This is a genomic window from Streptomyces toxytricini, from assembly GCF_014649915.1.
Lineage (GTDB): Bacteria > Actinomycetota > Actinomycetes > Streptomycetales > Streptomycetaceae > Streptomyces > Streptomyces toxytricini.
Window position 1 is genome coordinate 1 of record NZ_BMTY01000030.1, and the last position, 55,991, is coordinate 55,991.

Below are 55,991 nucleotides of genomic sequence, written 5' to 3' on the forward strand. Positions count from 1 at the left end.
TCGCGTACCGCTTCGCGTACCGCTTCGCGTACCGCTTCGCGTACCGCTTCGCGTACCGCTTCGCGTACCGCTTCGCGACCCTGACGAGCTTGCCCGCGGCCTCGACGGGACCTGTCTCCGGGTTCCTGTGCACGGGTACCCCGCGCGACGAGGCGTACCCCGCGGCCTGCCGGAACGGGGCCTGGCCGGCCCGGTCAGCCCGCCGCCCGGACCGCCGCGAGGGCCGCTCTGACGCTCGCCTCGATGTCGGTGATCGGGTAGAACACCTCGCGGACGGTCCGCTCCCGGTCCACGACCAGCGTCAGCCGCTTGATCCGGATCTGGCCCGCCCGGAACGTCGGCAGCCGCAGCGCCGTCGTCAGCACCAGGTCGGCGTCCGACAGGAGGGGGAAGCGCAGCTTCTCCGCCTCCGCGAACTCCCGCTGCTCGTCGGGCCGCTGGGTGGAGACGCCGTGCACGGCGGCGCCGGCCGCCGTGAACTCCGCCAGCTGGTCGCGGTACGTGCACGACTCCAGGGTGCAGCCCTTGGCCCCCGGGATCCCGGCCCAGCCGGGCGGGTAGGCGTCGGCGCGCGCGTACGCGCCCGGGAAGCAGTACAGGACCGTGAACGGGCGGGTGCCGTCCACCGGGTCGCGCAGCTCGCCGAAACGGTCCGGCAGCAGCATGTCGGGCAGGCGCGTGCCCTTCAGTGCGTTGATCCGGGCCGCTTCGCGCGAGGCCTCGTCCGTCGTGGCAGTCATCTCTCCGTCTCCCAGGACCCAGGTGTCCCCCCAGTCCTGGAGGGCCACCAGGACCGGCAGCAGCCCCCGCCCGCGCGGGGTCAGCCGGTACTCGTGCCGCACCGGGCGCTCCTGGTACGGCTCGCGCGCCAGCACCCCGGCTTCGACCAGCAGCCTGAGCCGCTCGGCCAGCACCTTGCGGGAGACGCCCAGCTCGCGCTGGATCTCCTCGAACCGGTGCAGGCCGCGGGCCGTGTCCCGCACGATCAGCAGCGTCCACCAGTCGCCCACGACGTCGAGGGCCTGGGCGATCGCGCAGTCGGCGTCACCGAGGTGTGTGCGCTGGGCCATGGGAACTCCTTCGTCCGTTGACCCAAGGCTGTCATGCTGACATAGTCCGTTCCCAAAAGGAACTGATTCCCGCCAGGCGGGGTCGCGGGGGGAGTGAGCGGGCGTGCTGAGGGCTTTCAAAGACGTGCCGAGAGCGGTGTGGCTGCTGGCAGCCGGCGTGTTCGTCAACGCCGTCGTCAGCTTCACCTTCGTCTTCGTCTTCCTGTACCTGACCGGCCCCCGAGGCCTCGGCACCGCGCAGGCCGGCCTGGTCACCGGCCTCGGCGGGCTCGGCCTGGTCGCGGGCAACCTGACCGGCGGCTGGTACGGCGACCGGTTCGGCCACCGCCGGGTGCTGCTCGCGGCGTCCACCGCGGCCGGGCTGGTCCTGGCGTCGTTCCCGCTGCTGCCGGGGCCGCTGCTGTGCGCCGCGCTGCCGCTCGCCCAGTACGCCGCGGGCGTCGTGCGCGCGGCGAACGCGGCGCTCGTCGCCGTGACCGTCCCCGAGGGGGCCCGCCGCCAGGCCTTCGCCGTCGTGCGCTCCGCCTCCAACGGCGGGTTCGTCATCGGCCCGCCACTGGGCGCACTGGTCGTGACCGGGCTCTCGTACGACTGGCTCTTCCTCGCCGACGGCCTCGGGACCCTCTTCTTCGCCGTCTGGACCGCCCGTGTCGTCCCCGCGCGCGGCGCCTCGCGGGCGGCCGCCGCGGGGGCCGGCGGCGGCCGGCCGGGGCGCAGCCTGTGGCGGGAGCTACGGGAGCGGCCCGCGGTACTGGTGGTGCTCGGCGGGGTCCTGGTCACCGACCTCGTCTACCGCCAGCAGTACGGCACGTTCCCCGTGTTCCTCGCCGACCACGGCCTCGACGCCGCAGACTTCGGCTTCGTCATCGCCCTCAACGGCGCCGTGGTGCTGCTGCTGGAGCTGCCGGCCGCCGCGCTGCTGCGCGACCGGCCGCCGCTGCCCGTCATCGGGGCCGGGCTGGTGCTCGTCGGCGCCGGGTACGCCGCGCTGCTGCCCGGCGCGGGCGTGGCCACCGCCGCCCTGATGATCGTCCTGCTCAGCCTCGGGGAGATCCTCTACAAGACCACCGCCACCGCCTACGTCGCCGACCGGGCCCCCGAGCACGCGGCCGGGCGGTTCCAGAGCCTCTACGCGGGCGTCTCCGTCAGCGGCACCGTCCTCGGGCCGCCCCTCGGCGGGGCCCTGTACGCGGCGGCGCCCGGCCTGCTGTGGCCGGTGTGCGCGGCGCTCGCCGGGGGCGCGGGCGCTGCCGTCCTGTACGCCGGGCGGCGCCGGGCGCGCGGGCCGGCGGGGCGCGAAGGACGCCCGGCACATGAGACCGGTTCGCCCCCGCAGGCCGTCGCCGGTTAGGTTTCCGACATGACTGCCACGCGTACCACCGGCGCCGTCGCCGCCGGACTTGCCACCCTCGCCGCCGACGGCACCGTCCTCGACACCTGGTTCCCCGCCCCCGCGCTCGCCGACGAGCCCGGCCCGGCCGGCACCGAGCGCCTCACCGCCGAGCAGGCCGTGGAGCTGCTGGGCGCCGCCGCGGCCCAGGCGATCCGCAAGGACGAGGTCCGCGGGGTCGAGGTCGTAGCCGTCCGCACCGTGATCGCCTCCCTCGAGGACAAGCCGCTCGACGCGCACGACGCGTACCTGCGCCTGCACCTCCTCAGCCACCGCCTGGTCAAGCCGCACGGCCAGAACCTCGACGGCGTCTTCGGCCTCCTCGCCAACGTCGCCTGGACCTCGCTCGGCCCCGTCGCCGTCGACCAGGTGGAGACGGTGCGCCTGAACGCGCGCGCCGCGGGCCTGCACCTCCAGGTCACCTCGATCGACAAGTTCCCGCGGATGACGGACTACGTCGCCCCCAAGGGCGTGCGCATCGCCGACGCGGACCGGGTCCGCCTGGGCGCGCACCTCGCCGAGGGCACCACCGTCATGCACGAGGGCTTCGTCAACTTCAACGCCGGCACGCTCGGCACGTCCATGGTCGAGGGCCGCATCTCCGCGGGCGTCGTCATCGGCGACGGCTCCGACATCGGCGGCGGCGCGTCCACCATGGGCACCCTCTCCGGCGGCGGCAAGCAGATCATCTCGATCGGCGAGCGCTGCCTGATCGGCGCCGAGGCGGGCGTCGGCATCGCGCTGGGCGACGAGTGCATCGTCGAGGCCGGGCTGTACGTCACCGCGGGCACCCGCGTGACGCTGCCGGACGGCCAGATCGTCAAGGCGCTCGAGCTGTCCGGCGCCAGCAACATCCTCTTCCGCCGCAACTCGGTCACCGGCACCGTGGAGGCCCGGCCGAACAACGCGGTCTGGGGCGGCCTGAACGAGGTCCTGCACAGCCACAACTGAGGCACTGCCGCACACCGGCCCGCGGGCGCTCCCTCCCCGAGCGGGGGAGCGCCCGCAGGCGTGTCCGGGGGCGGGCGGGGCCGCCGGGGCGGAGGCGGGCGTACGGGCGGGTCAGCGCAGGGCGATGCTGCGGACGAGGCCCGCGAAGGCCTCCTCCTCCGCCGCGGTCAGTTCGACCGTCTCCATCGGGTGCCCCGCCGCGACCCGCTGGGCGGGGAGGGCCGCCAGGCCGTCGGGGGCGGCGGCGGGCTCGGGATGGTGCAGGCGGGCGCCCCACAGCATGCGGCCGGAGCCGGCCACCCACGCGAGCGCGGCCAGGAAGAGGACGGCGAGGCCGACCTCCTGGGCGAGGGAGACGGAGGGGAACACGCGGTCCTCCCGAAGGACGGCGACAAGATCGAGCGTGGGGATACTCAACACCACAACCCGGGTCGAATGGGCCATGATGTGTCGAGCGTCACGTCATGGCCCAAACTCCCCATCTCGCCCGCGGGCCGCCGGTCCCCTCCGGCCGAATGCCGCGGGGCCCGACCGCGCCGGCCCCCGGCCGGGGCCGGAGGAGGCGGTCGGGCCCCTGGTCACCTGCCGGCCGTCACGGACGGAAGCGCAGGACCTGCGGGTCGTGGTCGCTGTTCTGCACCGCGAACTCCGCGTTGATGTGCACGCTGTCGTACGCGTACGACTTGATCGCCGGGCTCACCAGGATCTGGTCCAGCACCTGGGCATTGCCCTGGAAGAGGTACGAGTACCGCTCCGACTTCGGCAGCGACTTGATCGCCGAGTACAGCGCGCCGCCGTCCTCCAGCGCCTTCGTCGTCTCCGAGAACTCGAAGTCGTTGATGTCGCCGAGCGCCAGGACGCGGGCGTTCTTGTCGGCCGCCAGCAGCTGCTTGACGAAGGCGTTCACCGACTGCGCCTGCTGCAGGCGCTTGGCCTCGGAGGAGCGCAGCGGCGGCTGGTGGTGGGAGGTCAGGCCCTCGTCGCCGCCCTTCGAGCCGAAGTGGTTGGCGATCACGAAGACCGTCCGGCCGCGGAAGACGAACTCGCCCGCGAGCGGCTTGCGGCTGTCCTGCCACGCCGGGTTCGCCGGGTCGATGCGGCCGGGGGAGTGCGTGAGGGCCGCGTGGCCCTTGACCGTGGTCACGCCGGTCGCGGTGGTGGCGTCGCCGGCGGCGCGGTCCGTGAAGGACACGCGGTCCGGGTTGAAGAGGAACACCTGGCGGATGTTGCCGCCGGGCTCGCCGCCGTCCTTGTTGTTCTCCGGGTTGACGGTGCGCCACTGGTAGGACGGGCCGCCGGCCGCGGCGATGGCCGCCGTGAACTTGGCGAGGGTCTGCTCGGCGGACACGGTGCCGTCGTTCTTGGCGCCGTTGTCGTCCTGGATCTCCTCCAGGGCCAGGATGTCGGGGGAGGCGAGGTTCTCCACGACCGCCTTCGCGAGCGCGTCGAACTTCTCCTGCGGGTCGCCCGGGTCGAGGTTCTCGACGTTGTACGTGGCGACGGCGAGCTCGCCCTGCGCCTGCGCCTTGGTCTTCTCGGGGGCGAGGGCGCCCTTGGCGACGGTGCCGAGGGTGCGCGCGACCAGCGTGTAGCCGCCGAACTGGTTGTAGTCCATCGGGCCCTCGGTGGTGCCGGTCAGCTTGTCGCCGACGTTGGCCACCGGGAACGGCTGCTGCGCGAGGGGCGCGAGCTGCTGCACCTTCAGCCGGCCCGTGTTCTGCGCCTCGTAGGAGCCGTAGACGGTGCCGCCGCGCTTGTTGCTGTTCTCCCAGCCCTTGACGGTGACCCACAGCTCGCCGTGCTGCGCGGAGCTGGCGCCGACGACGCGGGAGTTGCGGATGGCGACGTTCATGCCCTCCAGCGCCTCGTAGTGGTCGAGGGCGTAGCGCGAGGGCTCCAGCGCGAGGCCGTTGATGCTGCCGCCGGCGGCCGGGTCGCCCGCGGGAGCGTACGCGGCGGGGACGGTGTACTCGTTGACGGCGACGGCCTCGGGGAGGGCGTTGCCCGAGGAGACCACGGTCACGGTCGGCTTCGATATCTGGGTGATCGACTGGTTGCCGGAGTTGGCGCCGCCGGGGACGTACTCGCCGACCAGGCCCGAGACCTTGACCGCGTCGCCGACGGCGACGGTCGGGGCGGAGCCGGTGAAGACGAACACGCCCTCGCTGGTGGCGGCGTCGTCGTCGGTGTCGGGGTCCTGCATCCAGAAGCCGCGCGAGCCGTAGGTGCGCACGCCGGTGACGATGCCGGCGACATCGGCGACCTGCTTGCCGTTCAGGGGGGATATCCGGGTGGTGCCCTGGATGTCGTGGATGCGTACCGCCTCGGCGGACGCGGTGCCTTCGGCGGCGTCGGCGGTGCCCGCCAGCAGGCCGGTGGCCAGGGCGCTGGCGACGACGGCCGCGACGGCGGCGGAACGGGAATGCGAGGAGCGCATGGTCAAGGAACTCCGGTGTGTGGAGGAGTGGAGCGGAGGGGGCGTACGCGGTGCTCGTACGTGGTGCGTGTGCCTGTGAACTGGCGGGATGTCTGCGGTGGTCGACGGCCCCCGGCCGCGGGTCCGCAGGGCTCCCGAAGGGTCCCCCGATGTCTACGCGCGTCAATTTCCTGCGTGGCCGGGGACGTTGTCAAGACCTCCAGGGCATCTGGATGGCGACTGTGAGATGAACCAAACAAGCGGCGCCGGACACGTCCGAAATGCGTCTACTGTGGGGCGCCGGAAGGCCGCGGAGGCGCGGCCGCACACCACCGGCGAGGAGACCGCCCCATGCCCGCACAGCCGCACGAAACGCTGCCGCCGGTCCGGCTGCCGTCCGAGGCGGAACTCGCCCGAGACGCCCTCTCCGCACCCCTCTTCGCCGCAGCCGTGCGACTGGCCCGCTGGGCGGGCGCCGGCACGCGCGTGGACGACGCCGGCGAACTCCCGCCCGCCCGCCTCCCGGAAGCCGCGGCCGCGCTCGGCCTCGACCCGCAGGACCCGGACGCAGGGGCACACGCGAGCCGGGCGTGGCGGGTCGCCCTGGACACGGGCCTCGTCGAGCTGACGGGCGGGCCGGACGGCGCCGGGGTGGCCGATCCGGACGGAACCGGGCACGGCGGAGCGGACGGCACCGGAACGGGACATGACGGAGCGATGGGCGCCGGAACGGGGCGCAGCGGGGCCGGCGGAACCGGAACGGGGCACGCCGAGACGGCCGGCGGGGCGCCGCACGCGACGGCCGCGGCCGGCGAGGACCTCGCCCTCGTGATCGGCGGCGCCCCCGCCGACGTGCTCGGCCTGTGGCTCGCCGCCTGCGACGCCGTCCTCGCGGACGCGGCCGTTCCGGACCTCGGCGGACTCGTCGACGCCCTGGACGAAGGCGGCGCCATCGACTTCGACCGCCTCGACTGGAACCCGCAGCGCGAGGCCGACCTCCTCGACGCCGTCCTCGCCGACCTCTACCTCCTCACGGCCGCCGGTCGCAGCACGGCCGGCGGCACGGTCCCGCTGCCGGTCCTCGCCGCCTCGGTGGCCGCCCCGGGCGGGATCGACCGGCCCGGCCCGGCCGTCCTGGAGCGGGTCGCCGACGCACTGATGCGGCTCGACGGGCAGTTCCGGCAGCTGGAGCCGATCGGGCTCGTCGAGTTCCGGCCCGTCGACGAGGCGGCGCTGCTGTCCCCGGACGACGAGGACCCCGCCGTCGGCGCCGAAGCCGGTGCACCCGGCGGCCGCACGGCCCTCGACCCGGAGGACGTCTCCCGGTACGGCACCGTCCGCCTCACCCCCCTCGGCCTGTACGGGATCCGCGCCCGCCTGCTGGAGGCGGGTGTCGCCGCCCCGGCCGTCGGCGAACTGGCAGGCAAGGGCGCCGACGCGCTGCTCGACGCCGTCTGCGCCTACCCCGAACCCGCCGCCGAGGCGGAGATCCGACAGTGGCTGGACGCCCGCGAGCTCCCCTCGGCCGCCGCCGAACTGCTGGACGCGGCCCGCGGCGCCGACCTGGGCGGGCCCCTGCGCCGGCTGCGCTGCCAGCAGGCCCTCGCCGTGGCCGGCCCGCAGGCCGAACCGGCGGTCCGGGCCGTCCTGGACGACCCGGAACTCGGCGGACTCGCCCGGGTCTGGCTGGCCGAGCTGGGGGCTGCCGACGTACCCGCACCGGACGGGGCACTGGTGTACTGGCTGGCGGTCGACACGATCGCCGCACAACTCGGCGGTCCCGGCGGGGCGGACGAGGCAGAGGAGCTGCCGCTGCTCATGGAGTCGCTGACCGCCCACCACGCCGGCTTCTTCGACCGGGCGTGGCGCGTGGAGCACCCGGCGACGGCCGAGGTGCTGGAGGCCATGGGCCGCCTGCACCCGGACAGGCAGGCGGCGAAGCAGGCCCGCAAGGCGGCCTACAAAGCCCGCTCCCGCCCGCGCTGACCCCTCCGCGCGCCCCGGCCGACCGCCGCCGACGGTCCGGTCGCGGTCCCGGCTCCGCCCGGGGGCGGGCCGGCTGCCGGCCTCGGTCTGCGGGAGGGGCGCCGTCGATGGCCCGGCCGCGGGGGTCGGCCGGCTGACTCCTCCGCCTGCTCGGGCCGACCGCCGCCGACGCCCCGGTGGCGCCACCGGCTCCACCCGGGGGCGGGCTGGCTGCTCCGTGGCGCCGGCTGCCGGCCTCGGTCCGCCGGAGCGGTACCCGGCGGGCGGGCCGTCTCGTGGCCGGGGCCGGCGCACAATGCGGCTGCCGGTCATCGCACCGCGTTCGAGCAGGACGAAACGGTCCCCGGCGAGGTGGGCGTGGTGCCGGTTGGTCCTCGAGGACGACGCCGGACTGCTTCACGCCGAGGAGGCGGGGCGGGGGCCTTCCTGGCCCGGTCCCAGGTGCACGGTGCGATGGGCCGCATCCGGGCCGCCGGCGAACACCTGCGGCGGTTCGCCGAACACCCGGTACCGAAGCCGCCGGAGCTGCTGCGGTTCGCCACCCGGCAGGCCGGCCTTGCTCCTCTGCGTCGCGGAGGCGGCTGCGGTAATTGCCCGGGCAAGGGGACGGCCCGTGGGGCGCATACGCGGCGCCGTCCACGGGGCGGCTCTGCAGGCGCGTTGCAGACCCCCGCCTGACTGCTGGGCGACCCCGCAGCGGCACGCCCGCGCCCGCGATTCCCGCCGGCTGCCGGCGACAGCCGCAGGCGCGGTGAGCACGCCGCTGCCATGGGCGGGCGCTGTGGCGTGGCTGCGCGCGGCGGTTGCCGCGCCGTGCCGGAGGCGTTCCAGCCCTGGTCCGGCGGATGCCGGCAAGCCGGAACGGGCGCACGCGCCCGGAGCCGGCGAAGGCCGTGCGCAACGTCCCGCGGCGTCGCCGGCACTGCGGGGGGAGGCGGATGCGGAGGTGCGCGCCGCCCGGTGTGTTTGCCTCGCGGGGCGGCCGTTTCTGAGGAAGAGGGTGGACCGGATCGGATGTCCGCGCGACGCGCCGACGCGCCGACGCCCCGCAAGGCGGCTCGCCAAGCGGCGCGGACCGGGTCCCGGGCAGCCGTGCCGGCCCCCCGCCGGCTCGGGGCGGCGCGGTCCGGCGTGCGCAGCCCGCGGCAGGTCGTGTGCCGCAAGGCGGCCGTGTCGTCGGGAGGCAGCGGCTTTGGGGCGGAACCCGCCGTTCAGCGGTGCATGTCGGCCATTGCGGCGGTGGGGGGAGGGGCGCCGCCGCGACGCGGGTACGTCAGCCGCCGTTCACGTACGGGCGGCGGTGCCCGCACACCGGCGCGATCCGGAGCGCCGCCACCGTACCGCGAAGCGCATGCCCCCACCCTTCCTGGAGACCCCATGCCGCTCAGCCGTAGAGACTTCACCGCCCGTACCGCCCTCGCCGGCGCGGGTGTCGCGCTCACCGGGGCGGTCGGTGCGCTCGCCACCGCCCCGGGGGCGCTGGCGGCCGACGACAGCACGCACGGTGACGCACAGGGCCGGCCCTGCGGGCCCGGCTACGGCCCGCTCCTGCCCGACCCGGCGGGCGTGCTGGCCCTCCCCGCGGGATTCCGCTACCGGATCCTCACCCACAGCGGTGTCACCACCCTGGAGTCCGGCGAGCCCACCCCCTCGCACCACGACGGGACCGCCGCCTTCGCCGGCCCCCGCGGGGTCACCCTCCTCGTCAACAACCACGAGCTGAGGGGCAGGCGCACCGACTGGATCCGTCCCGTCCCGCTCGCCGAGGGCCTCGTGTACGACCCCACCGCGGCCGGCGGCTGCACGGTCGTCGAGGTCCGGCAGGGCGGGGAGGTCGCCGAATGGGTCGGCATCGCCGGTACGTCGACCAACTGCGCGGGCGGCTCGACCCCGTGGGGGACCTGGCTGACCTGTGAGGAGACCGAGGACCTGGCCGGCCGGAACGGCATGACGAAGGACCACGGCTACGTCTTCGAGGTGGACCCGCACGACCGGCGGGCCAACCGCGACCCGCAGCCGGTCAAGGCCTTCGGCCGCTACGCCCACGAGGCGGTGGTCGTCGACCCGCACCGCGGCCACGCCTACCTCACCGAGGACGCCTCCGGCCCCAGCGGCCTGTTCTACCGCTGGACGCCGCCCGCCGGGTTCCGGCACGGCCGCGGCCGCCTGCGCACCCTCGCCCCGGACGCAGGGGCGCTCGCCGCCGCCAAGTGCTTCGACAGCCGGGGCCGCTTCGTCGACGACCTGACGCGAGCGACGCGGACCGGCACCGTCTACGGCGTCGACTGGGTGGAGGTCCCGGACCGCGACGCGCGGACCCAGCCGGTCCGCAAGCAGTTCGGCGAGGGCGCGGTGACGCGCGGCCGCAAGCTGGAGGGCATGTGGTGGGGGGACGGCGGCGCCTACTTCGTGTCCTCGTTCGCCCGCTCGGAGAGTCCCGGCGCGGCCCATGACGGCCAGGTGTGGTTCTACGACCCGAAGCGGCGCACGGTCACGCTGGAAGTGCTGTTCGGCGTGAACGCCGACCCGTCCCGCGGCGGCGCGGCCGACGGTCCGGACAACATCACCGTGTCCCCGTACGGCGGTCTGGTCATCGCCGAGGACGGCGAGGGGATCCAGCACCTCTTCGGCGCCACCGAATCCGGGCGCACCTACCCGCTGGCGCGCAACGAGCTGAACATCGGGACTGCCGAGCAGCCGGAATACTCCGAGTTCACGGGCGTCTGCTTCTCCCCGGACGGGCGCACCCTGTTCGCCTGCCTCCAGGACCCCGGGATCATGCTCGCGATCACCGGCCCGTGGCGGCGCGCGAACTGAGCGCACGGCCGGCGGCTGCGCCGCCGCCCCTTCACTGGGCGGCGGCGACCTCGACGTCCTCGGCGCGGACGGCGTTGGCCCATTGCTCGAGCAGGAACTCGTACGCCTCGGAGGGCCACTCTCCGTCCACCCAGGACTCGACGAGGTACCGGATCGCCTCGTTCGCCTCGGCGGCGGACGGGCGGGCGGGACCCGCGGGCCGGAGTGTGCTGTTCATGCTTCCAAGGCTACGGGCGGGCACGGACAGTCACCCCCGCTTTTCGGGTGCGATCCATCACCTCGCCGGCCGCCCGCACCGCCGGCGGTGGCTCCCCGTGCCCGCCCACCTGCTCAGAGTGCGTCCGCGCCGGGCTTGACCATGCCGCGTACTGTGCGGGACTTCACAAAGTCGCCCATGGCCGTCATCTCCCATTCGCCCGAGAACTGCCGGATCAGCTTCGCCATCATCACCCCCGTCTGCGGCTCGGCGCCGGTGAGGTCGAAGCGGACGAGCTCCTCGCCCGTCGCGGCGTCGATGAGGCGGCAGTAGGCCTTGGCGACTTCGGTGAACTTCTGGCCGGTGAAGGAGTTCACCGTGAAGACCAGGCCGGTCGCCTCCGCGGGCAGCCGGCCGAGGTCGACGGTGATCACCTCGTCGTCGCCGGCGCCCTCGCCGGTGAGGTTGTCGCCGGAGTGCCTGATGGCGCCGCCCAGGATGGACAGCCGGCCGAAGTAGCAGCTGTCGATGTGGTTGCGCTGCGGGCCGTACGCGATGACGGACGCGTCCAGGTCGATGTCGCGGCCGCGGAAGGCGGGTTCCCAGCCGAGGCCCATCTTCACCTGCGCCAGCAGCGGTTTGCCGTGCTTGACGAGGGAGACGGTCTGGTTCTTCTGCAGGCTGACGCGGCCCTTGTCCAGGTTGATCTTCCCGGTGCCGGCTGCGGCAGGGGCAGGGGCAGGGGCAGGGGCGGGGGCGGGGGCTGCGGGCGGCGCGGCGGGTGCCGGTCCGGTCGGGGCGGGCGCCGGCGGCGGCACCGTGACGGGCGGGCTCACCGGGGCGGGCGGCGGGGGAGCGGGAGCGGCCGGCCGGGCGGCGGGCGAGGCGGGCTCCTCGTCCACCGAGACCCCGAAGTCGGTGGCGATTCCGGCGAGGCCGTCGGCGTACCCCTGGCCGACCGCGCGCACCTTCCACGCACCGCCGCGGCGGTAGACCTCCACCACCACGAGCGCCGTCTCCGTCCCCAGCTGCGGCGGCGTGAACGTCGCGATCACCGCGCCCGTGTCGGCCTGCCGCACGGTGGCGGTCGGCTCGACGCCCTGGAACGTCTGCCCGGCCGCGTCCGGACTGGCCGTCACGACGACGCGCTCGATGTCCGGCGGGAGCGCGCCCGTGTCCACGGTGACGGAGTCGGGCCCCGCCCCGCCGCCGGAGCGGTGGGCGACGCCCGGACCGGACGGCTGGTTGTAGAAGACGAAGTCGGCGTCGGAGCGGACCTTGCCGTCGGCCGCGAGGAGGAGCCCCGAGACGTCGAGCCGCACCGGGGCGGCCACCTCGACCGTCACGCGGACGGCTTCGAGCGGCAGGTTGGAACCAGGGGTCATAGCGGTCATGCCCGGAGAACGACCGGGGGCGCCGCGCCGTTCCCCCGCCGCCCTCCGCTACTCCGTACGGGCGGCGGCGGACCGCCCGTACGGCGGTGCCCGGGCGGCGTCAGCGCCGGTTGCGCGGGTGGTTGCGGGCGGTGCGCTCGTTCCCGAACCTGTACGCGCCCGTCCAGCGGGCCATCACGAGCTGTGCGTCGCCGGACTCCACTTCGGCGAGGAACTTCTCCGCCCGCGGCCCGCGCAGTGTGCCGGCGGCCCGGCCGCGGTGGGTGATGGCGACGGTGCCGTCGCCCCGGTGCTCGTACGTGAATCCCTGTGGTCTCGGCATGCGCGCAGCCTGCCCCGGCCCGGCCGGGGCAGGCAACCGGATTTGGTCAGGCCGCCCCGGTGACGCGGCGCGGCAGGCCCAGCGGGTTCGCCTCCCGCAGCTCGGGCGGAAGCAGCGCGTCCGGCACGGACTGGTAGGCGACGGGCCGCAGCCAGCGCTCGATCGCCGTCACCCCGACCGACGTGGAGTGCGAGGTGGCCGCCGGATACGGGCCGCCGTGGTGCTGGGCGGGGGCCACCGCGACGCCCGTCGGCCAGCCGTTGACGACGATCCGGCCCGCCAGCTCCGTCACGCGGGCCACCAGCGCGGCCGCCGGGCCCGGCGCCCCGTCCGCCTCCGCCGCGGAGACGTGGAGGGTCGCGCTCAGGTTGCCGGCCAGGCGGTCCAGCACGGCACCCGCCTCTTCCTGGCCGGCGTACCGGACGAGGACCGTGACCGGGCCGAAGCACTCCTCCAGCAGCAGCTCGTACGGGCCGCCGGCGAGGAGGGCGCGGGCGGGCACGGCCAGGCAGCCGGCGCCGACGGCGTGCTCCCCGGCGGCGCCCGCGGCGACGGGCGCCGTGACGCCGGGCAGCGCCGCCCGCTCGGCGACCCCGGCCGCGAAGGCGTCCCGCATCCGGTGGTCGAGGAGGACGCCCGGACCGGTCTCCCCGAGCGCCTTGGCGAGCGCGCCGGCCAGCCGGTCGCCGGCCGCCCCCTCCGGTACGAGGACCAGGCCCGGCTTGACGCAGAACTGGCCGTTGCCGAGGGTCACCGAGGCGGCGAGGCCCGCGCCGATCTCCTCGGCCCGCTCGGCGGCGGCGTCCGGGGTGACCACGACGGGGTTCAGGGAGCCCAGTTCGCCGTGGAAGGGGATCGGCACCGGCCGCGCGGCCGCCGCGTCGAACAGGGCTCGCCCGCCGCGCACCGACCCGGTGAACCCGGCCGCGGCGACCAGCGGGTGCCGGATCAGCTCCAGGCCCGGGTCGAAGCCGTGGACCACCGACACGACCGCCTCCGGCAGCCCGGCCGCCGCGGCCGCGCGGCGCAGCAGCGAGGCGCACAGCTCGGAGGCGGCCGGATGATCGGGGTGGGCCTTGACGACCACGGGGCAGCCGGCGGCCAGGGCGCTCGCGGTGTCCCCGCCGGGGACGGAGAAGGCGAGCGGGAAGTTGGAGGCGGCGTACACGGCGACCACGCCCAGCGGCACCTTGTAGCGGCGCAGTTCGGGGCGCGGCGGGGTCAGGGAGGCGTCGGCCCGGTCGATGCGGATGTCGAGGTAGGAGCCTTCGTCCACGGCGTCGGCGAAGGCCCGCAGCTGGCCGGTGGTCCGGGCGAGTTCGCCGGTGAGGCGGGCTGGGCCGAGCGCCGTCTCGGCGTCGGCGGTCTCGACGATCCGGGCGGCCTCCCCGTCGAGGAGGTCGGCGGCGGCGCGGAGGAAGGCGGTGCGCACGGCGCGGTCCGCGAGCGCGCCGCGGACCGCGTGCGCGGCGCGCACGGCGGCGTCCACGTCCGCCGGGGTGGCCTCCAGGGTGACCTGTTCCCGCTGCTTCCCGGTGCGGGGGTCCACACTCCAGACTGGTGTCCCTGCTGCCATGCCGCACTGCCTCCTGGATCCGCGCCGGCCCCGCCGGGGTCGTTCAGTATTCTGAACGCCGTCCCGGTGGGTGAATGATCTCCATCCGTTCCGGACTCTATTTCCGCGTCCACGGCGTGACAAGAGACCGTGACAAGAGGCGAAGAGGGGCACGAGGCGCATGACCACAGGCGACGCAGGCACGGGCAGCGGCGCGAGCGGAGGCGCGGCCGCCGGCACGGGCGGGGCAGCGGTACCGGGGGCGGGGCCGGGCGGCGAGCCCGCCGGGGCGCCCGCGGCGGTCAAGTCCGCGGTCCGCACGGTCGTCCTGCTGGAGCACTTCGCGGCCCGGCCCGGCCTGCACAGCCTGGCCGACATCCAGCACGACCTCGGACTGCCCAAGTCCAGCCTGTACATGCTGCTGCGCACGCTGGTGAACCTCGGCTGGGTCGAGACGGACGCGACGGGCACCCGGTACGGCATCGGCGTACGGGCCCTGCTCGTCGGCAGTTCGTACATCGACGGCGACGAGGTGGTGGCCGCGGCCAGGCCCACCCTCGACCGGCTCTCGGAGGACACGACCGAGACCATCCACCTGGCCAGGATGGACGGGACGAGCGTCGTCTACCTGGCGACCCGCCAGTCCCGGCACCACCTGCGGCCGTTCACGCGCGTCGGGCGGAGACTGCCCGTCCACTCGACGGCACTCGGCAAGGCGCTGCTCGCCGGCCACTCCGACGAGGAGGTGCGTGCGCTGCTGCCGCGAAGGCTGGAGGCGGTCACGGAGCACACCGTGACCGACCGGGAGCGGCTCATCGACGAGCTCGCGGTGGTGCGGGAGAAGGGCTATGCGGAGGACCGGGAGGAGAACACGCTGGGACTGCGCTGCTTCGGAGTGGCGGTGCCGTACCGGACGCCGGCCCGGGACGCGGTGAGCTGCTCGGTGCCGGTGGCGCGGCTGACGGAGGAGCACGAGGAACTGATCAAGTCGGCGCTGTTCGCCGCCCGGGACCGGCTGTCGGTGGTGACGCGGCGGATGTGACCGCCCGGACGGCCGGGGCGCGGCCCCTCCGCCGGATTGAGGGTCCCTCCCCCGGACGGGGGAGGCGGATCCCCACGGCGGGGGAGGTGGCGGGGCTTGGGACGCGGGAGCGTAGGGCCATGACCGGGCGAACGATGCACCAGACGGATCCGACCGACTCGACCGACTCGACCGACTCGATCAGGGCGAGTGGCACGACCGACTCGATCGGGGCGGCCGACACGGCCACCGAGACACTCGACGGGACGGGTACGGCCGCCGCGAGGGCGGTGGGCGCCGCGCATGCCGCGAGCGGTGCGGCCGCCATGGCGGCCGAGGCCCGCGCGCCCGACACCACCGGGGCGGGGGCAAGACTGCTGCGGGCGGCGGCCGTGGCCGCGACACTGCCGTACCTGGCGCTGAAGACGGCCTGGCTGGCCGGAAGCGACATCGGCATACCCGAGGGCAGCGTGCTGCTCGAACCGACGGTGTTCTTCACCGTGGCCAATGCCGTGACCATGGCCATGGACGCGGCGGTGATCGTGCTGGCGCTGCTGCTGACCCGGCCGTGGGGCCGGCGGGTGCCGGCGCCGCTGCTGCTCGTCCCCGCCTTCACGGCGACCGGGCTGCTCACGCCGATAATCGCCGGCTTCCCCGCCCAACTCGTCCTGAGAGCCGTCGGCCTGGGCGCCGATCCCGCGGCGAGGGCCGCGGGGGAGTCCTTCCTCCACGGCTGGGTGTACCTCGTCGTCTACGGCGGCTTCATCGTCCAAGGGCTCGCCCTCGCAGGCCTGTTCGTGCCCTATGCGCGCAGGCGCTGGGGCGGCGTCTGGCAGGGCCCGGGCGGTACGCGGCTCCCGTCGCCCACGGGGGTGGCGGCGGGGGCCGCGGCCGCGCTCGGCACGGTGCTGGGGGCGCTGTACGTGTACTGGGCCTTCGGCGGGACGGCGTGGCTGGGCGCCGAGCGGGCGGCGCAGCACTCGGCGGAGACGGGTGCGGTGTCCGCGGTGCACGCGGTGTGCGCGCTGCTCGCCGGCTGGTGCGCGGTGCTGCTGGCCCGGGGAGGGACGCGGCGGCCGGTGTGGCCGCTGGCGGCGGGGTGGACCGGTGCGGCCGCGGCCCTCTGCTGGGGCCTGTACCTCCTGGCCGTGCCCCTCGCTCCGGGAATCGGAGAGGGCGGAGGAACACCCTCCGTGATCTTGCTGGCCTACGCTGCCCAGGTGGTCACGGGATGCCTCGCGGCGGCCGTCCTGACAGCCTTCGCGACGCGGCGGCGCAGACCGGCCTGAACCGGCCGCGGCAGGGCGCCTGCCCCGCCCCACAGCGGCGGGGCAGGACGATACGGATCCGGTGATGGCGGTGGCGCAGCAGGACGCCGGTCCAAGGCGGCGGAGAGTGAGGGGTTCGGGGGGTGCCGGGGGTGCGGGCCGCGGTGGGGCGGGTGTTCGGGGTGCGGGCGCGGATGCGGTGGGTGCATCTGGTGCTCGGCGGGGCGTTGCTGATGCCCTACTTCCTGCTGGCGCATGTCGCCGTGGGGGTCGCGGCCGGCGGGGTGAACCCGCTGGAATCCACGCCGCTGACGTTCGCCGCCTACGGCCTGTCCGTGCCGCTCGCCGCGGTGACCGGCGTGTTCGGGCCGGTCCGGCCGATGTCGGCGGGCGCCGTGCGGATGCTGTGCGGGGTGCCCGGGGAGCTGTTGGCCGAGGGGCCGGCCCGGTCCTGGGCGGCCCGCGGGAGGACCGCCGCCTGGTGGTCGCTGCACCTGGGCGTCGGGGCGGCCGTCGCGGGGATGAGCCTGGCGGTGCCGCCCATGGCGGTGGTGCTGGTCGCGGTGCCGGTGGTGCGGTCGCTGCGGGAGGCCCCGCTGTCGCTGGTCCACTTCCCCGACGACACCGCCTCCTGGCTGGCGCCGCTCCTGGGGGTCGGGATGCTGGCCGGGCTGGTCGTGGTCGCCGCGGCGGCGGGGGCGCTGCTGGCCCGGGCCGCGCCCGTGCTGCTCGGACCGACGGCCGCGGACCGGCTGGCCGCGGCGGAGGAGCGGGCCGCCGACCTCGCCGTGCGCAACCGGCTCGCCCGCGAGCTGCACGACGCCGTCGGGCACGCGCTGAGCGCGGTCACCCTCCAGGCGGTCGCCGCCCGCCGGGTCCTCGACCGGGACCCCGAGTTCGTCCGGGAGGCCCTCGCCGCCATCGAGGACACCGCCCGGCGGACCGTGGGCGAGCTGGACGGGGTGCTCGGCCTGCTGCGGGACGGCGACCCCGCCGGCCAGGCCGCCGCCGCGCCCGCTCCCACCCTCGCCTCCGACCTGGAGGGGCTGCTGGCCCGCACCCGGGCCGCCGGCACGGCCGTCACCGCCCGGCAGGAGCCGGGGCCCGCCGGGGACTGGTCGCAGCTTCCCGCGATCGCGTCGCGGGAGGCGTACCGGATCGTGCAGGAGGGCCTCAGCAATGCCCTGCGGCACGGGGCCGGGCCCGTCGAACTGCGGATCGCCGTCCGCAAGGCCCCGAACGGCGGCCCCGGCACCACCGCACACCGAGAACTGGAGATCACCATGACGAATCCGCCCGGGGCCGCAGCAGGCCCCTCCCCGCGCACCACCGGCGGCCGCGGCCTGCACGGGGCCGCCGAACGGGCCCGGCTCCTCGGCGGCAGCGTCGAGGCCGGGCGACACGACGGCCTGTGGCGGCTGCGGGCCGTCCTCCCGCTCGGTGGGAGCGGCCGATGAGCCGGCCCCCGCTGCGCATCGTCCTCGCCGACGACGAGCGCATGGTCCGCACCGCCCTGCGCGTCATCCTCGACGCCGAGCCCGACCTGGAGGTCGTCGGGGAGGCCGCCGACGGCGCCGAGGCGGTGACCGCCGTCCGCACCCTCGCGCCGGACGTGGTGCTGATGGACGTCCGAATGCCCGGCATCGACGGCATACGGGCCACGGAGCGGATCCTGGCCGGCGCGGCCGAGCCGCCCAGGATCCTCGTCGTCACCACGTTCGAGAACGACGCCTACGTGTACGACGCGCTGCGCGCCGGCGCCGCCGGGTTCCTGCTGAAGCGGGCCGACCCCGACGAGCTGGTCGGTGCGGTGCGGCTGGTCGCCCGCGGCGACTCGCTGCTCTTCCCCGAGGCCGTCCGCACGCTCGCCGCGAACCACGCGGCCGCCGCGGCGGCCGGGACGGCGGCCTGGGTGGCCCGGCTCACGGACCGGGAGGCCGACGTGCTCCGGCTGATCGCCGGCGGGCTGTCGAACGCCGAGATCGGCGCCCGCCTCGGCGTCGGCGCCCAGACCGTCAAGACGCACGTGGCGGCGGTCCTCGCCAAGACGGGCTCCCGCGACCGCACCCAGGCGGTCATCGCCGCCTACGAAGGGGGCTTCGTGATGAGAAAGGCCTGAGAAACGGGCCACACTCGGGCCGGGGAGGAACGTACGGGGGCCGTCGAGCGTCCTTTCGGGAGATGAACAAGACGATCAGGCGTGCGTCGGTCTTCTGCCTGCTCCTGGTGCTGGCCCTGTTGGTCCGGGTCACCTGGGTGCAGGCCTACCAAGGCCAGGCCCTCGCAGACAACGAGCACAACCGCCGGAACCTCCTCGGGCAGTACGAGAACCCGCTGGGGAACATCATCGTGGGCGGAGAGGCGATCACCGGCTCCGTCAAGACCGGCGGGAAGGACTTCGCGTACAAGCGGACTTACACGAACGGGGAGCTCTACGCCCCCATCACCGGCTTCAGTTCGCAGGCCTTCGGGACGAGCATGCTCGAAGGCGTCTACAAGAAGGTCCTCAACGGCTCGGACGACCGCCTGAAGACCGTCATGGACCTGCTGCTCAACAAGCGGGCCTCGCCGGGCAACGTCATCACCACCATCGACAAGGACGTCCAGAAGGCGGCCTGGGACGCGCTCCAGGGCAAGCAGGGCTCCGCCGTCGCGATCGACCCGAAGACCGGCGAGATCCTCGCCATGGTGAACAACCCGTCCTTCGACCCCGGCCGCATCGCCGGCGCCAACGACAAGGAGGCGTGGGCCGAGCTGTCCGCCGACAACGGCAAGGCGATGGAGAACGTCGCGCTGCGCAAGCCGCAGGCGCCGGGCTCCACCTTCAAGCTGGTCACCTTGGCCGCGGCCATCGAGAACGGGCTCGTCACCAACGTCGACGCCCCGACCGGCATCCCCGACCCCTACACGATCCCCGGGACCAAGACGCTGCTTCCCAGCGAGGCCGGCTCCGCCGCCTGCAACGGCGTCTCGGCGCGCGTCGCGATGAGGCTGTCCTGCAACAACGTCTTCGCCGAGCTCGCCTCCAAGCTGGGCCAGGACAAGATGCGGGCGATGGCGGAGAAGCTCGGCTTCAACACGAACGCGGAGACCCCCGTCACCACGCGCGTGCCGAGCAAGTACCCGTCCGCGAAGATGTCCGTCGACCAGGTCGCGCAGACCGGCATCGGCCAGTTCGACGTGCAGGCGACCCCGCTGCAGATGGCGATGGTGACCGCCGCGATCGAGAACGACGGCAAGCTCGTCGCCCCGCACTCGGTCTCCGAGGTGACCGACGCGGGCGGCAGCGTGCTGGAGAGCTTCAAGAACCCCAAGACGCAGCAGGCCATGAACGCCAAGACCGCCTCGATGCTGCGCGACGTCATGAAGACCGTCGCGACCGAGGGCGGCGGCAAGCCCGCGCAGGTGTCGGGCGCCGAGGTCGGCGGCAAGACCGGCACCGCCCAGCGCGGCGTGAAGAACAACCTGCCGCCGCTCGCCTGGTTCACCTCGTACGGCAAGGCGAAGGGCAAGCAGATCGCCGTGGCCGTGGTGATCGAGAACTCCGACACCGACCGGTCCGAGATCGGCGGCGGCCGCCTCGCGGCCCCCGTCGCGCAGAAGATGATGGAGGCCTGGCTGAAGAAGTAGGCGGCCGACGCGTCTCGGCCCCGGCCCCGCCCCGGCCCGTCCGGGGAATGAGATGTTCCGGCCGGTTGTTGAAGGCGAAACCGCCGCGGTCCCGCCGGCCGCGGCGTCCGCCAGCCCTTCCGCAACCGGAAAGAGAAGAAGGAACATGCGCGTCGAGATCTGGTCGGATGTGGCCTGCCCCTGGTGTTACGTCGGAAAGGCCCGCTTCGCCAAGGGGCTCGCCGCGTTCGCGCACCGGGACCGGGTCGAGGTCGTCTTCCGCTCCTTCGAGCTCGACCCGAACAGCCCCAAGGGCAGCAGCACCCCCGTCGTCGAGATGCTGGCCAGGAAGTACGGCCGCACCCTCGAAGAGGCCCGCGGCATGGAGGAGCACGTCGCGGCCGCGGCCCGCGCCGAGGGCCTGGAGTACCGCACCGAGGGCCGCGACCACGGCAACACCTTCGACATCCACCGGCTGCTGCACCTGGCCGCCGAGCGCGGCCTGCAGGAGGAGCTCCTCGACGGGGCGTTCCGGGCCAACTTCGCCGAGGACCGGTCCGTCTTCGACCCGGAGGTCCTCGCCGCCGTCGCCGTCGAGGCCGGCTTGGACGAGGACGAGGTCCGCGGCGTCCTCGCGGACGGCACCGCCTACGCCGCGCAGGTCCGCGCCGACGAGCGGGAGGCCGCGGAACTGGGTGCCAACGCGGTGCCGTTCTTCGTCCTGGACCGCCGCTACGGCATCTCCGGCGGCCAGCCCGCCGAGGTGTTCACCCGCGCCCTGGAGCAGGCCTGGGAGGGCCGCGAGGCCGCGGAGCCGGCCCCGGCCGCCGACGCGTGCGACGCGGACGGCGCGTGCGCCGTCCCGCAGGCCTGACGCGCCGCCGCCCCGACGCACGCCGCCCCGACGCACGCCGCACCCGAGGCACGCCGCCCTCCGCCACCGCCGATGCGCGGTGGGGGAGGGCGGCGCGGCGTGCGCGGATTCAGTGCGCCGCCGACTCCCAGGCAGCGTCGGCCGCGTCCAAGGCCGCGGCCGGGTCCGCCGACAGCGCCGTCGCCAGCGCGGTCAGGCAGGCGCGCACCGCCGCCGGCGAGGCGGCCGCACCGTAGTGGTTGACCCGCAGCATCTCCCGGGCCAGCGCACCGCCGCCCGCCGCGAGCGGCGCCTGCGGGTCCGCGGCCAGCGCCTCGGCCGCCACCGCCGAGGCGTCCGCCACGCGCAGCGTCGTCGCCACCGGAGCCGCCTCCGCCGCCCGCTGCACGTACGGGGCGAGCCCGAGGGCCTCCGCGCCCGCCCGGGTCGCCGCCGCGGCCGCCGCGTGGCGGGCCTGCACGGCCGGCAGCCCCTCGGCCGCGATCCGGTCCAGGCAGGCCTCCAGCGCCAGCATCTCCAGCTGCGCCGGCGCGTGCAGCAGCGTCCGGCGCCCGCCGTCGATCCAGCGCTCCTTCCAGTCCAGCAGGGACAGGTACGAGCGGCGCGGCGCCGCGGGGTTCTCCGCGAACCGCTCCCACGCCCGCTCCGACACCGACACCGCGGACACGCCGGCCGGTCCGCCCATCGCCTTCTGCGCCCCGATCACGCACAGGTCGACGCCCCACGCGTCGGTCTGCAGCGGCTCCGCGGCGACCGAGGCCACCGCGTCCAGCATGAACAGCGCCCCGTGGGCCCGTACCGCCTCGCCGATCTCCGCCACCGGGTTGGTGTTGCCGGTCGCCGCCTCCGCGTGCACCAGTGACACGAAGTCGATGCGCGGGTGCGCGGCCAGCGCCGCGGCCACCTGCTCGGCGGCCACCGCGGTGTCGAACGGCACCTCCAGGTCCACCACCTCGGCCCCGCAGTCGCGCAGCCAGTTGCCGAACGTGGTCCCGTACGGACCCGTGACCACGTTCAGCGCGGCCGAGCCGGGCCGGGCGCCCGAGCGGATGCAGCCCTCCAGCGGCAGCAGCGCCTCGCCTTGCGTGATCACCACGTCCTGCCGGGTGTCGAGCAGGTCCGCGACCCGCCGCTCGATCGACGCGAAGCGCTCCGCGGTCAGCGGCGGCAGGTCCAGGAAGGGGTGGTTCACGGGGTGCTCTCTCTTCGTGCGGGGACTACCCGGGAAGCCTATCCAGGGCGCACGTACAGTTCGGTCATGACGGATGACGTGCTGCATGTGAAGGGACGCGTGCTCGTCGGGCCCGACGACGTCCGCGACGAGCTGTGGGTGGTCGGCGGCCGGATCTCCTACGAGCGCCCGCCCGGCGCCCGCGACACCACCGCCGTGTCCGGCTGGGTGCTGCCCGGCCTCGTCGACGCGCACTGCCACGTGGGGCTCGACGCCCACGGCCCCGTCGACGCCGGGACCGCCGAACGGCAGGCGCTGACCGACCGCGACGCGGGCACCCTGCTCATCCGCGACGCCGGGTCCCCCTCCGACACCCGCTGGATCGACGACCGCGACGACCTCCCGAAGATCATCCGGGCGGGGCGGCACATCGCCCGCACCCGCCGCTACATCCGCAACTACGCACACGAGATCGAGCCGGCCGACCTCGTCGCGTACGTCGGCCGCGAGGCCCGCCGCGGCGACGGCTGGGTGAAGCTGGTCGGCGACTGGATCGACCGCGACGCCGGCGACCTCACGGCCTGCTGGCCCCGCACCGAAGTCGAGGCCGCCATCGCCGAGGCGCACCGGCTGGGCGCCCGGGTCACCGCCCACTGCTTCGCCGAGGACTCGCTGCGCGACCTCGTCGAAGCGGGCATCGACTGCATCGAGCACGCCACCGGACTGACCGAGGACACCATCCCGCTGTTCGCGGAGCGCGGGGTGGCCATCGTCCCGACGCTGGTGAACATCGCGACGTTCCCCAAGCTCGCGGCCGGCGGCGACGCCAAGTTCCCCCGCTGGTCGGCGCACATGCGGCGGCTGCACGAGCGGCGGTACGACACGGTCCGCTCCGCCTGGGACGCCGGCATCCCCGTCTACGTGGGCACCGACGCGGGCGGCTCCCTGCCGCACGGGCTCGTCGCCGACGAGGTCGGGGAGCTGGTGCGCGCCGGGATCCCGCCGCTGGACGCCCTGTCGGCGACGGCGTGGGCGGCGCGCGAGTGGCTGGGAAGGCCCGGCCTCACCGAGGGAGCCCCCGCGGACCTCGTCGTCTACGCGACGGACCCGCGCGCCGACGTACGGGCACTGGCGCAGCCGCTGCGGGTCGTGGTGAACGGCACGGTCCGCGCCTGACCGGCCGGATCTCCCGGCAATGTCACCGGGTTGACGCGGCGTGACGCGGACGGCCCGCCGGTCGTTGGAGATGGCCGCGCGGGCCGCAGCGCGGTGGCGCCACCCGTGGGAGTGTGGCGGAAAAGAACTCCCGTTCCGCATGATGCGGAAGCAATCGAATACATGGAGGGAAACCACCCTTTGGGGTGAACTCACCGCAGGTGGCTGTTCGTTCACTCTCCGTGCGTAAAAAATTCCCCGGGTAACAGGCCGCCCGGCGCGCGATGTCCCCCATTGGCTGCGCGGGCGGCCCCCATCTCCCCGGGGGTTCCACCACCTTGAACCGCTACACCTTCCGCATGCCCGCGGCCGCCCTGCTCGCCACGGGCGCGGTCGCCCTCCTCGCCGCCCCGCCCGCCCACGCCACGGGCGGCGCGGGAACCGCGGCCGGCGGCGACGGCCGGGCCGACGCCGCCGTCCTGCGCGCCGGACTCGACGTGGGCCTGCTCAACAAGGCCGTCCACGTCCCCCTGAAGACCGCCCTCAACGAGGTCAGCGCCCCGGCCTCCGCCCAGAAGACCGCCCTGTCCGTCACCCTGGACGGCGTCGAGGGCGGCCGGCCGGTCCACATCCTCAAGGCCGACGCCGCCACCTCCAAGGCCACCGCCGGCCGCGGCCGCGCCGAGGCGGAGGCCAACCTCGCGCGCGCCCGCGTCCACCTGCCCGGCCTCCCCGCCCTGTCGCTGATCGAAGTGGAGAAGGCCACCTCCAAAGCGGTGTGCGAGGCCGGGCGAAAGCCGTCCGCCACCTCCAACGTGCTGGGCTCCGTCACCGTCCTCGGCAAGAAGGCCACCCTGTCCGCGGGAGGACCCACCAAGGTCGAGGTGCCGAAGGTCGGCATGGTCAGCCTGGAGCTCTCCGGCACGGAGACGACCTCCTCCACCGCCGCCGCGGCCGCGCTCCGGCTGAAGGTGTCCGTCAACCCGCTCGACCTGAACGTCGCCCAGGTCGAGGGCGAGGTCGTCCTCGCCGAGGCGCGCTGCCAGTCCCCGGCCGGGCCGCCGCCCTCCTCCGCCGCCCCCGAGCCCTCCGGCGGCGGAATGACCGCCACGCCCGACGTCAAGCCGCAGACCGGGGCCTCCGGGACCGGCGCCGCCATCACGGGCGACGCCAACCTGGCGGAAACCGGCGGCAGTTCGGCCACCCCGTGGGTCGCGGGCGGCGCGCTCGTCCTGCTCGGCCTCGGCGGCGTCGCACTCGTCGTCACCCGCCGCCGCTCCTCCTGACGCCCCCGCCGCGACCGGCGGGCGTCACTTCACCGCGCGCACCAGCCCCTGCCCGCCGGCCCCGCGCGACAGCACGGCCTCGCTGATCTGCCGGTCGGCGGCGGCGTACTCGGAGCGCTTCGCGGCGCCCGCCCCGCCGCCGTCGGCCGTGCAGGACGTGCACACCACCCGGAACGGAGCGCCCCGGTCCGAGAACGAGGTCAGGTACTCGGCCTTCACCACCTCCCAGCGGCCCGGATGCGCGGCCGCCGGCGCGAAGGTGAAGCGGGGGATGGACGACATGTTGCCGCGCAGCTTCTCCGGTTCGTAGAAGCTGGCGATCTGATCGCCCATCCCGTACACCACCCACGTCCCGTTGACCTTCTCGTAGGGCTGCGGGACGTGGTTGTGCGTGCCGAGGATCAGATCGATGTCCGGGAGGCCGTCCGGGCCGCGGGAGGCGGTCAGCGCCTGCGCCAGCTCCTGCTGCTGCTTGTCGGGGGCCGTCTGCCACTCGGAGCCCCAGTGGATGCTGAGGACGACGACGTGGGCGCCCGCGGCGCGCGCCGCGCGGGCGTCCGCGATGATCCGGTCCTTGTCGATCAGGTTCACGGCCCACGGCTTCCCGGCCGGCAGCGGGATCCCGTTCGTGCCGTACGTGTAGTCCAGCTGGGCAACCGTCGCGCCGCCCGCGGAGAGCACCGCCGGGGCCTTCGCCTCCTCGGGCGTGCGCGCCGAGCCGACGTGCTTGATGCCGGCCCGGTCGAGGTGGTCGAGGGTGCGGACCAGGCCGTCCCACCCGTCGTCCAGGGTGTGGTTCGAGGCCGTCGAGCAGCTGTCGTAGCCGGCGTCCCGCAGCGCGTCGGCCAGCTGGTGCGGTGCCTTGAAGGCCGGGTATCCGGTGTAGGGGCCGCCGGGCCGGCCGTACGGTATCTCGTGGTGGCATATCGCCAGGTCGGCGGCCTCCACCACCGGCTTCACCCCGGCCAGTATCCTCCGGAAGTCGTGCCCGGCCCCGCTGCCGGCCGCATCGCTCGCGGCCTGCGCGATGATCGACGGGTACGGGATCGTGTCGCCCGTCGCGACGAGCGTGAACGGACGCGCCCCCGGCGGCGCCGACGGGCTCGCCGCGCCGCCCTCCGGCCGCCCGCCCGTGAGCCGCTGCTCCGCGGCCCCGCCCTTCTCGCCGGCCCCGCCGCCGAGAAGGGCGGGGCCGGCGAACACCGCCGCGGCCGCCACCGCGGCCAGCCCCGCAGCGGCCGCGCCCGCCTTCGCCGAAACCTTCATCCCGTGTCCCCCCTGCATGGCCGTCCTGCGCAGATCATCCCCCGGACGGGCCGCCGACGCCACCCCGCGGCGCCGCCGGACCCGGGCATCCGCGCAGGTCAGCGGCTTGCGGCCGACGGCTTCCGCCCCGGTGGCCCGCGGCGGAGGACGCGCCCCGCGAGGCTGCGGTTCCCGGCCGCCCCCGCCCCGCCCCGGCCGGGCGCCGGAGTCAGCGGGCGGCGGCCGTCAGGGTGAGGGCGTGGTCCAGCGCCTGCAGGAGGCGGCCCGTCGTCGCCCGGTCCCGCACCGCCAGCCGCAGCCAGTCCCCGTCCAGCCCCGGGAAGGTGTCCCCGCGGCGGACCGCGAAGCCCAGCGCCCGCAGCCGGACCCGGACCTGCGCCGCCCCGGCCACCCGGATCAGGACGAACGGCCCCCGGGCCGTCCCCGCCAGCGTGATCTCCTCGAACTCGGCGAGCCCGGCCAGGAGGTGCTCCCGGTCCGCCTCGATCTGCCGGGCCGCGGCCTCCGCCTCCGCGAGGGCCGCCGGGGCCACGCACGCCTCCGCCGCGACGAGCGCGGGCGTCGACACCGGCCACAGCGGCTGCGCCGCCTCCAACCGCGCGACCACCTCCGGCTCCGCCAGCACGTAGCCGATCCGCAGCCCCGCCAGGCCCCACGTCTTGGTCAGGCTCCGCAGCACCACCAGGCCCGGCACGTCCGTGCGGCCGGCCAGGGCCTCCGGCTCCCCGGGCACCGCGTCCATGAACGCCTCGTCGACGACGAGGATCCGGCCCGGGCGGGCCAGGGCCGCCAGCGAGGCCGCCGGGTGCAGCACGGACGTCGGGTTCGTCGGGTTCCCGACGACCACCAGGTCCGCCTCCTCCGGCACCGCGGCCGGATCCAGCCGGAAGCCGTCCTCCGCCCGCAGCAGCACCCGCTCCACCCGGTGCCCCGCGTCCCGCAGGGCCGCCTCCGGCTCGGTGAACTGCGGGTGCACCACCACCGGCCGCCCCACGTCGAGGGCCCGCGCCAGCAGGACGAACGCCTCCGCGGCCCCCGCCGTCAACAGCACCCGGCCGGCCGGCAGCCCGTGCCGCGCCGCCACCGCCGCGCGGGCCGCGCGCCCGTCGGGATATGCGGAGAGACCCCCGAGCGAAGCCGCGATGCGCTGCTTCAGCCACTCCGGCGGCATGTGCGCCCGTACGTTCACCGCGAGGTCCACCAGCGATCCGCCGTCGTCGCGGACCTCGGCGTCGCCGTGGTGGCGCAGGTCGTGTGCCTGCGCCGTCGCCACCGCGCAGGTCGCCGCCACCGAGCGGCGCTTCGGCACGAGGAGCTCACCGCCCGCCGCGAGCGCCGCCGCCTCCGCCACCGAGGGGGTACCGGCCGCCTGCCGGGCCGTGTCCGAGGGGTGCGGTACGTCGATGCCCGCCAGTTCTTCGGCCGGGTAGCTGAGCAGCGGCACGCCGAATCGTTCCGCCGCCCCCGTGATCCCGGCCTCGCAGGCCTTCGACTCCACCGTCGCCAGTGCCTTCACCGCCCCGGCCGCCAGCCCGGCCCCGCGCAGCGTCTCCTCGACCAGGGCGCAGACCTCCGCGACGGACACCCCCGCCCGGCCGCCGACCCCGACCACCAGCTGCGTCGCGTTCTCACCCATCGGGCTCCCGCCCCTTCCCGGTCGTCAATCGTGCGTGGACCGCCGCCCGCGCGCTCGCGTGCACGCGCGTCCGGCAGTCGGTATCCAAGGGCGCATGGCCGTGATCGTGGCGCTGGGCGCGTTCCTGATGACCCTGGCGGGCGGGTGGACGGCGCAGCGCGTCACCGACCGCCGCCACCTCGTACTGGGCCTCGCCGGCGGGCTGATGCTCGGCGTCGTGGGCCTCGACCTGCTGCCGGAGTCGCTGGAGGCGGCGGGCCGGCCGGTGTTCGGCGTACCGCTCGCGCTGCTGCTCTTCGTGGGCGGCTTCCTCGTCGCGCACGTCGTGGAACGGCTCCTGGCGGTACGGCAGGCCGCACACGGCGCGCCGGGCGGCGGCAACGGGGCGGACGGCGTCGTCGGCCGCGCCCCCCAGGTCGGGATGACGGCGGCCGCCGCGATGGTCGGGCACAGCCTCGCCGACGGGGTGGCGCTCGGCGCCGCCTTCCAGGTCGGCGGCGGCATGGGCACCGCGGTCGCCCTCGCCGTGGTCACCCACGACTTCGCCGACGGGTTCAACACCTACACCCTCGCCCGGCTCTACGGGAACGCCCGCAAGCGCGCGCTGCTGATGCTCTTCGCGGACGCCGCAGCCCCCGTGGTGGGCGCGGCGTCCACTGTGCTGTTCACCCTTCCGGAGGAACCGCTCGGGGCGTACCTGAGCTTCTTCGCCGGCGGGCTGCTCTACCTCGCGGCCGCCGAGATCCTGCCCGAGGCGCACCACCGGCACCCCGCCCTGTCCACGCTGATGTGCACGGTGGGCGGGGTGGCCGGGATCTGGCTCGTGGTGGGCCTCGCGGGGTGACGTCACCGGTACGCTGCCGCCGCGGCCGTGAAACGCACGGCCACCGACGGCTCCGCCGCCCAGTGGGTGTGCAGGTAGCTGGCGTGCACGCCCCGGCGGACGAACCCCTCGACGCGCCGCTCCGGGTGGGTGAACCCCCACGCGGGGGCGGGGCCGGCGCCCGGCTCGACGACCGTGCGGTGGAACTCGTGGCCGCGCAGCCGCGTCCCGGCCGCGGCGAGCGGGCTGTCCGACACCGCGACGGCCTCGCGGTAGCCGAGCGTCAGCCGCTGCGACATCACCGCGTCCGCGTCGAGGACCCCGCACATCGGCCGGCCGTCCAGCGACCGCGCCAGGTACAGCAGGCCCGCGCACTCGGCGGCGACCGGCCCCCCGGCCGCGGCGAAGTCGGCGACGGCCTTGCGCAGCGGCTCGTTCGCGGCCAGCTCCGGCGCGTACACCTCGGGGAAGCCGCCGCCGACGACGAGGCCGGACGTGCCCTCGGGCAGGGCCTCGTCGGCCAGCGGGTCGAAGGGGACGACCTCGGCTCCGGCCGCGGCGAGCAGCTCCGCGTGCTCGGCGTACGAGAACGTGAACGCGGCCCCGCCGGCGACGGCGACGACAGGCCGCCGCCCAGGGCCGGGCACCGTGGCAGCCGGTGTCGCGGCGGCTGCGGCCGAAGCCACGGCCCGCTCCGGCGACCACGCCGCGCAGTCCAGCGGCGGCGCCGACCGGGCCAGCGCCAGCAGCGCCTCCAGGTCGCAGCCGGCCCGCACCTGATCCGCCAGGGCCGCGACCGACGCCACCGCGTCCGCCCGCCGCTCCGCCACCGGTACGAGCCCCAGGTGCCGCGAGGGCGCCGAGACCTGCGGCGCCCGCCGCAGGACGCCCAGCACCGGGGTGCCCGCCTCCTCCAGCGCCTCCCGCAGCATCGCCTCGTGCCGGTCGGAGCCCACCTTGTTCAGGATCACCCCGCCCAGGCGCACCTGCGGGTCGAACGAGGCGAAGCCGTGCACCAGCGCCGCCACCGACCGCGACTGCGACGACGCGTCGACCACCAGCACCACCGGCGCCCGCAGCAGCTTCGCCACCTGCGCCGTCGATGCCAGCTCACCGCGCCCCGCGGCTCCGTCGTACAGGCCCATCACGCCCTCCACGACCGCCAGGTCGCAGCCCGCCGCCCCGTGCGCGAAAAGCGGAGCCACCAGCTCCGGGCCGCACATGAACGCGTCGAGGTTGCGCCCCGGCCGACCCGTGGCGAGGGCGTGGTACCCGGGGTCGATGTAGTCGGGGCCGGCCTTGTGCGGGGACACGGCCAGGCCGCGCTCCGCGAAGGCCGCCATCAGCCCCGTCGCGACGGTGGTCTTGCCGCTCCCCGACGACGGGGCGGCGATCACCAGGCGGGGGACGGCGACGGCGTGCGAGGTCACCACTCGATGCCCTTCTGGCCCTTCTGGCCGGCGTCCATCGGGTGCTTCACCTTCGTCATCTCGGTGACCAGGTCGGCGAACTCCACCAGCTTCTCCGGCGCGTTGCGGCCCGTGATGACCACGTGCTGGGTGCCGGGCCGGTCGCGCAGCACCTCGATGACCTCGTCGACGTCGATCCAGCCCCAGTGCAGCGGGTACGCGAACTCGTCCAGCACGTACAGCCGGTGCGTCTCGGCGGCCAGGTCGCGCTTGACCTGCTCCCAGCCCTCCTTCGCGGCCTGCTCGTTGTCGAGCTGCGCGTCGCGCTGCACCCAGGACCAGCCCTCGCCCATCTTGTGCCAGACGACGGGGCCGCCCTCGCCGGAGGCGCCGAGCACCTTCAGCGCGTTCTCCTCGCCGACCTTCCACTTCGCCGACTTGACGAACTGGAACACCCCGATCGGCCAGCCCTGGTTCCAGGCGCGCAGCGCCAGACCGAACGCCGCCGTCGACTTGCCCTTGCCCGGCCCGGTGTGGACGAAGACGAGCGGGCGGTTGCGGCGCTGGCGCGTGGTGAGTCCGTCGTCGGGGATGACGGTCGGCTGTCCCTTCGGCATTACGCGGCCCTCCTGTGGGTGTGCGGTGACGCGGTCGCCACCGATGTGCGTACGTCCTTCACGAGCCCGGCCAGCGCATCGGCCCGCAGCCCGTCCAGCGTGACGGCCGGCCCGCCGAGGTCGGCGGCCAGCGCCCCGGCCAGGCCCAGCCGGACCGGGCCCGCCTCGCAGTCCACGACGATCGACGCCACCCCGTCCGCGGCCAGCAGGCGGGCGCTGCGCGCGGCTACCTCGCGGGCATCGCCGCCGTGGGCGCCGGCCGAGGTGGCCCGCCCGTCGGTGACGACCACCAGCAGGGGGCGGCGGCTGGGGTCGCGCAGCCGCTCCACCCGCAGCACCTCCCGCGCCTTCAGCAGGCCCGCGGCGAGCGGGGTGCGGCCGCCGGTCGGCAGCTGCTCCAGCCGCACCGCGGCCGCGTCCACCGAGGAGGTCGGCGGCAGCGCCAGCTCCGCGGCCGCGCCGCGGAAGGTGACCAGGCCGACCTTGTCCCGCTGCTGGTAGGCGTCCAGCAGCAGCGACAGCACGGCGCCCTTCACCGCGCCCATGCGCTGCCTGGCGGCCATGGAGCCGGAGGCGTCGACGGCGAAGAGCACGAGGTTGCCCTCGCGGCCCTCCCGGGTGGCCTGGCGCAGGTCGTCCTTGCGGACCACGAGACCGCGGCCGCTGCGGCCGCGGGCCTTCTGGTGCGGGGCCGCGGCCTGCAGGGTGGCGGCCAGGTGCAGCTTCGTCAGCCGCCCGGCGGGGCGCTGCGCCCCCGTGGTCCGGCCGTGCGCGGTCCGGGCGCGCGAACGCCGCCCGGCCGCGCCCTCGCCGAGTCCCGGCACGCTGAACATCCGCGTCCGGAACGGCTCGGCCGCCCGAACGGGGGCCTGCTCGGCCGCCGGTGCCGAAGCGGGGGAGGGGGAGGCGGGCCCGTCCGGCGCCTCGGGGGCCTCCGGGCCCGCGGACGGGTCCGCCGGCTGCTCGGGAGCGGCCTCGGGCCCGCCGCCCTGCGGGGGCACGCCGCCGCCGTCCGGGCCGCCGCCGTCCGGGCCGCCGCCGTCGGGGCCGTCGTCGCCGGGGCCGGGGTCCGGCTGCGGGTCGGGCTCCGGGTCCGGGTCGGGCTCCGGCTCGTCGTCGGGGAAGCCGTCCAGGATCCGGTCCAGCAGGGCCTCGTCCAGGCCGGGCGCGTCGAACGGGTTGCGCCGCCTGCGGTGCGGCAGGGCCAGCAGGGCGGCCTGCCGGACGTCCTCCTTCAGCACCGCCGTGCGCCCGGCCCAGGCGGCCAGCGCGGCCGCCGTGCGGGCCATGACGATGTCGGCGCGCATGCCGTCCACCTCGAAGCCGGCGCAGACCGCCGCGATCATCAGCAACGCGTCGTCGCCCAGCCGGACCTTCGGCAGGAGCGCCCGTGCGGCCGCCACACCGGCCCGGACCGCCGCCTCGTCACCGGCCCAGCGGGCCGCGAAGGCGGCGGGGTCGTCCTCGTAGGCGAGCCTGCGCCGGACCACCTCGACGCGCTGCTCCGGCTCCCGGGAGGCGGCCACCTCCACGGTCAGCCCGAACCGGTCGAGCAACTGCGGGCGCAGCTCGCCCTCTTCCGGGTTCATCGTGCCGACGAGCAGGAACCGCGCGGCGTGCCGGACGGAGACGCCTTCGCGCTCGATGTGGCAACTGCCCATGGCGGCGGCGTCCAGCAGCGAGTCCACCAGGTGGTCATGGAGCAGATTGACCTCGTCGACGTAGAGGATGCCGCGGTGCGCGGCCGCGAGCAGGCCCGGCTCGAAGGCCTTCACCCCGTCGGCGAGGGCCCGTTCGATGTCGAGCGCGCCGACCAGGCGGTCCTCGGAGGCGCCGACCGGCAGCTCCACCATCCGGGCGGGCCGTGCCGTACCGGGGCCCGGCTCGTGGGGGCCGTCGGGGCAGGCCGGGTCCGGGGCGGCGGGCGCGCAGCTGAAGCGGCAGCCGGGCACCACGTCGACCTCCGGCAGCACGGCGGAAAGCGCACGCACCGCCGTCGATTTGGCCGTGCCCTTCTCGCCGCGGACCAGCACCCCGCCGACCGCCGGGCTGACGGCGTTGAGCAGCAGCGCCAGCCGGAGGTCGTCCTGGCCGACCACGGCCGAGAAGGGAAAGAGGGCGCTGCTCATGAACCGATCACTCCTTCGAGTGGCTTGTCGTCGATGCGCACGTTCAGGCCCGGCCGAGGTGTTTCCGTGCTCCCCGCACGTGCGGGGACGGCGGCGGTCACGGCGCCCCCGGCGGGAGGAAGGGGAGGCCCGCCGGGGCGCCGCCCTCGATCAGGCGGAGCAGGGCCCCGGTGTCGGCGTGTTCCTCGATCAGGTCGCCGAGCAGGTCGAGCTGCTCCTCGCGGAGCCCCGCGAAGGAGGTGTCCGGGGCCGGCACGAACCGCCGCCCGGCCGCGGCCGCGACCTCGCGCAGGAAGGCCCGCCGGAACCCGTCCGACTCCAGGGAGCCGTGCCAGTGGGTGCCCCAGACCGCGCCGACCCGGCAGCCGTCCAGGAACGGCTCCCCGCCCAGCACCTCGGCCACACCGTGGTGGATCTCGTACCCGTCGACGGGCTCGCCGAGCGCCGTACCGGTCGGCCGGGCCAGGGTCTTCTCCCGGGCGAAGCGGACCCGCACCGGCAGCAGGCCGAGCCCTGCCACGGATCCGGCCCTGGACTCGACGTGGTCCTCGATGTGCTCGCCGAGCGCCTGGAAGCCGCCGCAGATGCCGAGCACCGGCCGCCCCTCCGCGGCGCGCCGCACCAGCGCGTCGGCGAGCCCGCGCTCGCGCAGCCACTCCAGGGCGCGGACCGTGCCCCGGGTGCCGGGGACGACGACGAGGTCGGCGTCGGCGAGCTCCTCGGCCCGGTCCACGAACCGCACGACCACGCCCGGCTCGGCCGCCAGCGCGTCCACGTCGGTGAAGTTCGACATCAGGGGCACCGCGCAGACCGCGACCCGCAGCACGTCCTCGCCGACCGGCGGGGCGACGACCGACTCGCGCACGGCTCCGCGCAGCGAGACCCGCAGGCCGTCCTCCTCGTCGATGCCGAGCCCGTGCCGGTAGGGCAGCACCCCGTACGTGGCGCGGCCGGTCAGCGACCGCAGCATCTCCATGCCCGGCTCCAGCAGCGAGACGTCGCCGCGGAACTTGTTCACCAGGTAGCCCGCGATCAGCGACTGGTCCGCTTCCGACAGCAGCGCCGTGGTCCCGAAGAAGGAGGCGAAGACGCCGCCCCGGTCGATGTCGCCGACCACGACGACGGGGAACCGGGCGGCCCGTGCGATGCCCATGTTGACGATGTCGGTCCGGCGCAGGTTGATCTCGGCCGGGCTGCCGGCCCCCTCGCAGATCACGGCGTCATACGTGCCCCGCAGCTGCTCCAGGCAGTCGGTGACGACGCCGAGGAGCTGCTCCTGCCGCCCGCCGTGGTAGCCGCGGGCGCTCATCTCGCCGACCGGCTTGCCGAGCAGCACCACCTGGCTGCTGCGGTCGCTGCCCGGCTTGAGCAGGACGGGGTTCATCGGCGCGGTCGGCTCGACGCCCGCCGCCTGCGCCTGCATGGCCTGCGCCCGCCCGATCTCGGCGCCCTCGCGGGTGACGAACGAGTTCAGCGACATGTTCTGCGCCTTGAACGGCGCCACCTTCACGCCCTGCCGGGCCAGCCAGCGGCAGATGCCCGCCGTGACCACGCTCTTGCCGGCGTCCGAGGTCGTCCCCGCGACGAGGAGACCCCCCGCCGGCCTGCTGCCGCCGCTCATCCGCGCCCCTTCCCCGGGCGGCGCGACACCGCGTACCGCAGTGCGACGCACGCCCCCAGTGCCAGCCAGGTCACGCGCTGCGAGAGCCGCACCGCGCGTTCGATGTCGGCGACCTCGACGGGCCGCCCGTACGCCCCGTTCAGCACGGCCCGGTGCTCGACCCGCCCCCCGTACGCGAGGGTGCCGCCGAGCCGTACGCCGAGGGCGCCCGCGAAGGACGCCTCCACCGGCCCGGCGTTGGGGCTGGGGTGGGCGCCGGCGTCGGCCCGCCAGGCGCGCAGGGCCCCGCGGCGGTCCGGCCCGGCGGCCGCGGCGGCCAGGGCCGTCAGCCGGGCCCCGGGCCAGCCGGCGAGGTCGTCGAGGCGGGCGGACGCCCAGCCGTAGCGGAGGTGGCGGGGCGACTTGTGGCCGACCATCGCGTCGAGGGTGTTCACGGCGCGGAAGGCGGCCAGCCCCGGGACGCCGGCGACGGCCCCCCACACCAGGGCGCCGACGACCGCGTCGGAGGTGTTCTCGGCGACGGATTCGACGACGGCGCGGGCGATCTGCTGCCCGTCGAGGGAGTGCGGGTCGCGCCCGCAGAGGTGCGGCAGCCGCTCCCGGGCGACGTCCACGTCGCCGGCGGCGAGGGCGCCGCCGATGGCGCGGGCCTCCCGGCCCAGCGTGGTGCCGCCGACGACGGCCCAGGTGGCGGCCGCCGTCAGGGCGATACGGGCGGCAGCGGGGCGGGAGCGTACGGCGCGCGCGGCGAGCGCGCCGAGCGCGGCCGCGCCCCCGGCGCACACCGCGGCATGCGCCACGCCGTTGGACCGCCGGTCGCGCCACAGGGCGCGTTCCACGGCGGCGGCGGCTCGTCCGAAGGCGGCGACGGGGTGCCCGCGGCGCGGATCACCGAGGATCCGGTCGGCGATCAGGCCCGCCGTCGCGCCGTACGCGAAGACGCGATCGGCACGCATGTGCAGGTATGTCCTCACTCAGGGTCCGCGCCCTGGTTCGACGTGTCCGGCGGCGAGAGTTCCTGGCTCCCGGGGCGCCGGCCCGGTGCGGGCCGGCCGTGCTCCCCGGTGACAGTGGCGGGACCGCGCCGGATTCGCACCGGACTTCCTCTGCTGCCGCCGTGATGGCTCCGGCAGTCCACCACGCCCCGCGATGGCCCGTCAACTTGCCGTTGACCAGCCCGAACGGGGACGTACATACGGGAACTCCCCCCGGGCCGGGCCCGGGGGGAGTCGTCGGCGCGTGCGCGTACGGGCGCTGGGCCCGCACACGGGATCAGGCGATGATCAGGTAGATCCCGTACGCCACGGCGGCGGCGCAGAGCGCGAAGCAGGCGTAGGCGCCGGTGCGGGCCAGGGCGGCACCGCCGCCCGCGTCGGTGGCGGCCTCGTGCTTGGACAGGCCCACCATGCCCAGGGTGAACAGGGCGACGAGGGCGACGGTGGCGAAGAGGCTGACTCCGAAGACGGAGCCCAGGGCTGCCCAGTCGATCTTCATGCTGGCTGAACCTTCTCTGCTCGTCAGACCGCTGCGGCGGGCGCCGCGGGGGTCTCGCCGGCCGCGTGGGCGACGGGGGCGGGGATGGTGGCCTTCAGGTCGGTGCCGGCGACGGCCGCGACACCGGCCGGCGGGACGGCGACGGCCGCGATGGCCGTGGTGACCACGCCGGGGTCCTCGGCGTCGTCGTCGGTGACGTTGGTGTGGTCGACGACCTGGCGGCGGGAGACGAGCCAGATGGCCACGCAGGAGCCGACGAGGAAGACGGTCACGGCGGCGACGCCGACGTCACCGGTGCGCATGGCGAGCTCGGCGAGCGCCGAGACCAGCGCGGCGGCCGGCAGGGTCAGGCCCCACGCGACGAACATGCGGGTGGCGGTGGACCAGCGGACCACGCCGCCCTTGCGGCCGAGGCCGGCGCCCATGACCGCACCGGAGCACGAGTGCGTGGTGGAGAGCGAGAAGCCGAGGTTCGAGGACGACAGGATCACGGCCGCGGCCGAGGTCTGGGCGGCGAAGCCCTGCTGCGGCTGGAGGTCCGTCAGGCCCTTGCCCATGGTGCGGATGATGCGCCAGCCGCCCAGGTAGGTGCCCAGCGCGATGGCCACGCCGGCGGAGACGATGACCCAGACCGGCGGGTCCGCGTCGGGGGCGAGGGCGCCGCCGGCGATGAGCGCCAGGGTGATGATGCCCATCGTCTTCTGCGCGTCGTTGGTGCCGTGCGCCAGGGAGACCAGGCCCGCGGAGGCGATCTGGCCCGCCCGGTAGCCCTTGGCGGAGGTCTTCTCGCCGACGTTCCGGCCGAGCTTGTACGTGACCTTGGCGGCGAACATCGCGGCGACGCCGGCGACGATCGGCGCGGCGACCGCGGGGAGGAGGACCTTGGTGACGAGCGTGCCGCCGTTGACGGCGCCGAGGCCCGCGGAGGCGACCGCGGCACCGATCAGACCGCCCATCAGGGCGTGGGAGGAGCTGGAGGGGAGTCCGACCAGCCAGGTCAGAAGGTTCCAGAGGATCGCGCCGACGAGCGCGGCGTAGATCACTTCCGGCTGGATGCCCTCTTCGTTGACGAGGCCCTTGGAGATCGTCTTGGCGACCTCCACGGACATGAACGCGCCGACGAGGTTGAGCACGGCGGACATGGCCACCGCCGTCTTGGGCTTGAGGGCGCCGGTCGAGATGGTGGTCGCCATCGCGTTGGCTGTGTCGTGGAAACCGTTCGTGAAGTCGAACACGAGAGCGGTGATGATCACGATCCCGAGGAGAAGCGTTATGTGCTCCATTTACCCAGGCTTCTGTTTGGCGTCAGTGGCACGGCGACCGTAGGCAACGTGGGTGAACGGAAGATGAACTGACCCCGTCGATGCGATGGACGCCCCGGCTTCCGGAGCGGCCCGTTCCTCACCTTTTAGAGGGATGTATCCCGATTAATGCACGTCAAAGCGGGGTTAACGAGCCCCTCCGGGCGCCCCGCGCAGCCGCTCGACCGGTTCCGAAACCCGACCGGAAGTGATTCACATCACCCGGTGAAACCCCTCGTGGGCGACACCCCGAACGGTCACCGAGCCCTGCCCGATCACGTTCCGCTTCCGGCCCCTCACGGAATCCTCCGGTGGCCCGCCCGCGCACACGGTCCGACACTGGAGCGGTGCGTACCGCCACGGTGACGGCAGCGGCCGTCGCGACCACCCTCCTCGGTGCCGGCGCGGCCGCGGTAGCGGCGGGCCGGCTCGCCGCGGACGCCGCCCTGCGGCCCGTCCCCGGCCGCCCCCTTCCGGGCGGCCCCCGGCTGACCGTCCACTCCGCCGACCCCGGCTCGGTGGCCCTCACCCGCTCGCTCGCCTCCCTGCGCCCCGGCACCTACGGCCTCGCCGCCCCCGGCGTCCACGCCGTCGTCGGCGAGGTCCTCGACCGGGCCGACCGCGACCCCGACACCGTCGTGCGCCGGCTCCTCGCCGTCACCCACGGCAGCCTCGACCCCGGCACCCGCGTCGTCCTCACCCCCCAGGTCCACCTCGGCGACCCCGGCAGTGCGCTCGGCCTCGAACACGCCGACGTCGACGTCCCCGGCGAGCTCGGCGGCATGCCCGCCTGGTTCGTGCCCGGCGCCCGCGCCACCTGGGTGATCGCCGTCCACGGCCTCGGCACCGGACGCGAGCACCCCATGGTCGTCATGCCCTGCCTGCAGCGGCTGGGCCTGCCCGTCCTCGCCCTCGCCTACCGCGGCGACCTCGGCGCCCCCGCCTCCCCCGACGGCCTCGGCCACCTCGGCGAATCCGAATGGCGCGACGTCGACGCCGCCATCCGCTACGCCCTGCGCTACGGCGCCCGCCGCGTCATCCTGCACGGCTGGTCGACCGGCGCCGCCATGGCCCTCCACACCGCCGAGCGCTCCGCCCTCGCCGACCGCATCAGCGGACTCGTCCTCGACTCCCCCGTCCTCGACTGGCACGCCACCCTCCGCGCCCTGGCCGCCGCCCGCCACACCCCGGCCGCCCTGCTCCCGCTCGCCGTGCGCGCCGCCGAAGGGCGGGCCGGACTCCGCGCCGGACGCCGGGCCCCCGGAGAGGACCCCCGCGCCCTGCGCGTCCCCGTCCTCCTCTTCCACGGCCCCGACGACACGATCGCCCCCTGGGAGCCCTCACGCCGCCTCGCCGCGGCCCGCCCCGACCTCGTCACCCTCCGGACCGTTCCCGACGCCCCCCACGGCGCCATGTGGAACGCCGACCCCGAGCGGTACGAGGAGGCCCTGCGGCGCTTCCTCACCCCGCTGATGTGAACGGCTCACCACCGTGACGTGAAAGGCCACCGGATCCGGGCCGCACGGGCACCGCAACGAGCTGTATGTCCGCTCTGCACCGGTATCGCCTACCGATAACAACCGGTTCCGTTTGGGCTTTCGGCCGGTGACGGGCGAGACTTCCTCCGTGACGTCCCGAAAGCCTGATGAGCAGTTGGTTCGCGACTCCAGACTCCGACTCGTCTCCCCGCGCTCGGTCGCGACCGCCCGCAAGGCGGTGACCGACCGGCGCACCCGGCCGGCCTCCCGGCCCCCGGCGGGCACCCCCGGCACGGCCGAACTCGCCCACCGGGCGCGGGCGTCCCTCGCCGACGCCGTACGGCTCGCCCGCTGGGCGGAGGCCAACCTCGGCGCGGGCGACGGAAACCGGCCCGCACCGGCCGGCGCGCTGCCCGCCGCGGACGTCGAACGGGCCGCCGTCGACCTGCGGCTGACACACGGGCAGATCCAGGCCGGCTGGGACCGCGCCCGCCTCGCCGGACTCGTCGAAGTCCACGGCGGCCACGCCCGGCCCGGCTGGCGGCTGCGCGCCTGGGACCGCGACGACACCGCCGTGCTGCGCGGCTGGGTCGCCCTCTTCGACGCCTGGTCGCTCGTCCACCCCGCACCCGCCGACATCGCGCCCTCGGTCGTCGCCGAAGTGGTCGAGGCGATGCCGCAGCTGCTCTCCCTGCTCCAGCTGTCCGCCGGCCCCGTCACCGTCCCCGACCTGCTCGACCTGCTCGGCCAGCGCGTCACCGAACTCCGGGACGAGCGGTGCGAGGTCCCCTACGGACCCCAGCCCGCCCCCGCCACGGCCTCCGCCGAGGACGCCGCGGCCGGGCCCGGGCCCCTCGCCCGGCTGCTGCGCTGGGCCCTCGGCGGCCTCGCCGCCGTCGACGCCGTCGCCCTCGGCCCCGCCCAGGCCTCGCTCACCCCCCTCGGCAGCTGGGCCGTCTGGGTCAAGCTGGAGCAGATCTGCGTGGCCGCGCAGAGCCCCGCCGGCAACATCGAGCAGTCCGCCGCCGCCATGCTGCACGGCTGCGCCGGGCTCACCCCCGGCCCGGCCCGCGCCGAATACCGGGCCTGGCTCGCCGCCCGGCCCGTCGGCCACGCCGTCGCCGAACTCCTCGACGCCGCCCGCGGCGACGACGCCCTCCTGCGCGGCCTCGCCTTCGAAGCACTCCGCGTCGTCGGCGCCCCCGCCGAACCCGAGGTCCGGGCCGCAGCCCGGGAACCCGCCCTGCGGCCGTACGCGCTGCTTTGGCTCGCCGAACACGACGGCGTCGACCCCGACGAGGCCCAGGACGTGCTCACCCCCGAGGAGTCCACCTGGCTCTGGGTGGACACCGCCGCCGCCATCGCCGACCACGGGGAGGCGGAGCTTCTCGCCCGCCACCTGGACTCGGCGGTGCGCACCACCGTGCCGAGGCTGCTGGAGGAGGTCCGCGCCGTCGGGCACCCCCGCACGGTGCAGGTCCTCGTCGCCCTGGCCGCCGCCCACCCGGACCCGTCCCTGGCCAAGGCGGTTCGCCGGGCCGCGTTCCAGGTCCACACGGGCGGCGAATAACGGCCGCCGCCCCGCAGCCGCCGACGCGCCTGAACACACCCGGCGGCGCTGCCCCCGCACCCTCGCGCCTCAAACGCCGGCGGGGCTGGAGGGGCGGGGCCGGTTGTGCCTGGCGGGTGTGTCCGGCTGTCCGGCGGTGGGTGGTTTCGGGGGCGCCGCCCCCGTGCCCCCGCGCCTCAAACGCCGGCGGGGCTGATGTGTGGGGCCGGTTGTGGGTGCGTGTGCGGGTGTCCGGCGGTGGGTGGTTTCGGGGGCGCTGCCCCCGTGCCCCCGCGCCTCAATCGCCGGCGGGGCTGGATTGGGCGGAGCGGTTGGTTGTGCGTGGCGGGTGTGTGCGGGTGTCCGGCGGTGGGTGGTTTCGGGGGCGCTGCCCCCGTGCCCCCGCGCCTCAAACGCCGGCGAGGCTGGATTGGGCGGGGTTGGATGTGCCCGGTGACCGTGTGCATGCCCGCGCGCATCAAGCGCTGGCGGCTTGGATGTGGCCGACGGGGCGATATCAAGCCCGCGCGGCGTTTGAGCGCACGGGCGCGGAGCGCCCGTTTCGGGGGGCCGGGGGCTTGTCCCCGGTTTCGGGAAGGGGCGGGTAGGGGAATCGGCTCCGCGCAGCGGCCCGAAGCCCCCTGTGCCCGCCCGACGGCCAGTCGCGTCTCGTTGCTCCGGGCCGCCGGGCCGGGCCGCCGGGCCGGGCCTCCGAGCCTGGCGCCGCGCAGCGGGCGTTGCCGCCGTGGCGTCCCCAGTCGGCCGGGCGGCCGTAGCGTCCCGCGCCGCGGCGGCCGTGGTGTCCCGGCCAGGCGGTGGCGGCCGGTGGTGCGCCCCGGGTCAGCGGAACGTGTCGCAGCGGGCCATGTCGCCGGTGCGGTAGCCCTCGGCGAACCACTGCTGCCGCTCCCGGGCGGACCCGTGGGTCCAGGACTCCGGGCTGACCCGGCCCTCGTAGCGCGTCTGGATGCGGTCGTCGCCGACCGCGGCCGCCGCGTCGAGCGCCTCGGCGATGTCCCGCTCGGTGAGTGCCCGCAGCAGGGGGCGGCCCGTGGCCGCGTCGGGGGTGCGGACCGCGTTGCGGGCCCACACCCCGGCGTAGCAGTCGGCCTGCAGCTCGGTCCGCACCGCGTTGCTGCCCGCGCCCTGCCGGCCGTCCCGGGCCCGTTCGAGGGTGCCCGTCAGGTTCTGTACGTGGTGCCCGTACTCGTGGGCGACGACGTACGCCTGCGCGAAGGGCCCGCCGGTGGCGCCGAGCTTCGTCCGCAGGTCGCCGAAGAAGTCCGTGTCCAGGTAGACCTGCCGGTCGGCCGGGCAGTAGAACGGCCCCACCGCGGCGGTGGCGGTCCCGCACGCCGTGTCCACCCGGCCGGTGAAGAGCACCGTCGAGGCGGGGGAGTAGCGTCCGGAGCGCCGGGCGAATTCCTGCCCCCAGAAGTCCTGCGCGCTGCGCACGACCGCGGCAATCCGGCAGTCCTCGCGGGTGTTGGCGTCCCGCCCGGTCAGGCAGGACCGCTGCACCTCGCCGACCGTCGCGGCGCCGGTGCCCGGCTCCGGTTCGCCGGTCAGCCCGAGCTGGTCGGGTCCGACGCCGAACAGCAGGCCGAGCACCAGCGCCAGGATCCCGGCGATGCCGCCGCCGACGGTCGCCCGCCCGCCGGGGATGCGGCGCCCGCGGACGTCTTTGACCCCCGAGGTGTCGAGCCTGGCGTCGTCGTCGAACTGCATGCAGCACCGCCCTCGCATCCACCGGCCGCCGCCCCTGCGGCGAGTATCACCCCGTCCGTGCCGGTACGCGCTCCGGGCCGGCGGCCCGGAAAGTGGTTGCGCACCCCCGGTAGACTGACCCCCATGGCAAATCTCCTCGCGGATTAGCGGCGTCGAAGCTCGCCCCCGCCCCCTTCCGCCGTTCCCACCGCCCTGGAGTATTTCCGTGATCACCGCCACCGGCATCGAGCTGCGCGCCGGCGCCCGCATCCTCATCGAGTCCGCTTCCTTCCGCGTCGCCAAGGGCGACCGCATCGGCCTGGTCGGCCGCAACGGAGCCGGCAAGACCACCCTGACCAAGTGCCTCGCGGGGGAGGGGCAGCCCGCCGCGGGCAGCATCACCCGCTCGGGCGAGGTCGGCTACCTGCCGCAGGACCCGCGCACCGGCGACCTCGACGTCCTGGCCCGCGACCGGATCCTCTCGGCCCGCGGCCTCGACGTGCTGATCAAGAAGATGCGCGCCAACGAGGACCGCATCGCCAACGGCTCGGGCGCCACCCGCGAGAAGGCCCTGCGCCAGTACGAGCGCCAGGAGACCGAGTTCCTCACCAAGGGCGGTTACGCCGCCGAGTCGGAGGCCGCGACCATCTCGGCCGCCCTCGGCCTTCCCGACCGCGTCCTCGGCCAGCCCCTGCACACCCTCTCCGGCGGGCAGCGCCGCCGCGTCGAGCTGGCCCGGATCCTGTTCTCGGACGCCGACACCCTGCTCCTCGACGAGCCGACCAACCACCTCGACGCCGACTCGATCATCTGGCTGCGGGACTACCTGAAGACGTACCGCGGCGGCTTCATCGTGATCTCCCACGACGTCGACCTCGTCGAGACGGTCGTCAACAAGGTGTTCTACCTGGACGCGAACCGCTCGGTGATCGACGTCTACAACATGGGCTGGAAGCTCTACCAGCAGCAGCGCGAGGCCGACGAGAAGCGCCGCAAGCGCGAGCGCCAGAACGCCGAGAAGAAGGCCGCGGCCCTGAACGCGCAGGCCGACAAGATGCGCGCCAAGGCCACCAAGACGGTCGCCGCGCAGAACATGGCCAAGCGCGCCGACCGCCTGCTGTCCGGCCTGGAGGCCGTGCGCGCCCAGGACAAGGTCGCCAAGCTGCGCTTCCCGGATCCGGCGCCCTGCGGGAAGACGCCGCTGACCGCGGAGGGCCTGTCGAAGTCGTACGGCTCGCTGGAGATCTTCACGGACGTCGACCTGGCGATCGACAAGGGCTCCCGGGTGGTCATCCTCGGCCTGAACGGCGCCGGCAAGACCACTCTGCTGCGCCTGCTCGCGGGTGCGGAGAAGCCGGACACCGGCGCCGTCACGCCCGGCCACGGCCTCAAGCTCGGCTACTACGCGCAGGAGCACGAGACCCTCGACCCGGACCGCACGGTGCTGGAGAACATGCGCTCCGCGGCGCCCGACCTGGACCTGGTCGACGTCCGCAAGACGCTCGGCTCGTTCCTGTTCTCCGGCGACGACGTGGACAAGCCGGCCGGGGTGCTCTCCGGCGGCGAGAAGACCCGCCTCGCGCTCGCGACGCTGGTCGTCTCCTCGGCGAACGTGCTCCTCCTCGACGAGCCCACCAACAACCTCGACCCGGCCAGCCGCGAGGAGATCCTCGGCGCGCTGCGCACCTACAAGGGCGCCGTCATCCTCGTCACGCACGACGAGGGGGCGGTCGACGCGCTGGAGCCGGAGCGGATCATCCTGCTCCCGGACGGCGTGGAGGACCTGTGGGGCCCGGACTACCGGGACCTCGTGGCCCTCGCCTGATCCCCTGCCGCGGGCTGATCCAGTTCCTTGTCGATCATTCGGCCCAGGTCTTTCTCCGTCATCTGAGTGAGACGGTCTCGTACCGCTGCGCTCTGGACGACTGCCCCGGCCGTGCCGAGCACGGTGCCGCGCCGGCGCTTCGTCCTTCCCGTCTGCCGCTCCTGACCTGGTGATTCCTCGCGCCGTCGGGCGGATGTGACGGACGTCATGCAACGGAAGAGGGGATTCCGTTCTGCTCGGGCGTCCACGGCTCGGGAAATGCCGTCGTACCGACCTTGCTGAATGGGTGGCCAGGAAGCCGGGGAGGGGTGATCATGAGAAGTCCAGAGCGCACTTCCCATGAGGAGGCACGGGTGGCCGAGACTCTGAAGAAGGGCAGCCGGGTGACCGGCGCCGCGCGCGACAAGCTCGCGGCAGACCTGAAGAAGAAGTACGACTCCGGTGCGAGCATCCGGGCGCTGGCCGAGGAAACCGGCCGGTCCTACGGGTTCGTCCACCGGATGCTCAGCGAGTCCGGAGTCGTGCTGCGCGGCCGCGGTGGCGCGACGCGCGGCAAGAAAGCGGCTTCGATCTGAATCGGAGACCCCGGCCGCACGTCCGGGGTCCGGACCAGCGGCGCCTTCATGCCTGCACCGCGGTTCCTTCGGTGACCCCCCGGCCGGCCGAACGGCCGACCGGGTGGTTACTGTGCAGTCACTTAGGCCGACACCGCGGCCGACTGCACACCGGAGGCACACAGATGGCTCTGCTCGACAAGGACGGCGTACGGCTCACCGTGGACGACGCCGTCGCCACGGTGACACTGACCAATCCGGCCAAGCGGAACGCCCAGTCCCCCGCGCTCTGGCGGGCGTTGACGGAGGCCGGACGGTCGCTGCCCGGCACCGTCCGGGTCGTGGTGCTGCGCGGTGAGGGCAAGTCCTTCTCCGCGGGGCTCGACCGGCAGGCGTTCACCCCCGAGGGCTTCGAGGGCGAACCGTCCTTCCTCGACCTCGCCCGCGGGTCGGACGAGCTGCTCGACTCCACCATCGCCGAGTACCAGGAGGCGTTCACCTGGTGGCGGCGCAACGACATCGTCTCCATCGCCGCCGTGCAGGGCCACGCCATCGGCGCCGGCTTCCAGCTCGCGCTGGCCTGCGACCTCCGCGTCGTCGCCGACGACGTGCAGTTCGCCATGCGCGAGACCAGCCTGGGGCTCGTGCCCGACCTGGCCGGGACGCAGCCCCTGGCCTCGCTCGTCGGCTACGCCCGCGCGCTGGAGATCTGCGCGACGGGCCGCTTCGTGCACGCCGAGGAGGCCGAGCGGATCGGGCTCGCCAACCTCGTCGTGCCCGCGGACGAACTCGACGCCGCCGTCAAGGACCTCACCACGGCCCTCGTCGCCCCGCCGCGCGACGCCGTCATCGAGACCAAGGCCCTGCTGCGCGAGGCCGGCTCCCGCGGCTACGACGAGCAGCGCGCCGCCGAGCGCGCCGCCCAGGCCCGCCGCCTGCGCGACCTGGCGGGCCTCTCCGACTGACCCGCCCCCGCGAACGGCCCCGCGCCAGGGCGGGGCCGCCCGCTGCCCCGGTCGGGCAGCCGGTCCCGTACCCCCGTCACGGGACCAGCAGTGCCTTGCCCGGAACCTCGCGCGCCTCGATCGCCCGGTGCGCATCCGCCGCCCGGTCCAGCGGGAACGTCCTGGACACCACCGGCCGCAGCCGGCCCGCCGCCGCCTCGCCGAGTGCGAACGCGGCCAGCCGCCGCCGCTGCTCCGGCTCGAACTGCACCTCCCGGATGCCGGTGACCGTGATCCCGCGGCGCCCGGCCTCCAGCGGATCGGGCTCGGCGAATCCGCCGCTCGGCGCGCCGTGCGCCGAGACCCTGCCCCCGTCGCGGACCAGGGCGAACGCGGCCCGCCCCAGTTCCCCGCCGACCCCGTCCAGCAGCAGGTCCACCCCGCCGACCCGCCCGGCCCAGCCCTCCTCCGTGTAGTCCACCACCGCGTGCGCGCCCAGGCTCCGCACCAGCGCGAGCTTCCGCTCGCCCCTCGCCGCGCCGACCACCTCCGCGCCTGCCGCCAGGGCGAGCTGCACGAGCAGCGTCCCCATCCCGCCGGCCGCGCCCAGGACGAGCACCCGGGTCCCGGCGGTGATCCCGGCCGCGGCAGCGATGCCCGCGGCCGTCACCCCGTCGTGCCCGAGCGCGGCCGCCTCCGCCGGCCCGAGGCCGTCAGGGACGGTGACCAGGTGTTCAAGCGGTGCGCGGACCAGCTCCGCGTACGTGCCGAGGGCCGCCCCCGCGGCCAGCACGCGGCGGCCGAGCCACTCCCCGTCGACGCCCGCACCGACCCCCGCCACCGTCCCCGCCACCGCGCCACCCGGCACGTAGGGCGGAGTGATGCCGAACCGGTCGCCCCAGCCGGCGCGGATCTGCGTCTCCACGAAGATCGTGTCGACGGCCTCCGTCCGGATCAGGAGCTCGCCCGCTTCCGGCACCGGATCGGGCAGTTCCACCGGAACCAGCACCTCCGGACCCCCGTACGCATCCACCCGCACCGCCTTCACGGCGTCCCCCTCTGCCTCGCTTCCACGGGCCCCAGGCCCTGCCGAGGACCACTCTCCGACCTCAAGGGCGGTTGAGGTCAAGGGCCGCATCCCGCCGTTCGGCTCAGTCCCGGAGCGGCCTCGCGCCGCCGCACTTACCGTGGTCCACAGGGGGACAAATCCGCCCGAAGGGATCTGCGATGAGTGAATCCTCAGCCGGGGGTGCCGCCCGCGCTCCCGCCGAACGCGGCCGTACGAGCATCGCCGACGGCGTGGTCGAGAAGATCGCCGGAATGGCGGCCCGCGAAGTCCCCGGCGTCCACGCCATGGGCAGCGGCAGCGGCATGTCCCGCACCTTCGGGGCCGTCCGCGAACGCGTCCCCGGCGGGGCCAAGCAGTCCGTCACGCGGGGCGTCAAGGCCGAGGTCGGCGAGGTGCAGACCGCCCTCGACCTGGAGATCGTCGTCGAATACGGCGTGGCCATCCGCGACGTCGCCGGCGCCGTCCGGGAGAACGTCGTCGCGGCCGTCGAGCGGATGACGGGCCTGGAGGTCGTCGAGGTCAACATCGCCGTCAGCGACGTCAAACTGCCCGACGAGCCCGATGACGAGCCCGAACCCCGCATCCAGTAGCAAGGAGGCCGCATGAGGATGGCTGTCGTCGGCCTCTTCGCCGGCATGGCCCTCGCCTTCGCCGGATACTTCGGCGGTTTCGGGGCGTTCCTGCTGGTCGCCGCCTTGGGCGCGGTCGGGTTCGTCGCCGGGCGGTTCCTGGACGGGGACCTCGACCCCGGCGACCTGTTCCGGCCCCGCGACCACGGCAGGGGGCCCCGGTGAGCACACCGCGGCCGACGCCGCCGCCGGTCCCGCCCGCCGAGCGCGGGGCGACCCACATCGCCGACCGGGTCGTCGCGAAGATCGCCGCACAGGCCGCGCGCGAGGCGCTGGCCCGCGAGCCCGGCGGGCAGCCGCGGAGCGCGGGCCGGGCGCAGCCCGCCGCCCCGCACGCCACGGTCACCGTCCACCACGACGTCGCGCGGGTCCGCATCACCCTGGAGCTCGGCTACCCCTCCGACCTCGGCGCCCAGTGCGCCGCCGTCCGCAGCCGGGTCGTCCGCCGCATCGAGGAGTGCGCCGCCATGTCCGTCCCGGAGGTCGACATCGACATCGAGCACCTGCACCCGCCGGGCACGCCGGGCGCCGCGCTGCACCGGAAGCCGCGGTGACGGCAACCGCCCCGCCGCCCGGCCGGCGCCCGGTCCGGCGGTTTCGGTCGGCGCGGCGGATCCCCGCCGCCCTCGTCGCGCTCGTCCTGCTCGCCGCGGCCGGCCTGCTCCTGTACGACCTGGTCGCCGTACGCGCCGGGCGGCCCGCCCTGCAGTGGCGCCGCGGCCTCGCCGACGCCCTCGACCGGTACGCACCCGCCGACCCGGAAGCGCTCGTGGCCGCCGGTGTCCTGGCCGCGATCGGGGCCGTCCTGCTGGTGCTGGCCCTCGCCCCGGGGCTGCGGCGCGTGCTCATGATGCTGCCCCCGGAGCCGGAGCCGCCGCAGAAGTCCGCGGCGGAAGCGGCCGGGGAGGGAGGCGGGGCCCCCGCTGCCGAAGTCCGGGCCGGGATCGGCCGCCGGGACGCCGCCCGCGTGCTCCGGGACCGGGTCATGGAGGTGCCGGGGGTGCGGTCCGCGCGCGTCCGGGTGCGCCGGCGCCGTGTCGCCGTGGCCGCGACCTCGCACTTCCGCGAACTGGACGACGTACGGGCCGATCTGCAGCGGGTCCTCGCCGCAGGCATCGGCGAACTGGCCCTCGCACACCCGCCGCACCCGCGGGTCCGGGTCGCGAGGGCCGCGGCCGGGAAGAGGTGAGGCCGGTGCTCGGGACGGTCAACCGGATCCTGCTCGGCCTCGCCGGGCTGCTGCTCCTCGCCGCTGCTGCCGTGGTGTTCGCGGCCGCGCCGCCGCTCGGCGGGCGGTACCGGCCGCTGCTGGCCGCGCCGACGCGCAACCGCCTCTGGCCGGTCGGGGGCTGGGAGCAGTGGGCGGTCTACGCGGGCCTCGCCGTGTGCGTCCTGCTCGCGCTGTGGTGGCTGCTGTCCCAGCTGAGGAGCTCACGGCTGCCTTCGGTGGCGGTCGACACCGGCGACGGCGCCTTCGCGGTGCTGCGCGGGCGGGCGCTGGAGGAGGCGGTGGCGGCCCAGGCCGGCGCACTGGACGGGGTCGCGCGGTGCAGGGTCTCCCTGCGGCGCCGGCGCGGCGCCCCCGGCCTGCGGCTCCTGCTGGACCTGGAGCCGCACGCCGTGCCCGCGGACGTGCTCGCGGCGCTGGCCGGGCCCGTCCTCGGCCGGGCGCGCGCCTCGTCCGGGCTGCCGTCGCTGTCGGCGGACGTCCGCTTCCGCGTGCCGGCGCACCGGGCCCGCCGGGTCGCCTGACGCGGCGCGCCCACCGCGCGTCGCGCGGACGGCCCGGCGCCGCGCGGCCGGCCCGTCAGAAGCCGTGCCGGAACCCGCCGTCGACCGGCAGCATGACGCCCGTCAGGTAGGAGGCGGCGGGGGAGAGCATGAACGCAGCCGTCCGGCCGAACTCCTCGGGGGTGCCGTAGCGCCGCAGCGGGATGCGGGCCTCGTTCGCCGCGCGGGCCGCAGCCGCGTCGCCCGACAGGGCGTCCAGTTCCCGGACCCGGTCGGTGTCGATCCGGGCGGGCAGCAGCCCGAGGACCCGGACGCCCTTCGGCCCGAGCTCCACCGACAGCGACTTGGCGAAGCCGGCCAGGCCGGGCCGGAGCCCGTTGGAGATGGTCAGCCCGGGGATCGGCTCGTGCACCGAGCCGGACAGGACGAACGCGACGACGCCGCTCTCGCCGAGCTCGGCCGCGGCGGCCCGCGCGAGCCGCACCGCGCCGAGGAACACCGTCTCGAAGGCGGCGGTCCACTGCTCGTCGGTGTTGTCCGCGGCCGTGCCGGGCGCCGGGCCGCCGACGCTGATCAGGATGCCGTCGAGCCGTCCGAAGTGCTCCTTCGCCGCGGCGACGAGCCGGGCGGCGCTCTGCGGATCCGCGTTGTCGGCGCCGACGCCGACCGCGTTCCCGCCGAGGCCGGCCGCGGCCGCGGCGGCGCGCTCCCGGTCCCGGCCCGTCAGCACCACCTTCGCGCCGTCGGCCGCCAGCTCGCGGGCCGCCGCGAGGCCGAGCCCGCGGGTGGCGCCGGTGACGATGTAGACACGGTCCTTCAGTCCAAGATCCATGCGGCAGACCCTACGCCGCCGGAGCCGTCTCCCGCCCGGCGGTCTCCGCCGCCGCCCGGGCGGCGGCCTCCCGGTCGCGCCGCTCGCGCCGCACCAGGACCGCCCAGCCGACGGGGACCCCCGCCGCGAACAGCCACCACTGCACGGCGTACGCCATGTGGGCGCCGATCGAGTCGTGGTCGGGGTCGCCGATGCCCTCCGGCGAGCCGTCGGCCGGCAGCGGACCGGTCAGTTCGAGGTAGCCGCCCAGCACGGCCCGGCCCAGGGCCTCGGCCTGCTGGCCGCTGTTGATGAGCATCACCTGGCGGTCCGGGAGCCCCTTGCGGTCCTTGATGCCGCTGCCGCCGCTGGTCTCGTCGGCCTTGAGGCGGCCCGTGACCGTCACCTCGCCCGCGGGCGGCGGCGGCACCTGCGGGTGCGAGCGGGAGTCCGCGCCGCCCGGCACCCAGCCGCGGTTGACGAGCACCGCCCGGCCGTCGGCCAGCAGGAGGGGGGTCAGCACGTGGAAGCCGAGCCGGTCGTCGTTGGAGGTCCGCATGCGGACGACGACCTCGTGCGCGGTGTCGTACGTCCCGGTCGCGGTGACGGCCCGCCACCAGTCGGCCCGCGGGACGCGGTGGCCGGGCGAGGTGACGGAGGCCACGGGCACCGGCTCGGCGGCCAGGTTCGCCTCGATCAGCTCGTTCTGCGCGACCCGGCGCTCGTGCCGGTGGTACTGCCAGAACCCGAGCTTGACCATCACGGGGATGAGGACGAGGGCGACGAGGGTGAGGCACACCCACTGCCGGGTCAGGACGAAGCGGTACACGCCCCCGACGGTACCCGCAGCGGAGGGGGCCCCGGCGGCCGGGTGGCCGTCCGGGACCCCGTTGCCGCGAACGTCACACGCGGTCGACGATGCCCGCCCTCCCCTCCGCGCGGGCGCAGTGCGCCCCGCAGAACCACTGGCCCTCGACCTCGACGCCCTGTCCGATGATCTGGACCCGGCAGTGCTCGCAGATGGGCGCCATGCGGTGGATGGCGCAGGCGAAGCAGTCGAAGACGTGAACCGCGCCTTGGGCATGGACCTCGAAGGACATGCCGTAATCGTTTCCGCAGACCTCACAACGTGCCATGCGCCACAGGGTGGGTCCGCGGGGCGGGCCGCGGAAGCGGGCGCGGGGCGAGTCGCCGGAGGCTCACCCGTCTGCCGCAGCCACGTCCCGCAGGAGCTGGGTGAAGGCCGCCTCGTCGACCACGGGGGTGCCGTACGCCCGCGCCTTGGCGACCTTGGAGGTCGCCGAGTCGGGGTCGTTCGTCACGAGCAGGCTCGTGAGCCGCGACACACTCGTCGCGACGTGCAGGCCTGCCTCCACGGCGCGGTCCTCCAGCAGTTCGCGGTCGACGGAGGTGTCGCCCGAGAAGGCGATCCGCATGCCCTGCTTGAGCGGCTTGCCGTCCTCGAAGCGCCCCGGGTTGGAGTGCGGGCAGGCCGGCCGCTTGCGTGCGGGCCGCCAGGAGGAGCCCCCGTACGAGGCCTGCCGGCCGATCCGCGCGGAGGCGGGGGAGTCCGACCACTCCGTCAGGGGGCGGCACTCCAGCAGCGGCAGCCGCACCCCTCCCGCGGCCGCGGCGTGCAGCGAGGGGCGGAACGCCTCCGCCAGGACGCGCGCGTCGTCGAGGGCGTGGTGGGCCTGCTCCTGGACCACCCCGAAGTGCGCGGCGAGGGTGGCCAGCTTGTGGTTGGGCAGCGGGAGGTCGAGCTCCTTCGACAGGGCGATGGTGCACAGCCGCTGGCGGACCGGGGCGGCCGCGGAGGCCCGCGCGTACTCGCGGGCGATCATCTGCCAGTCGAACATGGCGTTGTGCGCGACGAGCACCCGGCCTTCGAGCCGGCTCGCGAACTCCTCCGCGATGTCCGCGAAGAGGGGCGCGTCCCGGAGCATGTCCCCGGTCAGCCCGTGGATCCACACCGGTCCCGGGTCCCGCTGCGGGTTGACCAGCGTGTACCAGTGGTCCTCCACATCGCCCTGCGCGTCGAGCCGGTAGACGGCGGCGGAGACTATGCGGTCGTCGCGGGCGAGGCCGGTCGTCTCCACGTCGACGACCGCGTACCCGGTGGGGTAGGAGGCCGGCCACGTCGTCTCTGCGGTCGTGCGGTCGTCGAGCATGGTCACAGAGGATATCGGCCCCCGCCGACACCCCCGCCCCCGCGGCGGCTCCGGTCCGCCTCCCCGGCTGCCGGCCTGTCGCCCCGTCAGCCCCGCGGCCCGCCGCGGGCTTCGCCGTGCAGCCCGCCCGGGGGGCCGGTCCGGGCCGTCCCCGGCCCCTGCCGTGAACCGACGGTAACCCCGATGGATACCGATCGGTAACAACCTCTAGCGGCGGCCCGGAGGGCGCCTCTATGGTGCCGACATGCCGAACCTGCCCGATGTGGTGCTGTGGTCCATACCCGCCTTCGTGCTGCTCACCGTCATCGAAGCGGTGAGCTACCGCCTCCATCCCGACGAGGACGCCGCCGGGTACGAGGCCAAGGACGCCGCCACCAGCATCGCCATGGGGCTCGGCAGCATCGGCTTCGACCTCCTCTGGAAGATCCCCGTCGTCGCCGTCTTCACCGCCGTCTACGAACTCACCCCGCTGCGCGTGCCGTTCCTGTGGTGGACGGTCCTGCTGATGCTCCTCGTCCAGGACTTCCTCTACTACTGGCAGCACCGCAGCCACCACGTCGTCCGCATCCTGTGGGCCTGCCACGTCGTCCACCACAGCAGCCGCCGCTTCAACCTGACCACGGCCCTGCGCCAGCCCTGGACGAGCGCCACCACCTGGTGGTTCTACCTGCCCATGGTGGCCCTCGGCGTGCACCCGGCCGCGATCCCCTTCTGCTACGGCATCAACCTCGCCTACCAGTTCTGGGTCCACACCGAGCGCATCGGCAAGCTGCCCCGGCCGATCGAGTACGTCTTCAACACGCCCTCCCACCACCGCGTCCACCACGCCTCGCAGGGCGGCTACCTCGACCGCAACTTCGGCGGCATCCTCATCGTCTGGGACCGCATGTTCGGCTCCTGGGCCGGCGAGGAGGAGCGGCCCGTCTACGGGCTGACGAAGAACATCTCCACCTACAACCCGCTGCGGGTCGCCACCCACGAGTACGCCGCCATCGCCCGCGACGTGCGCGCCGCCCGCACCTGGCGCGAGCGCGCCGGACGCGTCTTCCGCGGCCCCGGCTGGCAGCCCGCGCCACCGCCCGCAGAGCCCGCTGCCGAAGCCCCGGCGCCCACGCCGGAGCGGGCCGCGTGAGCGCCTCCTCCGGCCGCGCCGCGGCCCCCGGGGGAGCGGAGCCGGGCCCGCGGCCCGGCCCGGCCGGCGGCTCCGGGGGCCAGGAGCGTGCCGGGCGCCTGCTGCTCGCCGCCTTCGCCGCCGCCGCGGCCGCCGACCTCGCCTCGCTGCTCGCCGGCTGGGACACCGGGCACGTCCTCGCCAAGCCGCTGCTGATGCCGCTGCTCGCCGCGTACGCGGTCACCCGCCGGGCCCCCCGCCTGCTGGTCGCGGCGCTGCTCTTCGGCTGGGGCGGCGACGTCGCCCTGCTCTTCGACGCCGAGCTGGCGTTCCTGGCCGGGATGGGCTCCTTCGCCGCCGGACACGTCTGCTACCTGCTGCTCTTCCGCCGCGGCAGGGCGCACCCCTGGCTGGGGGCCGCGTACGCCGCCGCGCTCGTCGGGACCGTCGGGCTGCTGTGGGGCGACCTGCCGGCCGACCTCAGGATCCCCGTCGCCTGCTACAGCCTGCTGCTGACCGCAATGGCGTTCCGCTCGGGGGCGTTCGGCCCGCGGGCCGGGCTCGGCGGCGCCCTCTTCCTGCTCTCCGACACCCTGATCGCCACCGGGGTGGCGGCCTGGCCGCAGCCGCCCCGCCCGGACTTCTGGATCATGGCGACGTACTCGGCGGCCCAGTACCTGCTGGCCGGCGGCATCCTCGCCGGGGCCCGGGCGTACCGTATGACGGTCGTACCCGGCGGGAGCCGCCGGGATCCCGCCCCCACCTGAGCCCGAAGGACCGACCCGCATGCGCGCCACCGTCATCCACGCCCCGCACGACATCCGCGTGGAGGAGGTGCCCGACGCGGCGGTCCGGCTCCCCGGGGACGCCGTCGTCCGCGTCCTGCGCGCCTGCATCTGCGGCAGCGACCTGTGGGCCTACCGCGGCGAGGCGCAGCGCGTCCCCGGCCAGCGCATCGGCCACGAGTTCCTCGGCGTCGTCGAGGAGACCGGCTCGGCGGTCGCCGGGCTGCGTGCCGGCGACCTGGTGGTGGCGCCCTTCATGTGGTCCGACGGCACCTGCGAGCACTGCGCCGAGGGGCTTTTCACCTCCTGCGCGGACGGCGGTTTCTGGGGGTCCGTCGGCCACGACGGCGGACAGGGCGAGGCCGTCCGCGTCCCCCACGCCGACGGCACCCTGGTCAAGCTGCCCTCCGAAGCGGCCTCGGACGACCACCTGCTGACGGGCCTGCTGGCGCTGTCCGACGTCATGGGCACCGGCCATCACGCGGCGCTCGGCGCCGGCGTCCGCGAGGGCGCCACCGTCGCCGTGGTCGGTGACGGCGCCGTCGGCCTGTGCGGGGTGCTCGCGGCCCGGCGGCTGGGCGCGGAGCGGATCATCGCGCTCGGCCGGCACGCGGCCCGCACCGACATCGCGAAGCTGTTCGGGGCGACGGACGTCGTCGCCGAGCGCGGGGACGCCGCCGTCGCCGCGGTGCGGGAGCTGACCCGCGGCCTGGGTGCGCACGCCGTGATCGAGGCCGTCGGCACCGAGCAGTCCATGCGCACCGCGATCGGCATCGCCCGTGACGGCGGGTCCGTCGGCTACGTCGGCGTCCCGCACGGCAGCGGCACCGGCATCGACCTCGACGTGATGTTCGACCGCAACATCAGCCTGCGCGGCGGCGTGGCTCCGGTCCGCGCGTACATACCGGAGCTGCTGCGGGACGTGCTGAGCGGCGCGATCGACCCGGCGCCCGTCTTCGACCGGGCGGTCTCCCTCGACGGGGTCCCGGACGGCTACCGCGCGATGGACGACCGCAGCGCGCTGAAGGTGCTCATCAAGCCCTGAGGCGCGGGGCGGGGCGGGGACGGCCGGAGGGGCCGGCCCGGGATCGCTCCCCGGCCGGCCCCTCCGCCGCTCGCGGTGCGGGCGGTGTGCCGCGCGGTGGTTACTTCACTGCCTTGAGGGCGTCCACGACGCCGGCGCCGTAGTAGCCCGTCTGGCCCCACTTGGCCTGGCAGGTGGCGGCGTCCACCAGGTTGCCCGCGGCGTCGTACACCTGGGCCGGGCAGTCCGCCTTGGTGGCCTGCGACTTCAGCATGCGCTGGAGCTGCGACGGGGTGGCGTTCGGGTGGGCGCTCTTCAGCAGCGCCGCGACGCCCGCCACGTGCGGGGCGGCCATCGAGGTGCCCTGCTTGTAGCCCCAGCCGCCGCCGAGGACCGTCGACAGCACGCGGCCGTTGGCGTCGGGGGTGGCCGGGACCTGCCACTTGTCGCCGCCGGGGGCCGCCACGTCCACGACGCCGAGGCCGTAGCTGGAGTAGTACGACTTCAGGCCCTTGTCGCCGGTGGCGCTGACCGTCACGACGCCGGGGAGCTGCGTGGGCAGGTCCAGGCAGGTGCTCGGGTCGATGGTGCGCGGCCCGGGGGTGGTGTCGTTCGGGCTGGAGTCGTCGAGGATCGAGTCGGCCGCCAGGTCGTGGTCGGAGTTGCCGGCCGAGGCGACGCTGAGGACGCCCTTGCGCTCGGCGTAGCGGGTGGCCCGGGTGAGGGCCTCCACCAGCGCGCCCTGGTCGCTGTCGGACTTGCAGTTGTAGAGCCAGGGGTCGACGTAGTAGCTGTTGTTGGTCACCTCGATCCCCTTCTCGGCGGCGAACATGAAGCCGCAGACGACCGCCTCGGTGTAGAAGAGGCTGGTGCCGGGCTCGCTCACCTTGATGCCGGCGACCTTGACGCCGGGCGCCACACCGGAGATGCCGACGCCGTTGCGGGCCGCGGCTATGGTGCCGGCGACGTGGGTGCCGTGGTCGCTGCCGTCCGGGTACGGGCGCCAGGCACCCTCGGAGGTGTCCGCGACGCCGCCCACGCAGTTGGCCGACTGGGACCGCGAGAAGTTCGGGGCCAGATCGGGGTGGGTGTCGTCGACACCCGTGTCGATGACGCCGACGGTGACGTCCGGGCTGCCATCGTTGATCTTGTGTGCCTGGTCGGCCTTGATCGTCCGCAGGTCCCACTGGTTGGGCTCCAGCGGCTCCTGACCCGTCTGCGCCGCCGCGGCGGCCTTGGCGGCGTCCGCCGCGCTCAGCTTCTGGGTGGCGCCCTCGTCGGTGGTCTTCGCCGCCGTGAGGGGGGCCGTGCGGGTGGCGCCGACCGACACGAACAGGCTGCGCTGGGCGCGCAGGGTCTTCGCGAAGTCGGGGTTCTGGGAGTGCGCGACGACCACGCCGATCTGGTCGTAGGACGTCACCACCGTGCCGCCCGCGCGCTCGATGGCCTTCTTCGCCTGCTTCGCCGTGCCGTACGCGGTCAGGTTCGCCACGTAGGACAGCTTCGGGCCGGTGGTCTGCTTCGCCGCCGCCGCGGTGTCCGCCGTGGTGCCCAGCGGGGCCGCGGAGGCCACGGCCGAGGGCAGGAAGGCGAGCGAGGCGGTGAGCGCCAGGCCGACCGGAACGGCGAGGCGCCGACGGCCGGATCCCAGATGAGCCATGGGTTCTCCACATCATCCGTGAAAAAGTCGTCCGCGCGCGGTCGCGCAGGACGACGGGTTCATGACAGGTGAACCTAATGCCGGTGTTCGCCTTTGCGCCATCCGTTCGAGGAATCAGTTTCCAAAGAATCCGGCGGAGTTGAACCGCCGCCGCACGCGGTACGTG

General features: G+C 75.2%; 50 protein-coding genes and 1 riboswitch. Of the genes, 26 read left to right on the top strand and 24 right to left on the bottom strand.

Annotation, left to right across the window (positions count from 1 at the left end):
- Window positions 1-194: 194 nt before the first annotated feature.
- Entirely contained in the window at window positions 195-1,070 is an 876-nt protein-coding gene (locus IE170_RS29515) for a winged helix-turn-helix transcriptional regulator (protein WP_189812539.1), read from the bottom strand.
- Between the two features lie 106 nt (window positions 1,071-1,176).
- Here IE170_RS29515 and IE170_RS29520 point away from each other — a divergent pair, with 106 nt between their 5' ends.
- On the top strand, window positions 1,177-2,421 hold the full coding sequence (locus IE170_RS29520; protein WP_189812609.1) for an MFS transporter: 1,245 nt from the start codon (window positions 1,177-1,179) through the stop codon (window positions 2,419-2,421).
- A gap of 9 nt (window positions 2,422-2,430) precedes the next feature.
- Window positions 2,431-3,411: a 2,3,4,5-tetrahydropyridine-2,6-dicarboxylate N-succinyltransferase gene (gene dapD, locus IE170_RS29525; RefSeq protein WP_189812540.1), complete on the top strand. Its 981-nt coding sequence runs from the start codon at window positions 2,431-2,433 to the stop codon at window positions 3,409-3,411.
- Window positions 3,412-3,522: 111 nt separating this feature from the next.
- Here the strand turns inward: dapD and IE170_RS29530 are convergent, their stop codons facing one another.
- Both IE170_RS29530 and IE170_RS29535 read right to left on the bottom strand, forming a co-directional pair.
- On the bottom strand, window positions 3,523-3,828 hold the full coding sequence (locus tag IE170_RS29530; RefSeq protein ID WP_223856657.1) for a hypothetical protein: 306 nt from the start codon (window positions 3,826-3,828) through the stop codon (window positions 3,523-3,525).
- A 175-nt stretch (window positions 3,829-4,003) separates the two neighbouring features.
- Window positions 4,004-5,848, bottom strand: a complete 1,845-nt coding sequence (locus tag IE170_RS29535) for a DUF8508 domain-containing protein (protein WP_189812541.1) — start codon at window positions 5,846-5,848, stop codon at window positions 4,004-4,006.
- A gap of 330 nt (window positions 5,849-6,178) precedes the next feature.
- On the opposite strand from IE170_RS29535, the gene IE170_RS29540 reads away from it, so the two are divergent.
- Together IE170_RS29540 and IE170_RS29545 are read left to right on the top strand one after the other, a co-directional pair.
- The gene (locus IE170_RS29540) at window positions 6,179-7,813 is read left to right on the top strand and encodes a hypothetical protein (protein ID WP_189812542.1); all 1,635 of its coding nucleotides are present in this window, start codon (window positions 6,179-6,181) and stop codon (window positions 7,811-7,813) included.
- A 1,377-nt stretch (window positions 7,814-9,190) separates the two neighbouring features.
- A complete protein-coding gene (locus IE170_RS29545) occupies window positions 9,191-10,630 on the top strand; it encodes an alkaline phosphatase PhoX (RefSeq protein WP_189812543.1) in 1,440 nt (479 codons plus the stop codon).
- Between the two features lie 31 nt (window positions 10,631-10,661).
- On the opposite strand, the gene IE170_RS29550 is transcribed toward IE170_RS29545, so the two are convergent.
- The 4 genes from IE170_RS29550 to IE170_RS29565 form a co-directional block, all read right to left on the bottom strand.
- A complete protein-coding gene (locus IE170_RS29550; RefSeq protein ID WP_189812544.1) occupies window positions 10,662-10,847 on the bottom strand; it encodes a hypothetical protein in 186 nt (61 codons plus the stop codon).
- A 113-nt stretch (window positions 10,848-10,960) separates the two neighbouring features.
- A complete protein-coding gene (locus IE170_RS29555; RefSeq protein WP_189812611.1) occupies window positions 10,961-12,211 on the bottom strand; it encodes a TerD family protein in 1,251 nt (416 codons plus the stop codon).
- A 109-nt stretch (window positions 12,212-12,320) separates the two neighbouring features.
- Entirely contained in the window at window positions 12,321-12,542 is a 222-nt protein-coding gene (locus IE170_RS29560) for a hypothetical protein (protein WP_189812545.1), read from the bottom strand.
- 46 nt (window positions 12,543-12,588) lie between these two features.
- On the bottom strand, window positions 12,589-14,118 hold the full coding sequence (locus IE170_RS29565; RefSeq protein WP_189812546.1) for an aldehyde dehydrogenase (NADP(+)): 1,530 nt from the start codon (window positions 14,116-14,118) through the stop codon (window positions 12,589-12,591).
- 160 nt (window positions 14,119-14,278) lie between these two features.
- Here IE170_RS29565 and IE170_RS29570 point away from each other — a divergent pair, with 160 nt between their 5' ends.
- The 6 genes from IE170_RS29570 to IE170_RS29595 all read left to right on the top strand — a co-directional run bounded on the left by IE170_RS29570 (window position 14,279) and on the right by IE170_RS29595 (window position 20,869).
- The gene (locus tag IE170_RS29570) at window positions 14,279-15,139 is read left to right on the top strand and encodes an IclR family transcriptional regulator (protein ID WP_223856655.1); all 861 of its coding nucleotides are present in this window, start codon (window positions 14,279-14,281) and stop codon (window positions 15,137-15,139) included.
- A gap of 119 nt (window positions 15,140-15,258) precedes the next feature.
- The gene (locus IE170_RS29575) at window positions 15,259-16,407 is read left to right on the top strand and encodes a hypothetical protein (RefSeq protein ID WP_189812547.1); all 1,149 of its coding nucleotides are present in this window, start codon (window positions 15,259-15,261) and stop codon (window positions 16,405-16,407) included.
- Between the two features lie 173 nt (window positions 16,408-16,580).
- Window positions 16,581-17,843: a sensor histidine kinase gene (locus IE170_RS29580; protein ID WP_189812548.1), complete on the top strand. Its 1,263-nt coding sequence runs from the start codon at window positions 16,581-16,583 to the stop codon at window positions 17,841-17,843.
- Window positions 17,840-18,505 carry a response regulator transcription factor gene (locus IE170_RS29585; protein ID WP_189812549.1) on the top strand — a complete coding sequence of 222 codons (666 nt, stop codon included), beginning with the start codon at window positions 17,840-17,842 and terminating at the stop codon, window positions 18,503-18,505. The genes IE170_RS29580 and IE170_RS29585 overlap by 4 nt, the downstream gene beginning before the upstream one ends.
- A 62-nt stretch (window positions 18,506-18,567) precedes the next feature.
- Window positions 18,568-20,016, top strand: coding sequence for a peptidoglycan D,D-transpeptidase FtsI family protein (locus IE170_RS29590; protein WP_189812550.1), 1,449 nt, complete (start codon window positions 18,568-18,570; stop codon window positions 20,014-20,016).
- 145 nt (window positions 20,017-20,161) lie between these two features.
- Window positions 20,162-20,869 (top strand): DsbA family oxidoreductase, encoded by a 708-nt coding sequence (locus tag IE170_RS29595; RefSeq protein WP_223856653.1) that lies wholly within the window; start codon window positions 20,162-20,164, stop codon window positions 20,867-20,869.
- 109 nt (window positions 20,870-20,978) lie between these two features.
- Here the strand turns inward: IE170_RS29595 and IE170_RS29600 are convergent, their stop codons facing one another.
- The gene (locus IE170_RS29600) at window positions 20,979-22,061 is read right to left on the bottom strand and encodes an aminotransferase class V-fold PLP-dependent enzyme (RefSeq protein WP_189812552.1); all 1,083 of its coding nucleotides are present in this window, start codon (window positions 22,059-22,061) and stop codon (window positions 20,979-20,981) included.
- A gap of 66 nt (window positions 22,062-22,127) precedes the next feature.
- Here IE170_RS29600 and IE170_RS29605 point away from each other — a divergent pair, with 66 nt between their 5' ends.
- On the top strand, window positions 22,128-23,216 hold the full coding sequence (locus IE170_RS29605; protein ID WP_189812553.1) for an amidohydrolase family protein: 1,089 nt from the start codon (window positions 22,128-22,130) through the stop codon (window positions 23,214-23,216).
- A 317-nt stretch (window positions 23,217-23,533) separates the two neighbouring features.
- The gene (locus IE170_RS29610) at window positions 23,534-24,481 is read left to right on the top strand and encodes an SCO1860 family LAETG-anchored protein (RefSeq protein WP_223856651.1); all 948 of its coding nucleotides are present in this window, start codon (window positions 23,534-23,536) and stop codon (window positions 24,479-24,481) included.
- 24 nt (window positions 24,482-24,505) lie between these two features.
- Here IE170_RS29610 and IE170_RS29615 read toward each other — a convergent pair whose 3' ends face one another.
- The gene (locus IE170_RS29615; RefSeq protein ID WP_189812555.1) at window positions 24,506-25,747 is read right to left on the bottom strand and encodes a CapA family protein; all 1,242 of its coding nucleotides are present in this window, start codon (window positions 25,745-25,747) and stop codon (window positions 24,506-24,508) included.
- Between the two features lie 208 nt (window positions 25,748-25,955).
- Complete coding sequence (gene cobC / locus IE170_RS29620) at window positions 25,956-27,383, bottom strand: Rv2231c family histidinol phosphate aminotransferase CobC (RefSeq protein ID WP_189812556.1); 1,428 nt, start codon at window positions 27,381-27,383, stop codon at window positions 25,956-25,958.
- A gap of 94 nt (window positions 27,384-27,477) precedes the next feature.
- Between cobC and IE170_RS29625 the strand changes: the two genes are divergently transcribed.
- Window positions 27,478-28,227 (top strand): ZIP family metal transporter, encoded by a 750-nt coding sequence (locus IE170_RS29625; RefSeq protein ID WP_189812557.1) that lies wholly within the window; start codon window positions 27,478-27,480, stop codon window positions 28,225-28,227.
- Between the two features lie 2 nt (window positions 28,228-28,229).
- On the opposite strand, the gene IE170_RS29630 is transcribed toward IE170_RS29625, so the two are convergent.
- The 7 genes from IE170_RS29630 to IE170_RS29660 form a co-directional block, all read right to left on the bottom strand.
- Window positions 28,230-29,639, bottom strand: coding sequence for a cobyrinic acid a,c-diamide synthase CobB (locus IE170_RS29630; RefSeq protein ID WP_189812558.1), 1,410 nt, complete (start codon window positions 29,637-29,639; stop codon window positions 28,230-28,232).
- On the bottom strand, window positions 29,633-30,232 hold the full coding sequence (cobO, locus tag IE170_RS29635) for a cob(I)yrinic acid a,c-diamide adenosyltransferase (protein ID WP_125545691.1): 600 nt from the start codon (window positions 30,230-30,232) through the stop codon (window positions 29,633-29,635). The genes IE170_RS29630 and cobO overlap by 7 nt, the downstream gene beginning before the upstream one ends.
- Window positions 30,232-32,361, bottom strand: a complete 2,130-nt coding sequence (locus IE170_RS29640; protein ID WP_189812559.1) for a putative cobaltochelatase — start codon at window positions 32,359-32,361, stop codon at window positions 30,232-30,234. The genes cobO and IE170_RS29640 overlap by 1 nt, the downstream gene beginning before the upstream one ends.
- A 97-nt stretch (window positions 32,362-32,458) precedes the next feature.
- Entirely contained in the window at window positions 32,459-33,982 is a 1,524-nt protein-coding gene (locus tag IE170_RS29645) for a cobyric acid synthase (RefSeq protein ID WP_189812560.1), read from the bottom strand.
- Window positions 33,979-34,938, bottom strand: coding sequence for a cobalamin biosynthesis protein (locus IE170_RS29650; protein ID WP_189812561.1), 960 nt, complete (start codon window positions 34,936-34,938; stop codon window positions 33,979-33,981). The genes IE170_RS29645 and IE170_RS29650 overlap by 4 nt, the downstream gene beginning before the upstream one ends.
- A gap of 57 nt (window positions 34,939-34,995) precedes the next feature.
- Window positions 34,996-35,088, bottom strand: a riboswitch (cobalamin riboswitch).
- A gap of 166 nt (window positions 35,089-35,254) precedes the next feature.
- Window positions 35,255-35,476, bottom strand: a complete 222-nt coding sequence (locus IE170_RS29655) for a hypothetical protein (protein ID WP_189812562.1) — start codon at window positions 35,474-35,476, stop codon at window positions 35,255-35,257.
- A gap of 23 nt (window positions 35,477-35,499) precedes the next feature.
- Window positions 35,500-36,759: an inorganic phosphate transporter gene (locus tag IE170_RS29660; protein ID WP_189812563.1), complete on the bottom strand. Its 1,260-nt coding sequence runs from the start codon at window positions 36,757-36,759 to the stop codon at window positions 35,500-35,502.
- A gap of 365 nt (window positions 36,760-37,124) precedes the next feature.
- Here IE170_RS29660 and IE170_RS29665 point away from each other — a divergent pair, with 365 nt between their 5' ends.
- Together IE170_RS29665 and IE170_RS29670 are read left to right on the top strand one after the other, a co-directional pair.
- A complete protein-coding gene (locus IE170_RS29665; RefSeq protein ID WP_189812564.1) occupies window positions 37,125-38,255 on the top strand; it encodes an alpha/beta hydrolase family protein in 1,131 nt (376 codons plus the stop codon).
- A gap of 148 nt (window positions 38,256-38,403) precedes the next feature.
- Window positions 38,404-39,825, top strand: a complete 1,422-nt coding sequence (locus IE170_RS29670; RefSeq protein ID WP_373299074.1) for a hypothetical protein — start codon at window positions 38,404-38,406, stop codon at window positions 39,823-39,825.
- 819 nt (window positions 39,826-40,644) lie between these two features.
- Here the strand turns inward: IE170_RS29670 and ypfJ are convergent.
- Window positions 40,645-41,532 (bottom strand): KPN_02809 family neutral zinc metallopeptidase, encoded by an 888-nt coding sequence (gene ypfJ / locus IE170_RS29675; RefSeq protein ID WP_189812565.1) that lies wholly within the window; start codon window positions 41,530-41,532, stop codon window positions 40,645-40,647.
- A 205-nt stretch (window positions 41,533-41,737) separates the two neighbouring features.
- Here ypfJ and abc-f point away from each other — a divergent pair, with 205 nt between their 5' ends.
- From abc-f to IE170_RS29690, 3 genes are all read left to right on the top strand, one after another.
- Entirely contained in the window at window positions 41,738-43,336 is a 1,599-nt protein-coding gene (abc-f, locus tag IE170_RS29680) for a ribosomal protection-like ABC-F family protein (RefSeq protein ID WP_125542508.1), read from the top strand.
- A gap of 353 nt (window positions 43,337-43,689) precedes the next feature.
- On the top strand, window positions 43,690-43,911 hold the full coding sequence (locus IE170_RS29685; protein ID WP_179175146.1) for a helix-turn-helix domain-containing protein: 222 nt from the start codon (window positions 43,690-43,692) through the stop codon (window positions 43,909-43,911).
- A 164-nt stretch (window positions 43,912-44,075) separates the two neighbouring features.
- The gene (locus tag IE170_RS29690) at window positions 44,076-44,855 is read left to right on the top strand and encodes an enoyl-CoA hydratase/isomerase family protein (RefSeq protein ID WP_189812566.1); all 780 of its coding nucleotides are present in this window, start codon (window positions 44,076-44,078) and stop codon (window positions 44,853-44,855) included.
- 76 nt (window positions 44,856-44,931) lie between these two features.
- On the opposite strand, the gene IE170_RS29695 is transcribed toward IE170_RS29690, so the two are convergent.
- Window positions 44,932-45,867, bottom strand: coding sequence for a zinc-binding dehydrogenase (locus IE170_RS29695; RefSeq protein ID WP_229885280.1), 936 nt, complete (start codon window positions 45,865-45,867; stop codon window positions 44,932-44,934).
- Between the two features lie 194 nt (window positions 45,868-46,061).
- Here IE170_RS29695 and IE170_RS29700 point away from each other — a divergent pair, with 194 nt between their 5' ends.
- Genes IE170_RS29700 through amaP form a run of 5 tightly spaced genes read left to right on the top strand, consistent with a single transcriptional unit; the run spans window position 46,062 to window position 48,284 of the window.
- Window positions 46,062-46,493 (top strand): Asp23/Gls24 family envelope stress response protein, encoded by a 432-nt coding sequence (locus IE170_RS29700; RefSeq protein ID WP_189812568.1) that lies wholly within the window; start codon window positions 46,062-46,064, stop codon window positions 46,491-46,493.
- Window positions 46,494-46,505: 12 nt separating this feature from the next.
- On the top strand, window positions 46,506-46,697 hold the full coding sequence (locus tag IE170_RS29705) for a hypothetical protein (RefSeq protein WP_189812569.1): 192 nt from the start codon (window positions 46,506-46,508) through the stop codon (window positions 46,695-46,697).
- Window positions 46,694-47,086 (top strand): Asp23/Gls24 family envelope stress response protein, encoded by a 393-nt coding sequence (locus IE170_RS29710; RefSeq protein ID WP_189812570.1) that lies wholly within the window; start codon window positions 46,694-46,696, stop codon window positions 47,084-47,086. The genes IE170_RS29705 and IE170_RS29710 overlap by 4 nt, the downstream gene beginning before the upstream one ends.
- Window positions 47,083-47,721, top strand: coding sequence for a DUF6286 domain-containing protein (locus tag IE170_RS29715; RefSeq protein ID WP_189812571.1), 639 nt, complete (start codon window positions 47,083-47,085; stop codon window positions 47,719-47,721). Before IE170_RS29710 ends, IE170_RS29715 begins: the two co-directional genes overlap by 4 nt.
- 5 nt (window positions 47,722-47,726) lie before the next feature.
- A complete protein-coding gene (gene amaP, locus IE170_RS29720) occupies window positions 47,727-48,284 on the top strand; it encodes an alkaline shock response membrane anchor protein AmaP (protein ID WP_308428438.1) in 558 nt (185 codons plus the stop codon).
- Between the two features lie 55 nt (window positions 48,285-48,339).
- Here the strand turns inward: amaP and IE170_RS29725 are convergent, their stop codons facing one another.
- From IE170_RS29725 to IE170_RS29740, 4 genes are all read right to left on the bottom strand, one after another.
- The gene (locus IE170_RS29725) at window positions 48,340-49,095 is read right to left on the bottom strand and encodes an SDR family oxidoreductase (RefSeq protein WP_189812573.1); all 756 of its coding nucleotides are present in this window, start codon (window positions 49,093-49,095) and stop codon (window positions 48,340-48,342) included.
- 10 nt (window positions 49,096-49,105) lie between these two features.
- Entirely contained in the window at window positions 49,106-49,903 is a 798-nt protein-coding gene (locus tag IE170_RS29730) for an SURF1 family cytochrome oxidase biogenesis protein (protein WP_189812574.1), read from the bottom strand.
- A gap of 73 nt (window positions 49,904-49,976) precedes the next feature.
- Entirely contained in the window at window positions 49,977-50,210 is a 234-nt protein-coding gene (locus IE170_RS29735; RefSeq protein WP_189812575.1) for a metallothionein, read from the bottom strand.
- Between the two features lie 63 nt (window positions 50,211-50,273).
- The gene (locus IE170_RS29740) at window positions 50,274-51,245 is read right to left on the bottom strand and encodes a DEDDh family exonuclease (protein ID WP_189812576.1); all 972 of its coding nucleotides are present in this window, start codon (window positions 51,243-51,245) and stop codon (window positions 50,274-50,276) included.
- 244 nt (window positions 51,246-51,489) lie between these two features.
- On the opposite strand from IE170_RS29740, the gene IE170_RS29745 reads away from it, so the two are divergent.
- The 3 genes from IE170_RS29745 to IE170_RS29755 are packed head-to-tail and all read left to right on the top strand — an operon-like array spanning window position 51,490 to window position 54,186.
- A complete protein-coding gene (locus IE170_RS29745) occupies window positions 51,490-52,377 on the top strand; it encodes a sterol desaturase family protein (RefSeq protein ID WP_189812577.1) in 888 nt (295 codons plus the stop codon).
- Complete coding sequence (locus IE170_RS29750; protein ID WP_189812578.1) at window positions 52,374-53,123, top strand: lysoplasmalogenase; 750 nt, start codon at window positions 52,374-52,376, stop codon at window positions 53,121-53,123. The genes IE170_RS29745 and IE170_RS29750 overlap by 4 nt, the downstream gene beginning before the upstream one ends.
- 19 nt (window positions 53,124-53,142) lie before the next feature.
- Window positions 53,143-54,186, top strand: coding sequence for a zinc-dependent alcohol dehydrogenase family protein (locus tag IE170_RS29755; RefSeq protein ID WP_189812579.1), 1,044 nt, complete (start codon window positions 53,143-53,145; stop codon window positions 54,184-54,186).
- 100 nt (window positions 54,187-54,286) lie between these two features.
- On the opposite strand, the gene IE170_RS29760 is transcribed toward IE170_RS29755, so the two are convergent.
- Window positions 54,287-55,825: a S8 family serine peptidase gene (locus IE170_RS29760; RefSeq protein ID WP_189812580.1), complete on the bottom strand. Its 1,539-nt coding sequence runs from the start codon at window positions 55,823-55,825 to the stop codon at window positions 54,287-54,289.
- Window positions 55,826-55,991: the final 166 nt, after the last annotated feature.

What these genes read in the sequence shown, in the direction of transcription:
- IE170_RS29515 (WP_189812539.1), bottom strand. Translation starts at nt 1,070, where the DNA reads ATGGCCCAGCGCACACACCTCGGTGACGCCGACTGCGCGATCGCCCAG.
- dapD (WP_189812540.1), top strand. Translation starts at nt 2,431, where the DNA reads ATGACTGCCACGCGTACCACCGGCGCCGTCGCCGCCGGACTTGCCACC.
- IE170_RS29535 (WP_189812541.1), bottom strand. Translation starts at nt 5,848, where the DNA reads ATGCGCTCCTCGCATTCCCGTTCCGCCGCCGTCGCGGCCGTCGTCGCC.
- IE170_RS29540 (WP_189812542.1), top strand. Translation starts at nt 6,179, where the DNA reads ATGCCCGCACAGCCGCACGAAACGCTGCCGCCGGTCCGGCTGCCGTCC.
- IE170_RS29545 (WP_189812543.1), top strand. Translation starts at nt 9,191, where the DNA reads ATGCCGCTCAGCCGTAGAGACTTCACCGCCCGTACCGCCCTCGCCGGC.
- IE170_RS29550 (WP_189812544.1), bottom strand. Translation starts at nt 10,847, where the DNA reads ATGAACAGCACACTCCGGCCCGCGGGTCCCGCCCGCCCGTCCGCCGCC.
- IE170_RS29555 (WP_189812611.1), bottom strand. Translation starts at nt 12,211, where the DNA reads ATGACCCCTGGTTCCAACCTGCCGCTCGAAGCCGTCCGCGTGACGGTC.
- IE170_RS29560 (WP_189812545.1), bottom strand. Translation starts at nt 12,542, where the DNA reads ATGCCGAGACCACAGGGATTCACGTACGAGCACCGGGGCGACGGCACC.
- IE170_RS29565 (WP_189812546.1), bottom strand. Translation starts at nt 14,118, where the DNA reads ATGGCAGCAGGGACACCAGTCTGGAGTGTGGACCCCCGCACCGGGAAG.
- IE170_RS29570 (WP_223856655.1), top strand. Translation starts at nt 14,279, where the DNA reads ATGACCACAGGCGACGCAGGCACGGGCAGCGGCGCGAGCGGAGGCGCG.
- IE170_RS29575 (WP_189812547.1), top strand. Translation starts at nt 15,259, where the DNA reads ATGACCGGGCGAACGATGCACCAGACGGATCCGACCGACTCGACCGAC.
- IE170_RS29580 (WP_189812548.1), top strand. Translation starts at nt 16,581, where the DNA reads ATGCGGTGGGTGCATCTGGTGCTCGGCGGGGCGTTGCTGATGCCCTAC.
- IE170_RS29585 (WP_189812549.1), top strand. Translation starts at nt 17,840, where the DNA reads ATGAGCCGGCCCCCGCTGCGCATCGTCCTCGCCGACGACGAGCGCATG.
- IE170_RS29590 (WP_189812550.1), top strand. Translation starts at nt 18,568, where the DNA reads ATGAACAAGACGATCAGGCGTGCGTCGGTCTTCTGCCTGCTCCTGGTG.
- IE170_RS29595 (WP_223856653.1), top strand. Translation starts at nt 20,162, where the DNA reads ATGCGCGTCGAGATCTGGTCGGATGTGGCCTGCCCCTGGTGTTACGTC.
- IE170_RS29605 (WP_189812553.1), top strand. Translation starts at nt 22,128, where the DNA reads ATGACGGATGACGTGCTGCATGTGAAGGGACGCGTGCTCGTCGGGCCC.
- IE170_RS29615 (WP_189812555.1), bottom strand. Translation starts at nt 25,747, where the DNA reads ATGAAGGTTTCGGCGAAGGCGGGCGCGGCCGCTGCGGGGCTGGCCGCG.
- cobC (WP_189812556.1), bottom strand. Translation starts at nt 27,383, where the DNA reads ATGGGTGAGAACGCGACGCAGCTGGTGGTCGGGGTCGGCGGCCGGGCG.
- IE170_RS29625 (WP_189812557.1), top strand. Translation starts at nt 27,478, where the DNA reads ATGGCCGTGATCGTGGCGCTGGGCGCGTTCCTGATGACCCTGGCGGGC.
- cobO (WP_125545691.1), bottom strand. Translation starts at nt 30,232, where the DNA reads ATGCCGAAGGGACAGCCGACCGTCATCCCCGACGACGGACTCACCACG.
- IE170_RS29640 (WP_189812559.1), bottom strand. Translation starts at nt 32,361, where the DNA reads ATGAGCAGCGCCCTCTTTCCCTTCTCGGCCGTGGTCGGCCAGGACGAC.
- IE170_RS29645 (WP_189812560.1), bottom strand. Translation starts at nt 33,982, where the DNA reads ATGAGCGGCGGCAGCAGGCCGGCGGGGGGTCTCCTCGTCGCGGGGACG.
- IE170_RS29650 (WP_189812561.1), bottom strand. Translation starts at nt 34,938, where the DNA reads ATGCGTGCCGATCGCGTCTTCGCGTACGGCGCGACGGCGGGCCTGATC.
- IE170_RS29655 (WP_189812562.1), bottom strand. Translation starts at nt 35,476, where the DNA reads ATGAAGATCGACTGGGCAGCCCTGGGCTCCGTCTTCGGAGTCAGCCTC.
- IE170_RS29660 (WP_189812563.1), bottom strand. Translation starts at nt 36,759, where the DNA reads ATGGAGCACATAACGCTTCTCCTCGGGATCGTGATCATCACCGCTCTC.
- ypfJ (WP_189812565.1), bottom strand. Translation starts at nt 41,532, where the DNA reads ATGCAGTTCGACGACGACGCCAGGCTCGACACCTCGGGGGTCAAAGAC.
- IE170_RS29690 (WP_189812566.1), top strand. Translation starts at nt 44,076, where the DNA reads ATGGCTCTGCTCGACAAGGACGGCGTACGGCTCACCGTGGACGACGCC.
- IE170_RS29700 (WP_189812568.1), top strand. Translation starts at nt 46,062, where the DNA reads ATGAGTGAATCCTCAGCCGGGGGTGCCGCCCGCGCTCCCGCCGAACGC.
- IE170_RS29705 (WP_189812569.1), top strand. Translation starts at nt 46,506, where the DNA reads ATGAGGATGGCTGTCGTCGGCCTCTTCGCCGGCATGGCCCTCGCCTTC.
- IE170_RS29725 (WP_189812573.1), bottom strand. Translation starts at nt 49,095, where the DNA reads ATGGATCTTGGACTGAAGGACCGTGTCTACATCGTCACCGGCGCCACC.
- IE170_RS29735 (WP_189812575.1), bottom strand. Translation starts at nt 50,210, where the DNA reads ATGGCACGTTGTGAGGTCTGCGGAAACGATTACGGCATGTCCTTCGAG.
- IE170_RS29740 (WP_189812576.1), bottom strand. Translation starts at nt 51,245, where the DNA reads ATGCTCGACGACCGCACGACCGCAGAGACGACGTGGCCGGCCTCCTAC.
- IE170_RS29745 (WP_189812577.1), top strand. Translation starts at nt 51,490, where the DNA reads ATGCCGAACCTGCCCGATGTGGTGCTGTGGTCCATACCCGCCTTCGTG.
- IE170_RS29755 (WP_189812579.1), top strand. Translation starts at nt 53,143, where the DNA reads ATGCGCGCCACCGTCATCCACGCCCCGCACGACATCCGCGTGGAGGAG.
- IE170_RS29760 (WP_189812580.1), bottom strand. Translation starts at nt 55,825, where the DNA reads ATGGCTCATCTGGGATCCGGCCGTCGGCGCCTCGCCGTTCCGGTCGGC.